Below are 57455 nucleotides of genomic sequence, written 5' to 3'. Positions count from 1 at the left end.
GGGACAGGCGCTCGGCCCACACCGGTACGGTGCCCACGTGGAACATGCGGCTGGTGTCGCCGAAATAGCGGTCCTTGATCACGGTGACGTCGATGTTCAGGGTGTCGCCGTCCTTCAACGGCTTGTCACCGGGAATCCCGTGGCAGACCACGTGGTTGACCGAGGTGCAGATCGACTTGGGGAAACCCTTGTAGTTCAGCGGCGCAGGGATGGCGCCCTGGACGTTGACTATATAGTCGTGGCAGATCTGGTTGAGGGTTTCGGTGGTCACGCCTGGCTTGACATGCTCGGCAATCATTTCCAGCACGTCGGCAGCCAGTTTGCCGGCGATGCGCATGCCGGCGATGTCTTCGGCGGTTTTCAAACTAACGGTCATACAGGCTCTCTCTAGCGCGACGCGCTGAAATCAATACGGTTTACGGGCGTGCGACAAAAAGGTTACAGAATTCGCACAAGCCACAGAAAACACGATTCTAACAGACGATGGCGTCAAATCATGAGCCTCTGATGATCGCTTCTTTCTATAAGGTGGGGGTATATAGGCTCTATTCAAAGGGTTACGTAAACGCCGCTCACGGCAAATGTGATTGCGGGTTCCGTTTTCGTCCTTCGTGTGGTATAAAATGCGCCGCTTTCCGGGGATGCCCCGCAGAGCTTAAATCCACACACGTGTCGACACGATGACCTGGGTGCCGGAGGCGAATGCCGCTGGTTGGTCATTGGGATACGTGGAGGCCAAACCCGACTTATTAAGGAACTATCATGTCCCAAGTCAACATGCGCGATATGCTGAAGGCCGGTGTGCACTTCGGTCACCAGACCCGTTACTGGAACCCGAAAATGGGTAAATACATTTTCGGCGCGCGTAACAAGATCCACATTATCAACCTTGAAAAAACCCTGCCAATGTTCAACGAAGCTCTGACTTTCGTAGAGCGTCTGGCCCAGGGCAAAAACAAGATTCTGTTCGTCGGCACCAAGCGTTCCGCTGGCAAGATCGTTGCTGAAGAAGCAGCACGTTGCGGTTCGCCGTACGTCGATCACCGCTGGTTGGGCGGCATGCTGACCAACTTCAAAACCATCCGTGCTTCCATCAAGCGTCTGCGTGACCTTGAAGTGCAAGCCGAAGACGGTACTTTCGCCAAGCTGACCAAGAAAGAGGCGCTGATGCGCACTCGCGACCTGGAAAAGCTCGATCGTTCCCTGGGTGGTATCAAGGACATGGGCGGCCTGCCTGACGCACTGTTCGTTATCGACGTTGATCACGAGCGCATCGCGATCACCGAAGCCAACAAGCTGGGCATCCCGGTTATCGGCGTAGTCGATACCAACAGCAGCCCGGAAGGCGTTGACTACATCATCCCAGGCAACGATGACGCAATCCGCGCTATCCAGCTGTACATGGGTTCGATGGCTGACGCTGTAATCCGTGGCCGCAACCACGTTGCTGGTGGCACCGAGCAGTTCGTTGAAGAAGCTCCGGTAGCTGCAGCTGAGTAATTGACGCCCTGGCGTTGACTCAGTAAGCAAAAAGGGGGCTTGGCCCCCTTTTTGCCACCTCGAAAACCATTTGTCGGAAGCGCAGCTACAACACCTGTAACGTGCAGCGGCCTACAAAGGTGATTCGGGAAGAATTGATCGCCCGTTTGATCGGGTGGAATGGTTGAAAACCTATCCAAGAGGATTTTGAAATGGCAGAGATTACTGCAGCGTTGGTTAAAGAACTGCGTGAGCGCACCGGCGAAGGCATGATGGATTGCAAAAAGGCCTTGACCAAGGCCGGCGGCGACATCGAAAAAGCCATTGACGACATGCGTGCTTCCGGCGCCATCAAGGCTGCCAAGAAAGCAGGCAACGTAGCTGCCGAAGGCGCTATCGCTCTGAAAGAAGACGGCAAGTCCGCTGTTCTGCTGGAAGTGAACTCGCAGACCGACTTCCTGGCTCTGCAGGACGACTTCAAGGCATTTGTTGCTGCCAGCGTTGAAAAAGCGTTCGCCGACAAACTGACCACTGTTGAGCCTCTGATCGAAGCTCAAGAAGCTGCTCGCCTGGTACTGGTCGGCAAGGTTGGCGAAAACGTCAACATTCGTCGCCTGGCTCGCATCGAAGGTGATGTGGTTGGTGGCTACCTGCACGGCAACAAAATCGGCGTTGTGGTTGCCCTGAAAGGCGGCGACGTTGAGCTGGCTAAAGACATCGCTATGCACGTAGCGGCCAGCAACCCAGAGTTCCTGCTGCCATCGGAAGTGTCTGCTGACGCAATCGAGCGCGAAAAAGCCGTGTTCCTGAGTCTGAACGCCGACAAGATCGCCGGCAAGCCAGAGAACATCGTTGAAAACATGATCAAAGGCCGTATCAGCAAGTTTCTGGCTGAAGCGAGCCTGGTTGAGCAGGCGTTCGTCAAGAACCCTGAAATCAAGGTTGGCGAACTGGCTAAGAAAGCCGGTGCTGAAATCGTTTCCTTCACTTACTACAAAGTAGGCGAAGGCATCGAGAAGCCGGTCGACAACTTCGCTGAAGAAGTTGCTGCCCAGCTGGCTGCCGCCAAGCAATAAGACAGTTTTTAACTGTCGCCCGAAAGAGGCTGCCCGCTCACGCGCGCAGCCTCTTTTCAAATGGGAAGGCCAATTTTTATTTGGCTTCCTTTCGGAACTGGCTTACAAAGCCGTGTTCCGATGGCGCTGTGATAGCGTCCAGCTAGAGTGAACGCAAGCCGTAAACGGCTCGCCAAGAATTTTTAAAAAATACGCCGCAGGAGAGATTCGCAATGGCTCAGCAGGGCAGTGGTTATCAGGCTCGCTATAAACGCATTCTACTCAAGCTTAGCGGCGAGGCCCTGATGGGCTCGGAAGAGTTCGGGATTGATCCCAAGGTACTCGACCGCATGGCACTGGAAGTCGGCCAGCTGGTGGGTATCGGTGTTCAGGTCGGCCTGGTGATCGGCGGCGGTAACTTGTTCCGTGGTGCGGCACTGAGTGCTGCGGGTATGGACCGAGTGACCGGCGACCACATGGGCATGCTGGCCACTGTGATGAACGCCTTGGCCATGCGTGACGCCCTGGAGCGTGCCAATATCTCGGCAATCGTGATGTCGGCTATTTCCATGGTCGGCGTGACCGATCACTATGACCGTCGCAAAGCCATGCGTCACCTGAACGCCAAGGAAGTCGTGATCTTTGCTGCCGGTACGGGTAACCCGTTCTTCACCACGGACTCGGCCGCTTGCCTGCGCGCTATCGAAATCGATGCCGACGTAGTGCTCAAAGCCACCAAGGTGGACGGCGTCTACACCGCAGACCCATTCAAAGACCCGCATGCCGAGAAGTTCGATCATCTGACCTACGATGAAGTGCTGGATCGCAAGCTGGGCGTGATGGACCTGACGGCTATTTGCCTGTGCCGCGACCACAAGATGCCGCTGCGCGTATTTAACATGAACAAGCCCGGCGCCCTGCTGAATATCGTACACGGCGGCGCGGAAGGGACTCTGATCGAGGAAGGCCAACAATGATCAACGAAATCAAGAAAGGCGCTCAAGAGCGTATGCAGAAATCCCTGGAGTCTCTGAGCCACGCATTCGGCCAGATTCGTACCGGTAAAGCGCACCCGAGCATCCTGGGCAGCGTGATGGTGCCTTACTACGGCGCCGACACCCCGCTGAGCGGCGTGGCCAACGTCACCGTTAAAGACTCGCGCACCCTGCAGGTCGTGGCTTTCGAGCGCAACATGCTTGCTGCTGTCGACAAGGCCATCCAGAGCGCCGGCCTGAACCTCAACCCGACCAACCTGGGCGAGTTGTTGCTGATCTCCATGCCTGCGCTGACCGAGGAAACCCGTAAGGGCTTCACCAAGCAGGCGCGCAGCGCAGCGGAAGATGCACGTGTTGCCGTGCGTAACATTCGTCGTGATGCATTGGGTGACCTGAAGAAGTTGGTCAAGGACAAAGAAATCAGCGAAGACGAAGAGCGTCGTGCCGTCGCCGATATCGATAAGCTGACCAAAGACGCCGAGGCCCAGATTACCAAGGCCACGGAAGAGAAAGAAAAGGACCTGATGGCCGTATAAGGGGTCAGGACGCCTTCATGGAAAAGACCAAGCAGACTGTGCCCTCCGTGGTGCCGCGCCATGTCGCGATCATCATGGATGGGAATAATCGCTGGGCGAAGAAACGCTTTATGCCGGGTGTTGCCGGGCATAAAGCGGGTGTCGATGCGGTGCGCGCGGTAATAGAAGTGTGTGCCGAGGCCAAGGTTGAGGTGTTGACCCTGTTTGCCTTCTCCAGCGAGAACTGGCAACGGCCCGCCGAAGAAGTCAGTGCCTTGATGGACCTGTTCTTCAAGGCGCTGCGTCGTGAGGCCAAGCGCCTCAACGACAACAACATCAGCCTGCGCATCATTGGTGATCGCTCGCGATTCCATCCGGAGCTGCAGGCCGCCATGCGCGAAGCCGAGGCTATCACTGCCGGCGCGAACCGTTTTGTGTTGCAGATTGCAGCCAACTACGGCGGCCAGTGGGATATCGCCCAGGCTGCACAGCGGCTTGCCCGCGAAGTGCAGGCCGGGCACCTGAGGCCCGACGACATCACGCCTGAACTGTTGCAAACCTGCCTGGTAACCGGCGACCTGCCGTTGCCGGACCTGTGCATTCGTACCGGTGGCGAGCACCGCATCAGCAATTTCCTGTTGTGGCAGCTGGCCTACACCGAGCTGTACTTCTCCGACCTGTTCTGGCCGGACTTCAAACACGATGCCATGCGTAATGCACTGGCCGATTTCGCTTCCCGTCAGCGTCGCTTCGGTAAAACGAGCGAGCAGATCGAAGCTGGAGCCCGGGTTTAAATGCTTAAACAACGAATCATCACAGCACTGATCCTGCTGCCGATTGCCTTGTGTGGGTTTTTCCTGCTCGACGGTTCCGGTTTTGCGCTGTTTATCGGCCTGGTTGTGACCTTGGGCGCCTGGGAATGGGCGCGCCTGGCAGGTTTCAACGAGCAGTTGCCGCGCGTGGTGTACGCCGCTGTCGTGGCACTTCTGCTGTTCCTCATGCATACGCTTTCGAGCATTGTGGTGCCCTGGGTGTTGGGGGCGGCGGTGTTGTGGTGGGCGCTCGCGACCTTCCTTGTGCTGACCTATCCGCGTACCAGCGGCCAGTGGTCGAGTGTGGCCAGCAAATTGGTGATTGGTTTGTTGATTCTGCTGCCGGCCTGGCAAGGGTTGGTGGAAATCAAGAATTCGCCGATGGGCAACTGGTTGATCATGGCCGTGATGGTGCTGGTGTGGGGGGCTGATATCGGTGCCTACTTCTCCGGGCGGGCTTTCGGTAAACGCAAGCTGGCGCCGGCGGTCAGTCCGGGCAAGAGCTGGGAAGGCGTCTACGGTGGCTTGGCGTTGACCTTGGTGATCACGCTGGTTGTCGGTGTTGTGCGCGACTGGTCGGTGAAGGAGATCCTGCTGGCCTTGTTGGGTACGGCGGTGGTCGTGTTTATCTCGGTGGTGGGTGATCTCACCGAAAGCATGTTCAAGCGCCAGGCCGGGATCAAGGACAGCAGTAACCTGTTGCCGGGTCATGGTGGCGTGCTGGATCGTATCGACAGCCTTACCGCTGCGATTCCGATCTTTGCCGTGCTGCTGTGGATGACGGCGTCGTGAGCCGCCTGCAGCAGGTGACGGTGCTGGGAGCGACCGGCTCGGTCGGGCTGAGTACTCTGGATGTGATCGCACGTCATCCTGATCGCTATCAGGTGTTTGCGCTGACCGGCTTCACGCGTTTGGCTGAGTTGCTGGCCTTGTGTGTACGCCACACGCCGCGCTTTGCTGTCGTGCCTGAAGCGTCGGCGGCGCGTGGTTTGCAGGACGATCTGCGCGCTGCCGGCCTGGCTACTCAGGTATTGGTAGGCGAGGAGGGGCTGTGCCAGGTGTCAGCCGATGCGGAAGTCGACACTGTAGTGGCGGCTATTGTCGGGGCAGCAGGCTTGCGGCCGACACTGGCGGCAGTCGATGCAGGCAAGAAGATCCTGCTGGCCAACAAAGAAGCATTGGTCATGTCGGGCACACTGTTTATGCAGGCGGTACGCAAGAGTGGCGCCGTGCTGTTGCCCCTGGACAGCGAGCACAACGCGATTTTCCAATGCATGCCCGGTGATTTTGCCCGTGGCCTGACCCAGGTTGGCGTGCGGCGGATTCTCCTTACGGCTTCCGGTGGACCCTTCCGGCAAACTCCGCTGGATGATCTTGAGCATGTGTCGCCTGATCAGGCATGTGCGCACCCGAACTGGTCCATGGGGCGCAAAATCTCCGTGGATTCGGCGAGCATGATGAACAAAGGCCTTGAGTTGATCGAGGCGTGCTGGTTGTTCGATGCCCGGCCGGATCAGGTCGAGGTGGTGATCCACCCGCAAAGTGTGATTCATTCCCTGGTCGACTATGTGGATGGTTCGGTGTTGGCGCAGTTGGGTAATCCCGACATGCGTACCCCGATCGCCAATGCCCTGGCTTGGCCGGAGCGGATCGACTCCGGTGTCGCGCCGTTGGACCTGTTCGCGATTGCACGCCTGGATTTCGAGGCGCCGGACGAGCAGCGCTTTCCGTGCCTGCGTCTGGCGCGACAGGCAGCGGAGGTGGGCAGCAGCGCGCCGGCCATGCTCAATGCGGCCAATGAAGTGGCTGTGGCAGCGTTTCTTGACGGGCGTATTCGCTTTCCGCAGATCGCGAGTATCATCGAGGAGGTTTTGAGCCTTGAGCCCGTTGTGGCTGTGGATGATTTAGGGGCAGTGTTCGAGGCTGATGCAAAGGCCCGCACCCTGGCCAAGCAATGGTTGAACCGCAACGCGCGTTAGTCTGTGGGCAGGTTTGAGCCTACAGGCACTGGATTGGAATGCGGAGAAATTAGATGAGTGCGCTCTACATGATTGTCGGCACCCTGGTTGCTCTGGGTGTGTTGGTGACCTTCCACGAATTCGGCCACTTTTGGGTGGCCCGTCGTTGCGGCGTCAAGGTACTGCGCTTTTCCGTCGGTTTTGGCATGCCGCTGCTGCGTTGGCATGATCGGCGGGGCACTGAATTCGTGATCGCGGCCATCCCGTTGGGTGGCTACGTGAAGATGCTTGATGAGCGTGAAGGCGAAGTGCCTGCTGATCAGTTGGACCAGTCCTTCAATCGTAAGACCGTTCGTCAGCGTATCGCTATTGTTGCAGCCGGCCCGATCGCCAACTTCCTCTTGGCGATGGTGTTCTTCTGGGTCCTGGCCATGATGGGCAGCCAGCAGGTGCGTCCGGTCATCGGCGCGGTTGAGGCGGATAGCATGGCGGCCAAGGCTGGCCTGGTCGCCGGGCAGGAAATTGTTTCTATTGATGGCGAGCCAACCACGGGTTGGGGCGCTGTGAATTTGCAGTTGGTGCGCCGCATGGGTGAAAGCGGCACCATCAATGTTGTGGTGCGCGAGCAGGATGCCACCACCGAAACGCCGCGTGAATTGGCCCTCGACCATTGGCTCAAGGGCGCTGATGAGCCTGACCCGATCAAGTCCCTGGGCATTCGTCCGTGGCGACCGGCGTTGCCGCCGGTGCTCGCCGAGCTCGACCCGAAAGGTCCGGCGCAGGCTGCTGGTCTGAAAACCGGCGACCGTCTGCTGGCCCTTGATGGTCAGGCGTTGGGCGATTGGCAGCAAGTGGTCGACCTGGTGCGTGTACGCCCTGATACCAAAATTGTGCTGAAAGTTGAGCGCGATGGTGCTCAAATCGACGTCCCTGTGACCCTCGCGGTTCGCGGGGAGGCCAAGGCGGCCGGGGGTTATCTCGGTGCCGGGGTGAAAGGTGTCGAGTGGCCGCCATCGATGGTGCGCGAGGTCAGCTTCGGGCCGTTGGCGGCAATTGGCGAGGGTGCAAAGCGCACTTGGACCATGAGTGTGCTGACCCTCGAATCGCTCAAGAAAATGTTGTTCGGCGAGCTCTCGGTAAAAAACTTGAGTGGACCGATAACCATTGCTAAAGTGGCGGGCGCTTCTGCCCAGTCGGGTGTCGCGGATTTCCTGAATTTCCTGGCTTATCTGAGTATTAGCCTTGGGGTTCTGAATTTGCTGCCCATTCCAGTATTGGATGGGGGGCATCTGTTGTTTTATCTGGTCGAGTGGGTGCGTGGTCGCCCCTTGTCGGATCGGGTGCAGGGTTGGGGGATACAGATCGGTATCAGTTTGGTGGTCGGAGTGATGTTGTTAGCTCTGGTCAACGATCTGGGACGACTGTAACGCTTCGCTGAATTGCGAATCTGCCGCATTTTGCGGCAGTTTGTTTATTGCCAGTTGGAATAAGAAAGGACTTCATGAAACGTCTGCTGCTAACTGCGGTTCTCACCGTATTGATGATCGCCGAAGTTCACGCCGAGTCCTTCACTATCTCCGATATTCGTGTCAACGGCCTCCAGCGGGTTTCCGCGGGTAGCGTCTTTGGTGCCTTGCCGTTGAACGTCGGGGAACAGGCGGATGATCGTCGCCTGGTGGAATCCACTCGTGCGCTGTTCAAAACCGGGTTCTTTCAAGATATCCAACTGGGTCGCGAAGGCAATGTCCTGGTCATCACTGTCGTCGAGCGACCTTCTGTCGCCAGTATCGAGATCGAAGGTAACAAAGCGATCTCCACTGACGACTTGATGAAGGGGCTCAAGCAATCCGGCCTTGCCGAGGGCGAGATCTTCCAGCGCGCCACCCTTGAAGGTGTGCGTAACGAACTGCAACGCCAGTACGTTGCCCAGGGTCGCTACTCCGCGACCGTGGAAACTGAAGTGATCCCCCAGCCTCGTAACCGTGTGGGCCTCAAGGTCAACATCAACGAAGGCACTGTGGCGGCGATCCAGCACATCAACGTGGTGGGCAACACCAAGTTCGCTGATGACGACCTGATCGACCTGTTCGAACTCAAGACCACCAACTGGCTGTCGTTCTTCAAGAACGATGACAAGTATGCGCGTGAGAAGCTGTCGGGTGACCTGGAGCGTCTGCGTTCCTACTACCTGGACCGCGGCTATATCAACATGGATATCGCTTCGACCCAGGTGTCCATCACCCCGGACAAGAAACACGTCTACATTACTGTCAACGTCAACGAAGGCGAGAAGTACACCGTTCGTGACGTGAAGCTCAGTGGCGACCTGAAAGTACCTGAAGACCAGGTCAAGGCATTGCTGCTGGTGCAGAAGAACCAGGTGTTCTCGCGCAAGCTGATGACCACCACGTCCGAGCTGATCACCCGCCGCCTGGGTAACGAAGGCTACACCTTCGCCAACGTCAACGGCGTACCGACGCCGCACGATGATGACCACACTGTGGACATCACTTTCGTGGTCGACCCAGGCAAGCGTGCCTACGTGAACCGCATCAACTTCCGTGGCAACACCAAGTCTGCGGACGAAGTGCTGCGTCGCGAAATGCGTCAGATGGAAGGTGGCTGGGCATCGACTTACCTGATCGACCAGTCCAAGACCCGTCTTGAGCGCCTGGGCTTCTTTAAGGAAGTCAACGTCGAAACCCCGGCCGTACCGGGTGTGGATGACCAGGTTGACGTGAACTACGCCGTTGAAGAGCAAGCCTCGGGCTCGATCACCGCCAGCGTCGGTTTTGCACAGAGTGCCGGCCTGATCCTGGGTGGTTCGATTACCCAGAACAACTTCCTCGGTACCGGTAACAAGGTTTCCATCGGCCTGACCCGAAGCGAATACCAGAGCCGCTATAACTTCGGTTATGTCGACCCCTACTGGACTGCTGACGGTGTGAGCCTGGGCTACAACGCCTTCTATCGCACCACCGACTACAAAGACCTCAACGTTGACGTTGCAAGTTATGCGATCGACAGCCTTGGTGCCGGTGTCAACATCGGTTACCCGATCAGCGAAACGTCGCGTCTGACCTTCGGTTTCACTGCGCAACAGGACAAAATCAAGACCGGTGTGTACACCACGGATGAGATTTTCGACTTTGTGCGTAAAGAGGGCGACCAGTTCCTGAACTTCAAGGCGTCGGTCGGCTGGTCTGAATCGACCCTGAACAAAGGTGTGCTGGCGACCCGTGGCCATTCCCAAAGCCTGACTGCGGAAGCCACCACGCCGGGCAGCGACCTGTCGTTCTTCAAGCTCGACTACCGTGGCCAGTTGTTCCAGCCTCTGAGCGATAACTACACCATGCGCCTGCACACCGAGCTGGGTTATGGCGACGGTTATGGTTCAACCAACGGTCTGCCGTTCTACGAGAACTACTACGCAGGTGGTTTCAACTCGGTTCGTGGTTTCAAGGACAGCACTTTGGGCCCACGTGGTACGCCAAGCCGTGGTGTGGCCGTGACCGGCAACCAGGGTACGCAGCCTGATTCGGACAATGACGCGCTGGCCTTTGGTGGTAACGTGTTGATCCAGGGTGGTGCGGAGCTTCTGTTCCCGCTGCCATTCGTCAAGGATCAGCGTTCGTTGCGCACTTCGGTTTTCTGGGACGTCGGTAACGTGTTCGACTCCAAGTGCCAACAGATCACTAACCCGAGCGGTGTGAAGTCTCAGACCGAGTGCAACGACATCAGCCTGAGCAACCTCGCCAGCTCCGTGGGTGTTGGTGTGACGTGGGTGACCGCGCTTGGCCCATTGAGCTTTGCTCTGGCCATGCCGATCAAGAAACCGGATAACGCTGAAACCCAGATTTTCCAATTCTCCCTCGGCCAGACGTTCTAAGCGTCTGACCCAAGATAACGACAACGGATTCTGTAGGAGTACATCGTGCGTAAGTTGACTCAATTGGTTCTGCTGGCCACTGTGCTGGTAACCACCCCGGCCTTCGCCGAAATGAAAATCGCCGTTCTGAACTATCAGATGGCTCTGCTGGAATCCGACGCGGCCAAGAAATACGCCGTGGACGCCGAGAAGAAATTCGGTCCGCAGCTGACCAAGCTCAAGACGCTGGAAAGCAGTGCCAAGGGTATCCAGGACCGCCTGGTAGCTGGCGGCGACAAAATGCAGCAAGGCGAGCGTGAGCGTCTGGAGCTTGAATTCAAGCAAAAGGCTCGTGACTATCAGTTCCAGTCCAAGGAGCTGAACGAAGCCAAAGCCGTTGCTGACCGTGAAATGCTCAAGCAGCTCAAGCCGAAACTCGACAGCGCTGTGGAAGAAGTCATCAAGAAAGGTGCCTTTGATCTGGTGTTCGAGCGTGGCGCCGTGATTGACGTCAAGCCTCAATACGACATCACCCGTCAGGTGATCGAGCGCATGAACCAGCTGAAGTAAGCCATGACCGCGACTATCAAACTCGGCGAGTTGGCCGAGTTCTTGGGAGCCACCTTGCGTGGCTCCCCGGAGAAGGAAATCACTGGGCTAGCCACCTTGCAGGAGGCTGGCCCAGCTCAGTTGAGCTTCCTCGCAAATCCCCAATACCGTAAATACCTGGTCGACAGCCAAGCCGCAGCCGTGTTGCTGAAGGCCGCCGATGCCGAAGGGTTTACCGGGGATGCGCTGGTGGTGGCTGATCCTTACCTGGCGTATGCCCGGGCCTCGCATCTATTCGATCCAAAGCCCAAGGCCGCTGCCGGTATTCATCCGTCGGCGGTTATTGCCGATGATGCTCAGGTTGACCCTGCGGCCAGCATTGGTGCGTTCGCCGTGATCGAGAGTGGCGCGCGCATTGGCGCCGGCGTCACCGTGGGTGCCCATTGCTTTATCGGTGCGCGCTGTGAAATCGGTGCCGATGGCTGGCTGGCACCCCGCGTCACCCTGTACCACGACGTGCGTATCGGTGAACGTGTGGTGATTCAGTCGGGCGCTGTGATCGGCGGCGAAGGTTTTGGGTTTGCCAACGCCAAAGGCGTCTGGCACAAGATTGCCCAAGTCGGCGGCGTATTGATCGGCGATGACGTGGAAATCGGTGTCAACACCGCTGTGGATCGCGGGGCGTTGGCCGATACCGTGATCGGTAACGGTGTGAAGCTCGACAACCAGATTCAGATTGCCCACAACGTGCAGATTGGCGATCACACCGCCATGGCCGCCTGCGTGGGGATTTCCGGCAGCACCAAGATCGGCAAGCATTGCATGCTCGCCGGTGGCGTTGGGCTGGTGGGGCATATCGAGATTTGCGACAACGTCTTCATTACCGGCATGACCATGGTGACCCATTCGATTACCGAGCCTGGGTCCTACTCTTCCGGTACGGCCATGCAGCCTGCGGCTGAATGGCGCAAAAGTGCGGCACGTTTGCGCAAGATCGATGAAATGGCCCGACGTCTCAAACAGGTCGAAAAGCGTGTCGAGGACGTGACCCCTGGCGGTAATGCTTCATCAGAAGGCTGATACCATTTCCATATCAAGTGTGCACAGCCGCTAGACTGCCTCCTTGATTTGCTAGCGGGGCGTGCGTTTAGTCCGCCCGCCCCCAATCTTTATTACAGGCTTCCCCCCGAAAATGATGGACATCAACGAGATTCGCGAATACCTGCCTCACCGTTACCCGTTCCTGCTGGTGGACCGTGTAGTGGACCTCAATGTCGAGGAAAAGCGCATTCGTGCCTACAAGAATGTCAGCATCAACGAACCGTTCTTCAATGGTCACTTCCCTGCGCATCCAATCATGCCGGGCGTGTTGATCATCGAAGCGATGGCCCAGGCTGCCGGTATCCTTGGTTTCAAAATGCTCGACCTCAAGCCTGCCGATGGCACGCTTTACTATTTCGTGGGCTCCGACAAGCTGCGTTTCCGCAACCCGGTCACCCCGGGCGACCAGTTGATCCTGGAAGCCAAGTTCATCAGCTGCAAGCGCCAGATCTGGAAGTTCGAATGCCAGGCCTCGGTGGACGGCAAGCCGGTGTGCTCCGCTGAGATCATCTGCGCGGAACGCAAACTATGAGTTTGATTGACCCTCGCGCAATCATCGATCCGTCGGCCGTTCTGGCCGCCGACGTTGAGGTCGGCCCTTGGTCGATCATCGGCGCAGGTGTTGAAATCGGCGAGGGGACTGTCATCGGGCCGCACGTGATCCTTAAAGGTCCGACCCGTATTGGCAAGCACAATCGTATCTACCAGTTTTCCTCGGTAGGCGAAGACACCCCGGACATGAAGTACAAGGGTGAAGAAACGCGTTTGGTCATCGGTGATCACAACATCATCCGTGAAGGCGTGACCATTCACCGCGGCACCGTGCAGGATCGTGCCGAGACCACCCTGGGCGATCACAACCTGATCATGGCTTATGCGCACATCGGCCATGACAGTGTGATCGGCAACCATTGCATCCTGGTCAACAACACCGCGTTGGCTGGCCACGTGCATGTTGACGACTGGGCGATCCTGTCCGGCTTCACCCTCGTGCATCAGTATTGCCATATTGGCGCCCATAGCTTTTCCGGCATGGGCACAGCCATTGGTAAAGACGTTCCAGCATTCGTCACGGTATTCGGCAACCCAGCCGAAGCGCGTAGCATGAATTTCGAAGGCATGCGCCGTCGCGGCTTCAGCGAAGATGCGATTCACGCACTGCGCCGTGCCTATAAGGTGGTTTATCGCCAGGGACTCACGGTTGACCAGGCCCTGACCGAACTGACCGAGCCGGCAGCGTTGTTCCCGGAAGTCGCGGTGTTCCGTGACTCGATCCAGGCATCGACTCGCGGCATCACTCGCTGATCATGGCTAATCTGCGTATCGCGCTGGTCGCCGGGGAAGCCTCCGGCGACATTCTTGGCGCCGGCCTGATGCGGGCGCTCAAGGCCCAACATCCTGCGGTGGAGTTTATCGGTGTAGGTGGCCCGCTCATGCAGGCTGAAGGCCTCACTTCCTACTTCCCGATGGAACGCCTGTCAGTGATGGGCCTGGTCGAAGTGCTGGGCCGTTTGCGTGAGCTGCTGGCTCGCCGCAAGCTGCTGATTCAGACGCTGATCGAAGAAAAGCCCGACGTCTTTATCGGCATCGACGCACCGGATTTCACCCTCAATATCGAACTCAAGTTACGTCAGGCCGGGATCAAGACCGTGCACTACGTCAGCCCTTCTGTGTGGGCGTGGCGGCAGAAGCGCGTGCTGAAGATCCGTGAAGGTTGCGACTTGATGCTGACTTTGCTGCCCTTCGAAGCCCGGTTCTATGAAGAGAAGGGCGTGCCGGTGCGGTTTGTCGGGCACACCCTGGCTGACACCATCCCGCTGCAGGCTGACCGCGCCGCCGCGCGTACCGAACTGGGTCTGCCCGACGGGCCGCTGGTCGCACTGATGCCGGGCAGTCGTGGTGGCGAAGTCGGCCGTCTGGGTGCGCTGTTTTTTGATGCCGCCGAGCGCTTGCAAGCACTGAAACCAGGTGTCCGTTTTGTTTTGCCCTGCGCGAGCCCGCAGCGTCGCGCACAAATCGAAACACTGCTGGAAGGTCGCAACCTGCCATTGACCCTGCTCGACGGCCAGTCACACCTGGCCCTCGCGGCGTGTGACGCGGTGTTGATCGCCTCAGGCACCGCCACCCTGGAAGCCTTGCTGTACAAGCGCCCAATGGTCGTGGCTTATCGCCTGGCGCCGCTGACCTTCTGGATTCTCAAGCGCATGGTCAAAAGCCCTTACATCTCCTTGCCCAACCTGCTGGCTCAGCGTCTGCTGGTGCCGGAGTTGTTGCAGGACGATGCAACGCCCGAGGCGCTCGCGCAAACTCTACTACCCTTGATCGACGGCGGCGAAGAGCAGACCCGTGGTTTCGACGACATTCACCGCACCCTGCGCCGTGATGCCTCGAACCAGGCGGCGGATGCGGTGCTGACTTTGATCGGCCACAAACAGGAAGCCTTATGAGCGCGCAAATGGGCCTGGATTTCAGCCTCGTTGCCCAAGCCCACGAACTGGTGGCGGGTGTTGACGAAGTAGGGCGCGGCCCGTTGTGTGGCGCAGTCGTGACGGCAGCGGTGATTCTTGACCCGAATCGCCCGATCCTCGGTCTCAACGATTCGAAGAAACTCACCGAAGCCCGTCGTGAAAAGCTCTATGACGAGATCTGTGAAAAAGCCCTGAGCTGGCACATCGCTCGGGCCGAAGTTGAAGAAATCGATAAGTTGAACATCCTCCACGCGACCATGCTGGCCATGCAGCGCGCGGTGGAAGGCCTGCACATCACGCCCAAAATGGCGATGATCGACGGCAACCGTTGCCCGAAACTGGCGATGCCGTCAGAAGCGGTGGTCAAAGGCGATAGCAAGGTTCCGGCTATCGCGGCTGCCTCGATCCTGGCCAAGGTCAGCCGTGACCGTGAAATGGCCGCGTTTGAATTGATCTACCCCGGCTACGGCATTGGCGGTCACAAAGGTTATCCGACGCCCGTTCATCTGGAAGCCCTGGCTCGCCTTGGCCCCACGCCGATCCACCGCCGCTCGTTTGCCCCGGTGCGCCAGGCTTACGAGGCGCGTGAGAGCCTCAGCGAGGTTTAGTCGCGAGGCTGATGTTTTGCTCAAGGCCCGGTACAATCCCGGGCCTTGTTGTTTCTAAGTTTCTAGACAGGATCACTATGCCGGCTTCATTCGTTCACCTGCGCCTGCACACTGAATATTCCCTGGTCGACGGCCTGGTACGGATCAAACCGCTGGTCAAAACCCTGGTGGGCATGAACATGCCTGCGGTAGCGGTGACCGATCAGAACAACATGTGTTCCCTGGTCAAGTTCTACAAAAACGCCATGGGCGCCGGCATCAAGCCGATTTGCGGCGTCGACCTGTGGCTGTCCAACAAAGACCCGGATAACCCCCTGAGCCGCATCAGCCTGTTGGCGATGAACGGCGTCGGTTACCGCAACCTCACCGAACTGATTTCCCGTGGCTTTATCGACGGCCAGCGCAACGGCTCGATCATCATCGAGCGCGAGTGGGTGGCCGAAGCGAGCGAAGGCGTGATCATGCTCTCGGCGGCCAAAGAGGGCGAGATCGGTATCGCGCTGCTCGGCGGTAACCCGCAGGAAGCCGAGGTGTTGGCCCGCGAGTGGATGGACGTTTTCCCTGACCGCTTCTATCTGGAAGTGCAGCGCACCAACCGCCCCAACGACGAAGAACATCTGCACGCCGCTGTGGCCCTGGCCGACAAGCTGGGCGCGCCGCTGGTGGCGACCAACGATGTGCGTTTTATCAAGAAGGAAGATTTCGAGGCTCACGAAACTCGCGTGTGCATCGGCGAAGGCCGGGCGCTGGATGACCCGCGCCGTTCGAAGAACTACAGCGAAGAGCAGTACCTCAAAAGCGCCGAGGAAATGGCCGAGCTGTTCAGCGACCTGCCCGAGGCCCTGGAAAACTCCGTCGAGATCGCCAAGCGCTGCAATATCGAAGTGAAGCTGGGCAAGCACTTCCTGCCCAACTTCCCGATTCCCGATGGCATGACCATCGACGAGTATTTCCGCAAAGTGTCGTTCGATGGCCTGGAAGAGCGCCTCAGCGTGCTGCTGCCCAAGGACACCACCGAAGACTACGACGCCAAGCGCCAGGTCTATGTCGACCGGCTGAATTTCGAGCTGGATATCATTATCCAGATGGGCTTCCCCGGTTACTTCCTGATCGTAATGGACTTTATCCAGTGGGCCAAAAGCAACGGCGTGCCGGTAGGGCCTGGCCGGGGGTCGGGTGCCGGCTCGCTGGTGGCCTATGTGCAGAAAATTACCGACCTCGACCCGCTGGAATATGACCTGCTGTTCGAACGGTTCCTGAACCCGGAACGGGTATCCATGCCCGACTTCGACGTCGACTTCTGCATGGATGGCCGTGACCGCGTGATCGAGTACGTGGCCGAAAAATACGGCCGCAATGCGGTCAGCCAGATCATCACCTTCGGTTCCATGGCGGCCAAGGCTGTAATCCGTGACGTGGCCCGGGTGCAGGGCAAGTCCTACGGCTTGGCGGACCGTCTGTCGAAGATGATTCCGTTTGAAGTCGGCATGACCTTGGAAAAGGCCTACGAACAGGAAGAAATCCTGCGCGACTTCATCAAGGTCGATGAAGAAGCCGCCGAAATCTGGGACATGGCGCGCAAGCTCGAAGGCGTGGTGCGTAACGTCGGTAAACACGCCGGTGGTGTGGTTATTGCGCCGACCAAACTCACCGACTTCTCGCCGATCTATTGCGATGAAGAAGGCGACGGCCTGGTTACCCAGTTCGACAAGGACGACGTGGAGGCGGCCGGCCTGGTGAAGTTCGACTTCCTCGGCCTGCGGACCCTGACGATCATCGACTGGGCGCTGAAGACGATTAACCGCGAGCGCGCCAAGGTCAACGAAGAACCGCTGGATATCGCCTTTATCCCGCTGGACGACAAACCGACGTACACCTTGCTGCAAAAAGCCGAAACCACGGCGGTGTTCCAGCTTGAGTCGCGCGGCATGAAGGAGCTGATCAAAAAGCTCAAGCCCGACTGCCTGGAAGACTTGATCGCACTGGTGGCGCTGTTCCGTCCGGGCCCGCTGCAATCGGGCATGGTGGACGACTTCATCAACCGTAAGCACGGCCGCGCTGAACTGGCGTACCCGCACTCCGACTACCAGTACGAAGGCCTCAAGCCGGTATTGGCGCCGACTTACGGCATCATCCTGTATCAAGAACAGGTGATGCAGATTGCCCAGGTCATGGCCGGTTACACCCTTGGCGGTGCGGACATGCTGCGTCGCGCCATGGGTAAGAAAAAGCCCGAGGAGATGGCCAAGCAGCGCGGCGGTTTCATTGAAGGTTGCGCCACCAACAATATCGACGCTGACCTGGCCGGTAACATTTTCGACCTGGTGGAAAAATTCGCCGGTTATGGTTTCAACAAATCCCACTCCGCCGCCTACGGCCTGGTGTCGTACCAGACCGCCTGGCTGAAAGCTCACTACCCGGCGCCGTTCATGGCCGCGGTACTTTCGGCGGATATGCACAACACCGACAAGGTCGTGACCTTGATCGAGGAAGTGCGCACCATGAAGCTGCGCCTCGATGCGCCGGACGTGAACGCCTCGGAGTTCAAGTTCACGGTGAACGACGAAGGCCGCATCATTTATGGCCTGGGCGCCATCAAAGGCGTGGGCGAAGGCCCGGTGGAGGCCATCACCGAAGCGCGTCAGGACGGGCCGTTCAAAGACCTGTTCGACTTCTGCGCACGGGTTGACCTCAAGCGCATCAACAAACGTACCCTTGATGGTTTGATCCGCAGCGGCGCACTCGACCGTCTCGGCCCGTATTTCCATGATGAGCCGAAGGCTTACCAGGCAAATATCGACCGCAACCGTGCAGTGCTGCTGACCGCAATGGAAGAGGCGATCAAAGCGGCCGAACAGACCGCGCGCACCCATGACAGCGGCCATGCCGACCTGTTTGGCGGGCTGTTCGTCGAAGAAGACGCGGATGTGTACGCCAACCATCGCAAGGCCAAGGAACTGACCCTCAAGGAGCGCCTCAAAGGTGAGAAAGACACCTTGGGCCTGTACCTCACCGGTCACCCGATTGACGAATACGAAGGTGAAATCCGCCGTTTCGCCCGTCAGCGCATCATCGACCTGAAACCGGCGCGTGATACCCAGACCGTCGCCGGTATGATCATCGCCCTGCGGGTGATGAAAAATAAAAAGGGCGACAAGATGGGCTTTATCACCCTCGACGACCGCTCGGGCCGCATTGAAGCGTCGCTGTTTGCCGACGCCTTCCATTCCGCGCAGTCGTTGCTGCAGACGGATGCGATGGTGGTGGTGGAAGGAGAGGTCAGCAACGATGACTTCTCCGGTGGCCTGCGCCTGCGCATCAAGCGGGTGATGAGCATGGAAGATGCACGCACCAACCTTGCCGAAAGCCTGCGTTTGAAGGTCAAGACCGAAGCCCTCAAAGGCGATCAGCTACGCTGGTTGGGTGACCTGCTCAAACGCCACCGAGGCGCGTGCCCGGTGACCATGGAGTACACCGGCAATGACGCCAAGGCGATGTTGCAGTTCGGCGAGACGTGGCGAATTGATCCCGCTGATGGCTTGATTCAAGCATTGCGTGACCAGTTCGGGCGAGACAACGTCTTCCTCCAATACCGTTGACGGTCAGATATGTCTGATCTCGACTGAACATTTAATCTCGACCTAAACGCGCCTCTCCCTTAAGGTAGGGCGCGAATAGACAACCGGCTGGCCAGGCACTCCTTGGCCGTCGACCCAAGACGGACGCTTATGAACCCGAATTTTCTTGATTTCGAACAGCCGATCGCTGACCTGCAAGCCAAGATTGAAGAATTGCGCCTGGTCGGCAATGACAATTCGCTGAATATCGGCGATGAGATCGCTCGCCTGCAAGACAAGAGCAGCACGCTCACCGAGGACATCTTCGGCAAGCTGACCAGCTGGCAGATCGCGCGCCTGGCTCGCCACCCGCGCCGTCCGTACACCCTGGACTACATTCAGCACATCTTTACCGAGTTCGACGAGCTGCACGGCGACCGCCACTTCTCCGACGACGCGGCCATTGTGGGCGGTATCGCTCGCCTGGACGACCAGCCGGTAATGGTCATCGGTCACCAGAAAGGCCGTGAAGTGCGCGAGAAAGTGCGCCGCAACTTCGGTATGCCGCGCCCTGAAGGCTACCGCAAGGCGTGCCGCCTGATGGAAATGGCCGAGCGCTTCAAGATGCCGATCCTGACCTTCATCGACACCCCGGGTGCCTACCCAGGTATCGACGCCGAAGAGCGTAACCAGAGCGAAGCAATCGCCTGGAACCTGCGCGTAATGGCCCGCCTGAAAACCCCGATCATCGCCACCGTGATTGGTGAAGGTGGTTCCGGCGGTGCACTGGCCATCGGCGTCTGCGACCAGCTCAACATGCTGCAATATTCGACCTACGCGGTGATCTCGCCGGAAGGTTGCGCTTCGATCCTGTGGAAAACCGCCGAAAAAGCGCCGGACGCTGCCGAAGCCATGGGCATCACCGCTGATCGCCTCAAAGGCCTGGGTATCGTAGATAAAGTGATCGCCGAGCCGTTGGGCGGCGCCCACCGTGACCCGGTTGCTGCTGCTGCGACTATCCGCGCTGAGCTGGGTTCGCAACTGGCGATGCTCAAGAAGTTCGATAACGAGGCGCTGCTGGCCCGTCGTTACGAGCGCTTGATGAGCTACGGCCTCTGATCAAACACTGATCTGGCAGACAATGCGGTACTAATGTGGGAGCGGGCTTGCTCGCGAAAGCGGTATATCAGTCAACATATTCAGTGACTGACACACCGCTTTCGCGAGCAAGCCCGCTCCCACATTTGCTTTGTGTATGCTGGGTTATCGCATTCCAGATTGATGGCGGTACTTTGTTATGAAGCCGGCTCTATCCGCCAAACTCCTGCAAACTCTGGCTCCCTGGCTCAATGCGCCAGCCTGGCATATCGCGTTCTCGGGCGGGCTTGATTCCACGGTCCTGCTGCATCTCCTGGCCACTCTGGCCAAAACCAACATTCTGCCGCCGCTCAGCGCTGTCCATATTCATCATGGCCTGCAATCTGCCGCTGACGCCTGGCCCAATCATTGCCAAACAGTATGTGACAGCCTGGGCGTGCCCCTGCGGGTGATGCGCGTGCAAGTCCAGCTCGGCGCAAGCCTTGAGCGTGCGGCGCGTGAGGCGCGTTATCAGGCGTTTACCGAGGTCACCGGGGCAGGGGAGGTGTTGCTCACCGGGCAGCATCGCGACGATCAGGCTGAAACCTTGTTGTTTCGCCTGCTGCGTGGGGCTGGCGTGCGTGGGTTGGCGGCCATGCCCGTGCATCGCCCTTTGGCGGATGGCCACTTGGTGCGGCCGCTGCTGGAAGCCTCGCGCGCTGAATTGGAAGCCTACGCCCGTGAGCATCAGTTGGCCTGGATCGAAGATCCTTCCAATGCTGATCCACGCTTCTCGCGAAATTACCTGCGTCACCGTGTTTTTCCTGCGCTGACGCAGCGTTGGCCCCAAGCGGTCGCCAGCCTGGCCCGTACTGCCGAGCACCTGAGCGAAGCCCAGGGCCTGCTCGACGAATTGGCGAAGATGGACCTGCGCGCCGCCGACCAACCTTCGCCGTTTCCCTGGCTGGCCTTGCCGTCGCTGGCCCTTGCGCCATTACGCGAACTTTCCGACGCCCGTCAACGTAATGCCCTGCGTCACTGGCTGACTCCGCTGACCCGCTTACCCGACAGCGACCACTGGGCGGGCTGGTATTCCCTGCGTGATGCCAAGGGTGACGCACAACCGTTGTGGCGCCTGGCCGACGGCCAACTGCATCGTTGCGGTGAGCGCCTTTGGTGGCTGCCTACCACTTGGTCGGAATTTTCCGACGCTATGGTGAGCTGGCCCGATCCGCAAAAACCACTAGAGTTACCCGGCAATGGCCAGCTCAAGTTTATTGGCAGTGCCCCCGAAGGCCTGCTGTCGGTCCGTTACCGCCAGGGCGGCGAAATCATCGAAGTGCCAGGTCGAGGCCGTCGGGACCTGAAGCGTCTGCTTAACGAACGTGCGCTGCCCGGCTTCATCCGTGGCAGATTGCCGCTCCTCTATCAGGGCGAGCAATTGCTGGCAGTCCCAACCCTTGCGGGGCTATGGGCCAGCGCGTCTGGCGACTGGCAATTACATTGGATGCCACAGATCTGCGATCAAGGTTTGAGCTGATAGAGCCTTTCCGGTAGACTACGCTCCCTTCTTGATACAACTTCTGTGGATTCGACTGAATCGCAGCAGTTGCCGATTACCAAGCAGTCTTTGCTGGGCGATTCCAAAAAATGTGTAGCGATCAACGTACCGGTGTTTCATTGCTGGTCTGTCACAACGCGGCGGTTTTTTTGAAAGGTGCACTGTGATTAATGCAGGTGATCGGGGGCTTCGGCCTTCCTTCGCTTTCCCCGGCGGCTCGGACCGCTTTAACGCAGACTTCTAGGGTTTTTCATGACGCGCTACATATTCGTCACGGGCGGTGTTGTTTCTTCATTGGGGAAAGGCATTGCCTCCGCTTCATTGGCGGCCATCCTGGAGGCGCGGGGACTTAAGGTCACCATGCTCAAGCTGGACCCGTACATCAACGTTGACCCGGGCACCATGAGCCCGTTCCAGCACGGTGAAGTGTTCGTCACACACGACGGCGCCGAGACCGACCTGGACCTGGGCCACTACGAGCGGTTCATCCGCACGACCATGACCCAGAACAACAACTTCACCACCGGCCGTGTCTACGAGCACGTGCTGCGCAAGGAGCGCCGTGGTGACTACCTGGGTGCAACCATCCAGGTGATCCCGCACATCACCGACGAAATCAAGCGCCGCATCATCAAGGGTGCGGGCGATGCCGACGTGGCGATGGTCGAGATCGGTGGCACCGTGGGTGACATCGAATCCCAACCGTTCCTCGAAGCCATCCGCCAGCTGCGTTTCGAAGTCGGCGCCAAGCGCGCGATGCTGATGCACCTGACACTGGTGCCGTACATCGCCACCGCCGGCGAAACCAAAACCAAGCCTACCCAGCACTCGGTCAAGGAACTGCGTTCCATCGGCCTGCAGCCGGACGTGCTGGTGTGCCGCTCCGATCACCCGATCGACATTTCCTCGCGTCGCAAGATCGCGCAGTTCACCAACGTTGAAGAACGTGCGGTGATTGCCCTCGAAGACGCCGACACCATCTACAAGATCCCGGGCATCCTGCACTCCCAGGGCCTGGACGATTTTGTGGTCGAGCGTTTCGGCCTGCAGTGCAACGGCGCGGACCTGTCCGAGTGGGAAGCGGTGGTTGACGCCAAGCTCAACCCAGAGCACGAAGTCACCATCGCCATGGTCGGCAAGTACATGGAACTGTTGGATGCGTACAAGTCGCTGATCGAAGCGATGAGCCACGCCGGTATTAGCAACCGTACCAAGGTCAACCTGCGCTACATCGATTCCGAAGACATCGAGAACCAGGGCACTGCGCTGCTCGAAGGTGTTGACGCGATCCTCGTGCCGGGCGGTTTCGGCCTGCGTGGCGTGGAAGGCAAGATCACTGCTGTTCAGTACGCTCGCGAAAACAAAGTGCCGTACCTGGGGATCTGCCTGGGCATGCAAGTGGCCGTTATCGAGTTCGCCCGTAACGTGCTGGGCTGGAAAGACGCCAACTCCACCGAGTTCGATCACACCAGCGGCCACCCGGTCGTGGGCCTGATCACCGAGTGGGAAGATGCCACCGGCGCCGTTGAAACCCGTACCGAAAGCTCCGACCTGGGCGGCACCATGCGCCTTGGCGCGCAAGACTGCCTGCTGGAGCCGGGCTCGCTGGTTCACGATTGCTACGGCAAGGACGTGATCGTCGAGCGTCACCGTCACCGCTACGAAGTGAACAACAACCTGCTGCCGCAGATCAAAGAAGCCGGCCTGAAAATTTCCGGTCGCTCCGGTGATGGCAAGCTGGTTGAAGTGGTCGAGGCGCCGGATCATCCGTGGTTCGTGGCCTGCCAGTTCCACCCTGAGTTCACCTCGACGCCGCGCGACGGTCACCCGTTGTTCAGCGGTTTCGTTAAAGCTGCACTGACGCAACATCAGAAGAAGGCGTAAACCTGATGGCCCAGAAGATCATTCGCGTAGGCGACATCGAGATTGCCAACGACAAGCCCATGGTGCTGTTCGGCGGCATGAACGTGCTGGAAAGCCGTGACATGGCGATGCAGGTCTGTGAAGAGTACGTCAAGGTTACCGAGAAGCTCGGTATCCCTTATGTGTTCAAGGCCAGCTTCGACAAGGCCAACCGTTCGTCCGTGACTTCCTATCGCGGCCCGGGCCTTGAAGAAGGCATGCGGATCTTCCAGGACATCAAGCAAGCCTTCGGCGTGCCGATCATCACCGACGTCCACGAGCCTGAGCAGGCTGCTGTGGTCGCCGAGGTGTGCGACATCATCCAGTTGCCGGCCTTCCTGTCGCGCCAGACCGATCTGGTCGTCGCGATGGCCAAGACCGGTGCTGTGATCAATATCAAGAAAGCCCAGTTCCTCGCGCCCCAGGAAATGAAACACATCCTGAACAAATGCGTGGAAGCGGGTAACGACCAGCTGATTCTCTGCGAGCGTGGTTCGAGCTTCGGCTACAACAACCTCGTGGTGGACATGCTCGGTTTCGGCATCATGAAACAGTTCGAATACCCGGTGTTCTTCGACGTGACCCACGCGCTGCAAATGCCCGGTGGTCGCGCCGATTCCGCCGGTGGGCGGCGTGCCCAGGTGCTGGACCTGGCCAAGGCCGGCATCAGCCAGTCCCTGGCTGGCCTGTTCCTGGAAGCTCACCCGGACCCGGACAATGCCAAATGCGACGGCCCATGCGCCCTGCGCCTGGACAAGCTGGAGCCGTTCCTGGCGCAGCTCAAGCAGTTGGACGAACTGGTCAAGAGTTTTCCGACGGTAGAGACCGCGTAAGCGCCATTTCTCCGGTAGACTTTCCCTCGCTTTACGCTCAGGCCTGCGGGCCTGAGCCTTGTCGCCTGCAAGCCTGCCTCGTTGTTCCACCCTTGCGGTCGGTCAAAAGATTTCCTTCAGCTGCGTCGTTTTCGTCAACTTTGGAGTGTTTACAACAATGGCAAAAATCGTCGACATCAAAGGTCGTGAAGTTCTCGACTCCCGTGGCAACCCCACCGTCGAAGCCGACGTGCTTCTCGATAACGGCATCATCGGCAGCGCCTGCGCGCCGTCCGGTGCTTCTACCGGTTCGCGCGAAGCGCTGGAACTGCGTGATGGCGACAAGAGCCGTTACCTGGGCAAAGGTGTATTGAAAGCGGTCGCCAACATCAATGGCCCGATCCGTGACCTGTTGCTGGGCAAGGACCCGCTGGACCAGAAAGCCCTGGACCACGCGATGATCAAGCTCGACGGCACCGAAAACAAAGGCAGCCTGGGCGCCAACGCCATCCTCGCCGTGTCCCTGGCTGCTGCCAAGGCCGCCGCCCAGGACCAGGACCTGCCGCTGTACGCACACATCGCCAACCTGAACGGCACGCCGGGTGTTTACTCCATGCCGGTGCCGATGATGAACATCATCAACGGTGGCGAGCACGCTGATAACAACGTCGACATCCAGGAATTCATGGTTCAGCCGGTTGGCGCCAAGACCTTCTCCGAAGGCCTGCGCATGGGCACCGAGATTTTCCATCACCTCAAAGCTGTGCTGAAGGCCCGTGGCCTGAGCACTGCCGTGGGTGACGAAGGTGGTTTCGCACCGAACCTGGCGTCCAACGAAGATGCACTCAAAGTGATCTCCGAAGCCGTGGCCAACGCTGGCTACAAGCTGGGCACCGACGTGACCCTGGCCCTGGACTGCGCCGCGAGCGAGTTCTACGAAGACGGCAAGTACAACCTGTCCGGTGAAGGCCACGTGTTCACCTCCGAAGGTTTTGCCGACTACCTCAAAGGCCTGACCGAGCGCTACCCGATCATCTCGATCGAAGACGGCCTGGACGAGTCTGACTGGGCGGGCTGGAAAGTCCTCACCGACAAGATTGGCGAGAAAATCCAACTGGTGGGCGACGACCTGTTCGTGACCAACACCAAGATCCTGAAAGAAGGCATCGACAAAAAGATCGCCAACTCGATCCTGATCAAGTTCAACCAGATCGGCACCCTGACCGAAACCCTGGAAGCCATCCAGATGGCCAAGGCTGCGGGCTACACCGCCGTGATCTCGCACCGCTCCGGCGAAACCGAAGACTCGACCATTGCCGACCTGGCCGTGGGCACGTCGGCGGGCCAGATCAAGACCGGTTCCCTGTGCCGTTCCGACCGCGTTTCCAAGTACAACCAATTGCTGCGTATCGAAGAGCAACTGGCGGGTAAAGCCAAGTACAACGGTCGCAGCGAGTTTCGCGGCTGATCGCTCCTTGATGGTAAAGCGTGGTAAAAAGTCAGCGGATTACGTCGGAAAAATCACGACAGCGTGAATTTCGCCGCTAATCTGATGGCTATCAAGCACAAGCCTGGTTCATCCAGGCTTCGTGCTATCAGTTGCTTCAAAAGTTTTGCATGGCTGTCTTTTTTTACTGGATACCCGGATTTCGATGCGCAGTCCCAATTGGTTGTTCCTCGTCTTGCTCTTATTGCTGGCTGGCCTGCAGTACCGCCTATGGGTCGGTAATGGCAGCTTTGCGCAGGTGAAAGAACTGACCCAGCAAATTGCCGATCAGCACGCCGAAAACGAAATCCTGCTGGAGCGCAACCGCGTGCTTGATGCCGAGGTGCTTGAGCTGAAAAAAGGCACCGAGACCGTTGAAGAGCGGGCGCGTCATGAGTTGGGCATGGTCAAGGAGGGTGAAACCCTCTACCAGTTGGCCCAATGAGTAACAGTTTACCGGCCTTCTGGGCCGTGATTCCTGCCGCGGGCGTTGGTGCCCGTATGGCCGCGGACCGTCCCAAGCAATATCTGCAACTGGGCGGGCGCACTATTCTCGAACACAGCCTTGGCTGTTTCCTCGACCATCCAACGCTCAAAGGCTTGGTGGTCAGTCTGGCGGTTGACGATCCTTACTGGCCCACGCTGGCATGTGCTACTGACCCGCGTATTCAACGTGCGGACGGTGGTTCGGAGCGCTCGGGCTCGGTACTCAATGCGCTGCTGCACCTCAATGCCCTGGGCGCCGATGATAACGATTGGGTGCTGGTGCACGATGCTGCGCGGCCTAACCTGAGCCGTGATGACCTCGACAAGCTTTTGGCGGAACTCGCGGATGATCCGGTCGGCGGCTTGCTCGCCGTACCGGCGCGCGACACCCTCAAGCGCGTCGACAAGCACGGCCGCGTGGTCGAAACCGTCGACCGCAGCCTGATCTGGCAAGCCTACACACCGCAGATGTTCCGCCTCGGCGCCTTGCACCGTGCCTTGGCCGACAGCCTGGTCGCTGATGCAGTGATCACCGACGAAGCCTCGGCCATGGAATGGTCTGGCCAGGCACCACGCCTGATCGAAGGGCGCGCGGACAACATCAAGGTCACGCGTCCCGAAGACCTGGAGTGGCTCAGGTTGCGGTGGGCAAACCGCAGATAGTCAGTGACACCGCGTCGACTTCATTGCAGGCAAGCCAGCTCCCACAGTTGAAATGCAATTCCCTGTGGGAGTCGGGCTTGCCCGCGATGAAGCCCGAACAGTCACCCCAAATTACGCGCTGTACTCCGGCCGCTCAGCCAACCCCTCCTTCAAAAAATCCACCAGCTTCCTGACTTTCGGCGACAAATGCCGTTGCTGTGGGTACAGCGCCCACACCGCTGTGTTCGGCGGTTGATGGGCTTCGAGCAACGGCACCAGGGCGCCACTGTGCAGATGCTCCAGCACGTAATAGTCCGGCAGCTGGCACAACCCGACGCCTTGCAATGCAGCGTCCAGCACCGCTTGCCCACTGTTGCAGCGCCAGTTGCCCTGCACGCGTTGTGAGAATTCGCGCCCGTCCTGGGCGAGTTGCCAGATATCCGAGCTGCCGATCAGGCAGTTATGCCGACTCAATTCCGACAAACTATGTGGCCGACCATACCGCGCCAGGTAGGAAGGTGACGCACACAAATACATGCGCCGTGGCGCCAAGCGACTGGCAACCATGCGCGAGTCTTGCAGGCGGCCGAGGCGGATCGCAAGGTCGAGGCCTTCATGCACCAGGTCCAGCTGGCGATTGGTCAGCTCGATATCGACGCGCAGTTGCGGGTAGAGCCCCATGAACCGCGTGACCAGCGGCACAATAAACCGCTCGCCGTACGCCACCGCGCAGGTCATGCGCAACATGCCCTTGGGTTCACTGGTGAGGTCGCCCACGGCGCGCAAGGCTTCTTCGCGACCATCCTGTAAACGCTGGCAGTGCTGCAGGAAGGTCTGGCCGGCCTCGGTCAAGGTCACTTTGCGGGTGCTGCGATACAGCAATCGCGTTTGCAGCCGCTCCTCCAAGCGTGCGACCTGGCGGCTGATGTGCGACGACGACACGCCCAGGCGTTCGGCAGCCGCCGTAAATTGGCTGCATTCGGCCACCGCGACAAACTCATCAATGCCTTCCCAGCGGTTCTCCAGCATATTTATTATCCCTGTACAGCAATAAAGTTTTGCTTTGGGCCGGATTATTAATCACTGAGCCATGTTTTACACTCACCGCCTCAGTTTTTAATTCCATGGAGAAACCCGGATGATCAAGTCCCGCGCCGCCGTAGCCTTCGAAGCGAAAAAGCCCCTTGAGATCGTTGAAGTGGATGTCGCCATGCCCAAGGCCGGCGAAGTGCTGTTGCGCGTGGTCGCGTCCGGCGTGTGCCATACCGACGCCTACACCTTGTCGGGCGCTGACCCGGAAGGCATCTTCCCGTCAATCCTTGGTCATGAAGGCGGTGCAGTCGTTGAGGCGATTGGCGAGGGTGTCACGTCGGTGGCCATCGGCGACCACGTGATCCCGCTGTACACCCCGGAATGCGGCAAGTGCAAATTCTGCCTGTCGGGCAAGACCAACCTGTGCCAGGCCATCCGTTCCACCCAGGGCAAAGGCTTGATGCCCGACGGCACCACGCGTTTCTCCTACAAGGGCCAGCCGATTTTCCACTACATGGGCACCTCGACCTTCTCCGAATACACCGTGCTGCCGGAAATTTCGGTGGCCAAGATTCCTAAAGAAGCGCCGCTGGAAAAAGTCTGCCTGCTGGGTTGTGGTGTCACCACGGGCATTGGTGCGGTGATCAACACTGCCAAGGTCAAGCCGGGCGACACCGTGGCCATCTTTGGCCTCGGCGGCATTGGCCTGTCGGCCGTCATCGGTGCGGTCAAGGCCAAGGCCGGGCGCATCATTGCCATCGACATCAACCCGGCCAAGTTCGAAATCGCCAAGCAACTGGGCGCCACTGACTGCATCAACCCGAAAGACTACGACCGCCCAATCCAGGACGTGATCGTCGACTTGACCGACGGCGGCGTGGACTTCTCCTTCGAGTGCATCGGCAATGTGCAATTGATGCGCGCCGCGCTCGAGTGCTGCCACAAGGGTTGGGGCGAGTCGGTGATCATCGGTGTTGCCGGTGCGGGCCAGGAAATCGCTACTCGCCCCTTCCAGCTGGTCACCGGGCGTGTCTGGCGTGGTTCGGCGTTCGGTGGCGTGCGTGGCCGCACCGAATTGCCAAGCTACGTGGAAATGGCCCAGACCGGCGAGATCCCGCTGGACACGTTCATCACCCACACCATGGGCCTGGAAGACATCAACAAAGCGTTTGACCTGATGCATGAAGGCAAGAGCATTCGTACCGTCATCCACTTCTGAGGTCGGCCATGAGTCTGGAAAACCTGTCCTGCCAGAAGAGCTTCGGCGGCTGGCATAAACGCTACAAGCATCATTCCGATGTGCTCGATTGCGACATGACCTTCGCCGTCTACCTGCCGCCGCAAGCGGAGCAGGGCGGCAAGCTGCCGGTGGTGTACTGGCTGTCCGGGCTGACCTGCACCGATGAAAACTTCATGCAGAAGGCCGGCGCGCAGCGCGTGGCCGCCGAGCTGGGGTTGATTATCGTCGCGCCGGACACCAGCCCGCGTGGGCCAGGTGTGCCCGGCGACCCGGACAACGCTTGGGATTTCGGCCTGGGTGCCGGCTTCTACTTGAACGCCACGCAGGAGCCCTGGGCCAAGCACTATCGGATGCACGACTACGTGGTGCAGGAATTGCCTGCGTTGGTTGAGGCGCATTTCCCGGCATCGGATAAACGCGGCATCAGCGGTCACTCCATGGGCGGCCACGGTGCGTTGGTGTGTGCCTTGCGCAACCCGGGGCGTTACCAGTCGGTGTCGGCCTTTTCGCCGATCAACAACCCGATGGATTGCCCGTGGGGCCAGAAAGCCTTCTCCCGCTACTTGGGCGAAGAGCGCTCGAAGTGGCGCGAATGGGATGCCTGCGTGCTGATCAGCGAAGCCTCGCAAAAGCTGCCACTGCTGGTGGATCAAGGCGACCGCGACGATTTTCTCGCCGTGCAGCTCAAGCCCGAAGCCCTGCAGCAAGCAGCCAAGGCCGCCAACCATCCGCTGGAACTGCGCCTGCAACCTGGCTACGACCACAGCTACTTCTTTATTGCCAGCTTCATCGAAGATCATTTGCGACATCATGGTCGTGCTTTGCTCGGTTAATGTGAGGCAAAAGTAGGTAGAATCACGCCCTGAATTAAATCGGGGCGTTTTTTTATGCGTATTGGCCACGGCTATGATGTGCACCGTTTCGCCGAAGGCGATTTCATCACCTTGGGCGGCGTGCGCATTGCACACCACCATGGGTTGCTGGCTCATTCCGACGGCGACGTTGTGTTGCATGCCTTGAGCGATGCGTTGCTCGGCGCGGCGGCGTTGGGCGATATCGGCAAACACTTTCCGGACACCGACCCTACGTTCAAGGGTGCGGACAGCCGTGTGTTGCTGCGCCATGTGGTTGGCCTGATCCACGCCAAAGGCTGGAAGGTCGGTAACGTCGACAACACCATCGTGGCCCAGGCGCCGAAAATGGCCCCGCACATCGAATCGATGCGCGCACTGATTGCCGCGGATCTGCAAATTGAACTGGATCAAGTCAACGTGAAAGCCACCACCACCGAAAAGCTCGGGTTTACCGGCCGGGAAGAGGGCATCGCGGTGCACTCCGTTGCCTTGTTGCTGCGCGCATGAATGACCTGCAACTGTTGGGCCCACGGGCCTATGGCGAGGCCTTGGGCAGCGCGGTCCTGAAAGCGACGGCTGAAGATTTCCAGGTCGACGAAGTGCTGGATATCCCGCTGACCGGCGACGGCGAGCACCTGTGGTTGTGGGTAGAGAAACGTGGCCTGAATACCGAAGAAGCCGCGCGGCGTATCGCCAAGGCCGCCGGCGTGCCGTTGCGCACCGTCAGTTATGCCGGGCTCAAGGACCGCCAGGCGTTGACCCGCCAGTGGTTCAGCATACAACTGCCGGGCAAGGCCGACCCGGACATGAGCGGTGCGGAAAACGACACCCTCAAGATCCTCAAAATGGCCCGTCACAAGCGTAAGCTGCAGCGCGGCGCGCACTCAGCCAACGGTTTTACCTTGCGCCTGACCCAATTGGCCGGCGACACCGCTGCCATCGACGCGCGGTTGCAACTGATTGCCCAGCATGGCATCCCCAATTACTTCGGCGCGCAGCGTTTCGGCCATAACGGTGGCAACGTGGTGGACGCGCGTGAATGGGCGGCGCGCAAGGCCTTGCCGGAGCAGCGCAATGTGCGTTCGCGACTGCTGTCCACCGCGCGTAGCTTTTTGTTCAACAAAGTCTTGGCGGCGCGTGTGGCAGACGGTTCCTGGCAGCGCGCCCAGGTCGGCGACCTGTTGGCGTTCACCGACAGCCGCAGTTTCTTCCCCGCGGGGGAGGCTGAATGCAGCGACCCGCGCCTGGCCATACTGGACCTGCACCCAACCGGGCCGCAGTGGGGCGAGGGCGATTCGCCCGCCACCGGTGCAACCCACGCGCTGGAACAAGCCGTCGCCGCCAGCGAAGCCGACCTGCGCGATTGGCTGGTGAATGCCGGCATGAGCCAGGAACGGCGCATTCTGCGACTGCCCATTGGCGGGTTGACGTGGCATTATCCCTCGCTGGACATTCTGCAATTGGAATTCGTCCTGCCGGCCGGATGCTTCGCCACTGTGTTGGTGCGCGAGCTTGTTGATCTGGTGCCGGTGGGGCAGACGGACAACCCATGCGTATTCTGATATCAAACGATGACGGTGCCACCGCACCTGGCCTTGCCGCGCTTTATGCTGCGCTGGAAGATTATGCCGAGTGCGTGGTGGTTGCCCCGGACCAGGACAAGAGCGGCGCCAGCAGTTCGCTGACGCTCGACCGTCCGTTGCACCCGCAGGTTCTGGCCAATGGCTTTATCAGCGTGAACGGCACCCCCACCGATTGCGTGCACCTGGCGATCAACAGCTTGTTGGACCAGGAGCCGGACCTGGTGGTGTCGGGCATCAACCTGGGCGCCAACCTGGGCGATGACGTGTTGTATTCCGGCACCGTGGCGGCGGCCCTTGAAGGCCGTTTTCTGGGGCGTACCTCGTTTGCTTTTTCGTTTGCCTCGCGGCAACTGGATAACCTGGCGACGGCGGCGTATTTCGCGCGCAAGCTGGTAGAGGCCCATGGTTCCCTGGACTTGCCGCCGCGTACCGTGCTCAACGTGAACATTCCCAACTTGCCGCTGGACCATATTCGCGGCATCCAGCTGACACGCCTGGGCCATCGTGCCCGTGCGGCGGCGCCATTAAAGGTGGTCGACCCGCGTGGCAAGGAAGGTTATTGGATTGCGGCGGCGGGCGACGCCGAAGATGGCGGCCCTGGCACTGATTTTCATGCGGTGATGCAAGGTTATGTTTCGATTACCCCGTTGCAGCTTGATCGCACCTTCAGTGATGCCTTCAGTAGTCTCGATGGCTGGCTCGAGGGGCTGCGTTGATGGCGCGTGAACAAGACGACCTGCTGCGCCGTGGCATCGGGATGACCTCCCAGCGTACCCGCGAGCGATTGATTCAGCGTCTGTACGAAGAAGGCCTGTCCAACGCTCAGGTGCTGGAAGTCATCCGGCGCACACCACGCCACCTGTTCGTCGATGAAGCGCTGGCGCACCGCGCCTATGAAGACACCGCATTGCCCATCGGCCATAACCAGACCATCTCGCAGCCTTATATGGTCGCGCGCATGAGTGAGCTGCTGCTGGCGGCGGGGCCTTTGGACAAGGTGCTGGAGATCGGCACCGGGTCGGGTTATCAGACCGCCGTGCTGTCGCAACTGGTGGAGCGGGTGTTCTCGGTAGAGCGCATCAAGGTTCTGCAAGACCGTGCCAAAGAGCGCCTGGTGGAATTGAACCTGCGCAACGTGGTGTTCCGTTGGGGCGATGGCTGGGAAGGCTGGCCAGCGCTGGCGCCGTATAACGGGATCATCGTCACGGCCGTTGCGACCGACGTACCACAAGCGTTGCTCGATCAACTGGCGCCTGGCGGGCGTCTGGTTATCCCGGTGGGCTCCGGCGAAGTGCAACAATTGATGCTCATTATCCGTGAGGACGAAGGCTTTTCGCGGCATGTGCTGGGCGCCGTACGCTTCGTACCCTTGCTTAATGGCCCGCTGGCCTGATCATTTGTTCGCAAACAGTGAATTCTGTTGGTGGGGATGTGTCTTACAGCGGGGCTTATTGATTCAACATGAATAGAAGCCGGCCTTAAACATGATGAATTTTTCGTTTCAGTCGTGTGCCGGTAAAAGTCCAATGCCCAGTTATACTTGCGTCATATTTCAGGCCTGATACAGGCGTTCATGTTCAGCCACCACAAAGGGAGCGGCGGGTGAGTCTCACAGGTCTTGCGCAGCGTATGAGTAAAACAAGCTTTCAGCGACTGGTGCTTGGCCTTGTCTTGAGTTCCTTATTGGCGGGTTGCTCCAGCTCTCCCTCCAGTGGCGCGCGGGTTGTCGACCGAAGTAAGGCCAGCGCCGTGCCGCAAAAACCGACGGTCACCACCGGCCAATATGTAGTGCGAAAGGGGGACACGATGTTCTCGATCGCCTTCCGCTACGGCTGGGATTACAAGGCGCTCGCAGCGCGCAACAACATTCCTGTGCCATACACGATACATCCGGGGCAAACCATTCGTTTCGATGGGCGCACCGGTTCTACGCCTACGGCAGTTGTGACAAATTCCGGATCTTCGCCTTCCTCCTCGAGCAGAACCACGATCATCACTCGGCCTGCAGGCAGCGCCACGCCTACGGTTGCGAGCAAGCCGGCACCCGCGCCGCTGCCGCCTGCAGGGCCTGCGCCGACCGGTTGGGGATGGCCTTCAAACGGAGTATTAATTGGAAAATTCTCTTCAAACGGTAGTTTGAATAAAGGCATTGATATCGCCGGGGATTTGGGACAGCCTGTTTTAGCTGCGTCTGATGGGACAGTGGTGTACGCCGGGAGTGGTTTACGGGGCTACGGCGAGCTGGTCATCATCAAACACAGCGATACCTACGTCAGTGCCTACGGTCATAACCGCAGGTTGTTGGTTCGGGAGGGGCAGCAGGTCAAAGTCGGACAGACAATTGCCGAAATGGGGTCAACGGGTACGGACCGGGTGAAACTGCACTTTGAGATTCGCCGTCAAGGGAAGCCTGTAGATCCGCTGCAATTCCTACCCCGTCGTTGATGTGTTGCACAGCCTGTTCCCTCACGTAGAAGGAACAGGCTCCAGCGTTGCCAAGGATAAAGGCGTCGCTTGAGCTTGAGGTCGAACTCACCAAAGGACTATAACAATGGCTCTCAGTAAAGAAGCGCCGGAGTTTGACATCGACGATGAGGTTCTCCTTGAAATGGAGATTCTCACCGAAAAGGAATCGATGTCGAATGATGAGGGGTCTGTTGCACCTTCAGTTCGTACCAAATCCAAGAACTCCACCGCGTTAAAGCAACACAAGTACATTGACTACACGCGGGCGCTCGACGCCACGCAGCTGTACCTCAATGAAATCGGCTTTTCCCCTCTGCTCACTCCCGAAGAAGAAGTCCATTTTGCGCGTTTGTCGCAAAAGGGCGATCCGGCTGGGCGCAAGCGCATGATTGAAAGCAACCTGCGACTGGTGGTGAAAATCGCCCGACGCTACGTCAATCGTGGCCTGTCGCTGTTGGACCTGATCGAGGAGGGCAACCTGGGCTTGATCCGGGCGGTGGAGAAGTTCGACCCTGAGCGCGGCTTTCGCTTCTCAACCTATGCCACCTGGTGGATTCGCCAGACCATCGAACGGGCGATCATGAATCAGACCCGCACGATCCGGTTGCCGATCCATGTGGTCAAGGAGCTCAACGTCTACCTGCGGGCGGCGCGTGAGCTAACCCAAAAACTCGATCATGAACCCTCGCCTGAAGAAATTGCCAACCTGCTGGAGAAACCGGTAGGGGAGGTAAAACGCATGCTCGGCCTGAACGAGCGCGTGTCTTCGGTCGATGTCTCGCTGGGTCCGGATTCGGATAAAACCCTGCTGGACACCCTGACGGATGATCGTCCGACGGATCCTTGTGAGCTGTTGCAGGACGATGATCTTTCCCAAAGCATTGACCAGTGGCTGTCTGAGCTTACGGACAAGCAGCGTGAAGTGGTGATTCGCCGCTTCGGCCTGCGTGGCCATGAGAGCAGCACGCTGGAGGATGTAGGCCTGGAGATCGGCCTGACCCGTGAACGGGTGCGGCAGATCCAGGTAGAGGGCCTCAAGCGCTTGCGTGAGATCCTTGAGAAGAATGGCTTGTCGAGCGAGTCGTTGTTCCAGTAACGGCTTATACGCAGCTATGAAAACGCCCGGTGCATGGGAGTGCACCGGGCGTTTTGCTGTGCACTGATCGTTCCCACGCTCTGCGTGGGAGTGCAGCCAAGGACGCTCTGCGTCCCCCGGCGTGACGCAGAGCGTCACACGAGGCATTCCCACGCAGAGCGTGGGAACGATCAGGCATAAAAAAACCCCGCTTTTAAGGGCGGGGTTTTTTCGACTAAGTCAGTACAAGTTAGATAACTTGAACTTCTTCAGCTTGCATGCCTTTCTGACCGCGGGTAGCGATGAAAGAAACCTGTTGGCCTTCTTTCAGGCTTTTGAAGCCGTCGGATTGGATAGCTTTGAAGTGAACGAACAGGTCGTCACCGGATTGTGGAGTGATGAAGCCGAAGCCTTTTTCATCGTTGAACCACTTAACGGTACCAGTTTGGCGATTAGACATGGTGTATCTCCTTGGACAAAGTTAACTGCGACTCAGGAAAAGCCCTGGCCGAGACTGAGTGCAAAGAGCAGGAAAAATTCTTGGAGATGGTTGGATCGAAATTCAACATATCGTGTAGAGATTCTCAGTGACACAAGCAGCACAGTGGCGCCACCTTAACCCTTTTTGCGGAACGTGCCAATGGTATTTCCGAAGGTTTCTCTATTTTCGTGACTGGCGGTGGTATTTACAGTCACTGCCGGCTGCACTATGAGTCCCGGCCCCGCTGGCTGCGGCTTATAGCAGCCAGTGCATTCGTCAAGAAAAGCCCCGCGCCCTTTGAACCCCACGGCCGGCCCCGGTAAGATGCCCAACAGAATTTTTCCACCTCGCTATTCAGGACACCCGCCATGAGCATCAAATCGGACAAGTGGATTCGCCGCATGGCGCAAGAACACGGCATGATCGAACCGTTCGTTGAACGCCAGATTCGTGGCGAAGGCGATGAGCGTGTGATTTCGTACGGTGTGTCCAGCTACGGCTACGACGTGCGTTGCGCCGATGAGTTCAAGGTGTTCACCAATATCAATTCGGCGATTGTCGACCCGAAAAACTTCGACGAAAAGAGCTTCGTCGACGTCAAGAGCGACGTGTGCATCATCCCGCCAAACTCTTTCGCCCTGGCGCGAACCGTGGAATTTTTCCGCATTCCCCGCGACGTACTGACCATTTGCCTGGGTAAAAGCACCTACGCGCGTTGCGGCATTATCGTCAACGTGACGCCGCTTGAGCCGGAATGGGAAGGCCACGTGACCCTGGAGTTCTCCAACACCACCACATTGCCGGCGAAGATCTACGCCAACGAAGGCGTGGCACAGATGCTGTTCCTGCAGTCCGACGAGGCCTGTGAAGTGTCCTACAAAGACCGCGCGGGCAAGTATCAGGGCCAGCGCGGCGTCACACTCCCACGCGCTTGATCGAAAGGTCTTACACGTAAAGGGAATTAGTCTGCGGGAAGTGACTCTATTGGGTGTACTGCCTCGGTGCGTGCAAAACGCGCCGAGCCACGCTTGAGGAGTACTTTATGAAGATCGACCCGCGAATCAGCGCCGAACTCGCCCGGCTTGAACCCAACCAGATTGGTGTTTTGGCCTGGTCCCTGATGGCCGACCCTGCGTATGCAGGCGGCATCCCTGGCCAACCTGACGAAGATTACCCCCAGCCCACCGAGCCCGGTGTGCCAACAATTCCCGATGAGCCGCCACCCGCACCCGTCGCTTGACGGTTGCGTGTCAGCACGTCTGGCCGGACCTTTACTGGACTGGCCAGACGTCCTCATCGCCGATCACGTAGATCCGCTGATCATCCTTCTGCTCCACCGCATAGCCACCGGTAAAGGCGCCAAATGCGGGTAGCAGGCTGACCCGCAGCCCAAGCTGAAAACAGGGCAGGCGCAAACTCTGCCGGCCCTTGCCGCGTAACCGATACACCGGATGCACATGCCCCGCCAGCACATGGTGGCTGGCGTGTGCGTCCGGCTCGTGTTGCAGCGCAAACGGGCCCATCAGCAAGGGTTCGGTGACAACCTCAATCCCCAGGTCGGCAGGCGGGTCGCCCGCGCGCTTATCATGGTTGCCGCGAATCAACGTCAGGGCCAACTCGTGATTGCGCTCACGCCAGGCTCTCAAGGCGCTCAGGGTGCCGCTGGCGTGCGAGCCGGGGCCATGCAGGAAGTCGCCGAGAAAGATCACCTGGGCGCACGGCAGAGCCGATAACAAGCGGTCCAGACGCTGCAGGTTTTCACTGGTGGTGCCCTGTGGAACCGGTTGTCCCAGGCTGCGATAGGCCGAGGCCTTGCCAAAATGTGCATCGGCAATCAAAAGGCACCGGCGCGCGGGCCAGTACACGGCCTTTTCCGCCAGCAGCCATAGTTCTTCTCCCTCAAGTGTCACCGAACACACCATCAACGTTTCCCGTTATCCGCGATTTTTTCCAGGTCCTTGACCATCCGCGCAATGCGCTCCGAGAGCTTCTCCGAACTCATGCTCTCGCGCATCCGCTCAACCAGCAGCGGGAAGGCCAGTGGCGTCGGTCGCTCAATCACATGCAAGTCCAGTTTCAGCGCCGACAGGTGGAGCAATGTCGCTTCCAACCGACGAATATCCAACTCGTCACGCAGGACTTCTTCCCCGGCCTGTGTCAGCAAAAGGTTCTCTGGGTCGTATTGCTTGAACACTTCAAAAAACAAACCGCTGGAAGCCTGCACCTGGCGTGTGCTTTTGGGGGCGCCGGGATAACCGGCAAACACCAGCCCGGCGATGCGTGCGATTTCGCGAAAGCGGCGCAAGGCCAGTTCACCTGCATTCAGGCTCTGCGCCACGTCCAACAGCAAGTTGGCCGGACTCAACAGCGCTTCGTTGAGCAACAGAGGCCACTCCACCGGCGTGGCACTCAACAGCTCCAGGCCGTAATCATTCACTGCAATCGAAAAGGTCACAGGTTGCATTTGGCTGACGCGCCACGCCAGCAAACTCGCCAGCCCCAGATGCACCTGGCGCCCGGTAAACGGGTAAAGAAACAGGTGCCATCCTTCCCGCGACTTCAGCGCTTCGGCCAGCAAATGCGTGCGCGTCGGCAGGCCTGACCAGCGCAACTGGGTTTGCAGCAAAGGTTGCACTGCGCGCATTTCCGGGCCATCGAAGTGGCCGTGTGCCGCCGCATCAAAACGCTCGACCACCGCCTGTGCCAGCTCATTGGAAAGCGGCATGCGCCCGCCATTCCAGCGCGGCACGGCGGCTTTTTTCGCGGTGCTGCGGCGCACATAGGCGGTCATGTTCTCTACCCGCACCAATTCCAGTAAACGCCCGGCAAACAGGAAACCATCGCCAGGTTTGAGCCGCGCAATAAAACCTTCTTCGACACTGCCCAGGTTCTTGCCACCGCCGCCCTTGCTCCAGAATTTCAGCTGGATACTCGCATCGCTGACGATGGTGCCGACGCTCATGCGATGGCGCCGCGCCAGGCGCGCATCCGGCACGCGCCAGACGCCTTGCTCATCGGGCTCCACACGACGGTAGTCGGGGTAGGCGGTCAGCGACAGCCCGCCATGGCGCACAAACCCCAGCGCCCAGGCCCAATCAGCGTCCGTGAGGTCGCGATAAGCCCAGGCACCGCGTACTTCGGCGAGCAGCGCGTCGGGCGTAAACCCGCCGCCAAGGGCCATGCTCACCAGATGTTGTACGAGCACATCCAGCGGTTTGTAAGGCGATTCGCGAGCTTCAATGCGCCGCTGCGCAATCGCATCCTGGGCGGCGGCGGCCTCCACCAGCTCCAGGCTATGGGTCGGCACCAGCGTTACCCGCGACGGCCGCCCCGGCGCATGGCCCGAGCGCCCGGCGCGCTGCATCAGGCGCGCCACGCCTTTGGCCGAGCCGATTTGCAGCACGCGCTCCACCGGCAGGAAGTCCACGCCCAAATCCAGGCTGGAGGTGCACACCACGGCCTTGAGCTGGCCGTCTTTCAAGGCGCGCTCCACCCAGTCGCGGGTTTCGCGGGACAGCGAGCCGTGATGCAAGGCGATCACGCCCGCCCAATCCGGGCGCGCCTCCAGCAACGCCTGATACCAGATTTCCGACTGCGCGCGCGTATTGGTAAACACCAGGCAACTGCTGCTGGAGTGCACTTCGGCGACGACCTGCGGCAACATCTTCAAACCGATATGCCCGGCCCAGGGAAAACGCTCGGTGGTAGGCGGCAACAAGGTATCGACCTGTAACGCTTTGGCCGTTTGCCCCTGCACATTGATCCCGCCGCCTTGTGGGACCAACACTTCCAGCGCGTGAGCCTGATTACCCAGCGTCGCCGAAATCCCCCACACCATCAGTTCCGGGTGCCAGCGCCGCAAGCGCGCCAACGCCAGTTGCAGCTGCACGCCACGCTTATTGCCGATCAGTTCGTGCCACTCATCCACGATCACCATGCGCACGTGCGCCAGGCTTGTCTCGCTGTCAGCCCGCGCCAGCATCAATGTCAGGCTTTCCGGCGTAGTGACCAGCGCCGTCGGCTGGCGACGGCTCTGGCGCGCGCGTTCACTGCTGCTGGTGTCGCCGGTGCGCAGGCCGACGCTCCAGGGAACCTGCAACGCCGCAAGCGGCGCTTCTAGGGCGCGTGCAGTGTCGGCCGCAAGTGCGCGCATGGGCGTGATCCACAGCACAGTCAGCGGTTCAGCAGGTGGCTTGCGTTTACCCGTGGCGGGCGGGCGAGTGATGGCGAAACGATTGAGGGCGGCAAACCACAGCGCATAGGTTTTACCCGCGCCCGTGCTGGCATGCAGTAAGCCCGAGTGGCCTTGCTTGACCGCCGCCCACACCGCTTTCTGAAAGGCGAACGGCTTCCAGCCCTTGGCGGCAAACCAGTGTTTTGCGAAATCGTGGGGTTTTGCCATACGGCGGCTGACGCTCTGGAGGCTCTCTTTCAAAGACCCTCCAGGCGTCGCAAAGGTTTACTTCAAATTACCGCTCAGGAACTGCTGCAGGCGCTCGCTCTTCGGATTGCCCAGCACGTCCTCAGGCTTTCCTTGTTCTTCCACCAGGCCCTTGTGCAGGAACAGCACCTGGCTCGACACCTTGCGCGCAAAGCTCATCTCGTGGGTGACCATGATCATGGTGCGGCCTTCCTCGGCCAGCCCCTGGATCACCTTCAACACTTCACCGACCAGCTCCGGGTCGAGGGCCGAGGTCGGCTCGTCGAACAGCATTACCTCCGGCTCCATCGCCAGGGCGCGGGCGATGGCCACCCGTTGCTGCTGGCCGCCGGAGAGGAACGCCGGGTATTGATCGGCCACGCGCGCCGGCAAGCCCACCTTGTCCAGGTAGCGACGGGCGCGGTCTTCGGCGTCCTTCTTGCTGCAACCCAGCACCCGGCGCGGGGCCATGGTGATGTTTTCCAGCACGCTCATGTGGCTCCACAGGTTGAAGTGCTGAAACACCATCGCCAGCCGCGTGCGCAGGCGTTGCAGTTCGGCGTCGTCGGCCACGCGCATGCCGTGGCGGTCGCTGACCATGCGGATCGGCTGGCCGTCGAGGGTCATCGCGCCGTCGTTGGGGGTTTCCAGAAAGTTGATGCAGCGCAAAAAGGTACTTTTGCCGGAACCGCTGGCGCCGATCAGGCTGATCACGTCACCGGTCTTGGCCTTGAGCGAAACACCTTTGAGCACTTCATTGTCGCCATAGCTTTTATGCAGGCCTTCAACCGTCAATTTGTACATGGGGCGTGCATCCTCAAGGCGAAAGTAGGTAGCCGCTGCGATAGGCCTCGGTGCCGGCGACATGGCTGATCACCATCCCGGCAGTGGCCATGCGCCGCAGCGAACGGGCGTAAAGCAGGCCGGCCTTTTGGCAGTGCACAGGCGTTACGCGGTCAGTAATGGGGTCGATGATTTCGGCGATCAGTTGCCCGGCTTCCAGGTATTCCCCCGGCAGCACGCTGAACACCAGCAGGCCGCCGACCGGTGTGGTCACCGGCTCCACGCCCGCCAGCGGGGTGGCCGGGTAGGGCAGCTCGGGCAGTGGCGCCGCGTCGCCGGCAATCGCGCCGAAGTGTGTCAGGTAGTCGATGATCGCCTGGCAGTCGAGGCTGGCCAGGCCATGATTGACGTCGCCTTGGCCGCGCAACTCGACGGTCACCGAGAAGCTGCCCATGGGGATCGGGAAGCGCTCGCCGAAGCGTTGCTGCAACTGCCACCACACCAGCGTGAAGCACTCATCAAAGGATTGCCCACCCGAATCGGTGGCGAGCAAGTTGGCTTCCGAGCCGATATAGCGCGCCAACGGTTCCACCTGCGGCCAGGCCTCGGGCGTGGTGTACAGGTGCGCCACGGCTTCGAAGTCGCAATGCAGGTCGAGCACCATGTCGGCATCGCAGGCCAGGCGTTGCAATACCAGGCGCTGGGATTGCAGCTGGGTGTCCGCGGTTTGGGCGGCGAGGGCCAGACTCAAGGCGTCGCGAATCAGCTCGACGTTGTGCTTGGGGTCATCGCCCAAAAAGTCTTCAACCTGATTGCCGACGTCTTCGCTGAGGTCGACAAACAGGCGATTGAAGTTCTGCCCGCTTTCCAGCTCGTAGCGGCCCAGCGGAATGTCCATCAACACCTGTTCCAGGCCCACCGGGTTGGCGATCGGCACCAACACGATTTCGCTGCGCAGCCTGCCGGCAGCCGCCAACTCGACGAGGCGCACCTTGAGGTGCCAGGCCACCAGCATGCCCGGCAGTTCATCGGCATGCAGCGATGACTGGATGTAGATTTTGCCTTCGGCCTGTTCCGGGCCGAAGTGGAAACTGTGGATCTGCCGCGCCGTGCCTGGCACCGGCGCGATCAGATCATGTACCTGATGACGCATCACGACTCCTTAGTGACTCGGCCCGAGGAAGGCCAGCCAGCGACGCTCGGCCAACCGAAACAGACCGACCAGGGCAAAGGTTACGGTCAGGTAGATCAACGCGGCGATGCCGAAGGATTGAAAGGTCATGTAGGTGGCCGAGTTGGCGTCCCGGGCGACCTTGAGAATATCCGGCACCGTCGCGGTAAACGCTACCGTGGTCGAGTGCAGCATCAGGATCACTTCGTTGCTGTAGTACGGCAACGAGCGGCGCAGGGCGGACGGCATGATGACGTAGGCATAGAGCTTCCAGCCGCTTAAGCCGTAGGCCTTGGCCGCTTCGACTTCGCCATGGGCCATGCTGCGAATCGCTCCGGCGAAGATCTCGGTGGTGTAGGCGCAGGTGTTCAGGGCGAACGCGAGGATGGTGCAGTTCATCGCGTCGCGAAAGAACGCATCCAGTACCGGCTGCGCCCGCACGGCCGCGATGCTGTAGATCCCGGTGTAGCAAATCAGCAACTGGATATACAGCGGTGTGCCTCGAAACAGGTAGGTGTAGAACTGCACCGGCCAGCGAATGGAGCGCTTGCGCGAAACCCGGGCGATGGACAGCGGGATCGAGACCACGAAGCCAATCACCAGCGCTGCGCTGAGCAGCCACATAGTCATCGCCAGCCCGGTGATGTGCTGGCCGTCGCTATAAAGGAAGGGCCGCCAGTATTGCTGCAGAAGTTCGATCATCGCACGGCCTCCCGGGACCCGGCAGAGTAGCGGCGCTCAAGCCAGCGCAGGACGACGTTGGACGCGCTGGTGATCAGCAGGTAGATCAACGCGGCGATAACCAGGAAGTAAAACAGCTGGTAGGTGCTCTTGCCCGCGTCTTGAGCGGCCTTGACCAGGTCCGCCAGGCCGATGATCGACACCAGCGCCGTGGCCTTGAGCATCACCATCCAGTTGTTGCCGATGCCCGGCAGGGCAAAGCGCATCATCTGCGGGAAGGTCACGAAGCGAAAGCGCTGCCCGCGCGTGAGCCCGTAGGCGGTCGCCGCTTCCAGCTGGCCACGCGGCACTGCGAGGATCGCGCCACGAAAGGTCTCGGTGAAATAGGCACCGTAGATAAAGCCCAGGGTGATAACCCCGGCGCTGAATGGGTCGATCTCGATGTAGTCCCATTCCATAAAGTCGGTAAAACCGGTCAGCCAGATTTGCAGGCTGTAGAAAATCAGCAACATCAGCACCAGGTCGGGTACGCCGCGAATCAAGGTGGTGTAGAGCTGGGCGGGAATGCGGATCAGGCTGACGCTGGACAGTTTCGCGCTGGCGCCGAGCAGGCCCAGCAGGACGCTGACAGCCAGGGAGGCGACCGACAGTTTCACGGTCATCCACGTACCTTGCAGCAACAGTGGGCCGAACCCCTTCAAACTGAAGGCACTCAGCCCCAGGGTTTGCAAAAGATCTTCAAACATGAATTCAGGACCTATGGCGATAAAAAAGCGCCCACCTGAAACAGGTGGGCGCCAGGGTGTTATTTACCGCTGTACAGGTTCAGATCGCCGAAGTGTTTCTTCTGAATGGTGGCGTAGGTGCCATCATCGTGTAACGCTTTGATACCTTTATCGAGCAAGGCCTTGAGGTCTTTGTTACCTTTTTTGATACCGACCGCAGTTTTCGACGGCAGCAATGGGTCGTCGATGGCCTTGCTGACTTCGTAGTCAGCGCCTGCCGGCGACTTCAAAAAGCCCAGTTCGGCTTGCAGCATGTCCTGCACCGACGCGTCGAGACGGCCGGAAGTCAGGTCAGCGTACACCTGGTCCTGGTTGGCGTAAGCCTTGGTGGTCACACCGGCCTTGTCCAGCACGGCCTTGGCGTAGGCTTCCTGGATAGTGCCTTGCTCGTAGCCCACGCTCTTGCCCTTGAGGGACTCAGGCGTGGAGAAGTTCGCGCCTTTTTTGAACACCAGGGAGGTCGGGCCGGAGAACAGCTCGCTGGAGAAGTCGATCGCCTTTTCACGGGCTTCGGTCACGGTCATCGAGGAAATCACGCCGTCGAACTTGTTGGCGTTCAGGCCTGGAATCATGCCGTCGAAGTCACTTTCGACCCACTTGCACTTGACCTTCAGCTCGGCGCAGATCGCATTGCCCAGGTCGATATCGAAGCCCACCAGGCTGCCATCGGCGGCCTTGGATTCGAACGGCGCGTAGGAAGGATCGACACCAAAACGCAATTCCTTGTATTCCTTGGCTGTAGCAACACCAGCAGCCATGCACAGAGCCAGTGCAGAAAGGGTCAGCAATGCTTTTTTCATTATGTAATCCCTGGAAACCAAGATAAGCGCTTGTGGCGCGTTTAGGACTGTTACTGAACGGTGTCAGACGGATCACAAGTAGCAATTTCTGCACCATAGTTCCGAATGTAGTTCCGAATGATTGTTTTAAAAGGTGGGACTAGGGAGATCTGAGTGTAGGAGATGCCCGAAAATGGGCATTGATTTTTCAGTGCACTATTTTGGGGTTTAACCCGAATCAAAATGTGGGAGCGGCGGTGCGACGATTCGACTTGCTCGCGAATACGGTGGGTCAGTCAACTCACCTGTCACTGACCCACCGCCTTCGCGAGCAAGCCCGCTCCCACAGGGGGATTTATGTCAGGTCAACAAGTCCTGCAAGGTCCCGAGGTTATCGGCCTCATCCACCGCCTTATCCTGCCGCCACCGCAACATCCTGGGAAACCGCACCGCAATCCCGCTCTTATGCCGCTTCGACAGGGCAATCCCCTCAAACCCCAACTCAAACACCATGCTCGGCGTAACACTGCTGACCGGCCCAAACTTCTCCACCGTGGTTTTGCGCACAATGGCGTCGACCTTGCGCATCTCTTCGTCGGTCAGCCCCGAATAAGCCTTGGCAAACGGCACCAACGTGCGTTCAGTGCCGGGCGGGCCGTCCCACACCGCAAAGGTGTAGTCGCTATACAAGCTGGCGCGCCGGCCATGGCCACGTTGGGCGTAGATCAGCACCGCATCGACGCTGAACGGGTCGACTTTCCACTTCCACCACACGCCCATGTCCTTGGTGCGGCCCACGCCGTACAGGCCGTCCCTGGCCTTGAGCATCATGCCTTCCACGCCGAGGCGGCGAGAGTCTTCGCGTTGCTCGGCCAGGTCGGCCCAACTCGTGCCTGTGAGAAGGGGCGATGGCAACAGTACCGCCTGGTTGCACTGCGCAATAACCTGCTCAAGCTGGGCGCGGCGCTGTGCCTGGGTGTGGTTGCGCCAGTCGTCGCCCTGGTATTCCAGCAGGTCATAGGCGAGGACAGCGACCGGCGCGTCCTCAAGGACTTTTTTGCTCAGGGTCTTGCGGCCGATCCGCTGCTGCAACAGGGCGAAAGGTTGCACCGAGTCCTTCCACACCACGATTTCGCCGTCGATCACCGTGCCATCCGGTAAGCCGCTGACCAGGCTGTGCAGTTCAGGAAAACGGTCGGTCACCAGCTCTTCGCCACGCGACCAGACCCACAGCCGGCCTTCACGCTTGACCAGTTGCGCGCGGATGCCGTCCCACTTCCATTCCACCTGCCAGTCGGCGGGCGAACCGAGCAGGGTGTCGAATTGCTCCACCGGTTGCGCCAACCCGTGGGCGAGAAAAAACGGATAAGGCTGCCCGCCGCGTTGCGCATGTTCGTCGGACGATTCGGCGGCGATCAGCTTGAGGTAGCCCTCAGCCGTAGGACGGTTCGACAAGTCGGTGTAACCCACCAAGCGCTGCGCCACGCGTTTGCTGTCCAGCTCAGCCATGGCGGCGAGGGCGCGGGTCACCAGTAATTTGGACACGCCCACGCGAAAGCTGCCGGTGATCAATTTGATGCACACCATCAGGCTCGGCTGATCCAGTTGCGCCCATAACGCGGGCAGGCGTTCGGCCAGTTCCAGAGGTGGCAAACCGCGCAAGGGCAGGAGTTTGTCTTCCAGCCACACCGCCAAGCCGTCTTCTGAGGTGTAGGAAGATTCTGGCAACAGCAGGGAAATGGTTTCGGCCAGGTCACCCACCGACTGGTAACTCTCTTCGAACAACCAGGGTTCGATGCCCGACGCTTCGGTGGCCATGTCGCGCAGCAAGCGCGTCGGCACCAGTTGCCGCGGCCGCCCACCGGAGAGGAAATACACTGCCCATGCCGCATCTTCTGGTGGGGCCTGGCGAAAGTAGGCTTGCAGCGCGGCGAGCTTGGCGTTGCTGGAGGTGGTGGCGTCGAGGTTGGCGTACAGCTCGGCGAAGGCTTTCATGCCGTGGCCTCTTCTTCGTCGTCACCGTATTCGGTGGTGAATCCCTGGGCATCCAGGCCTTTTTCCCGCAGGTGACGCACCAGAACGCCGACAGAACCGTGGGTGACCATCACCCGCTCGGCACCGGTTTGCTCGATCGCCCACAACAGCCCCGGCCAATCGGCGTGGTCCGAGAGCACAAAGCCTCGGTCCACACCACGCCGCCGCCGTGTGCCGCGCAGGCGCATCCAGCCGCTGGCAAAGGCGTCGCTGTACTCACCGAAGCGGCGTATCCAGGTGCTGCCACCGGCCGACGGTGGCGCGATGATCAAGGCTTGGCGCAGCAGCGGGTCGGTCTTTTTGAAGTCGCCGGCGTAGAGGGTTTCGGGGATGTAGACCCCGGCCTCGCGGTACACGCGGTTCAGCGGTTCGACGGCGCCGTGGCTGAGGATCGGGCCGATGCTGGCGTCAATGCCGTGCAGGATGCGCTGGGCCTTGCCGAACGAATAACAGAACAACACGCTGGCCTTGCCGGCGGCGATATTGGCCTGCCACCAGTCATTGATGCCGGCGAAGATTTGGGCCTGGGGCTGCCAGCGGTAGATCGGCAGGCCAAAGGTGGATTCGGTGATAAAGGTGTGGCAACGCACCGGTTCGAAGGGCGCGCAGGTGCCATCGGGCTCGACTTTGTAGTCGCCGGACGCGACCCAGACTTCGCCCTGGTATTCCAAACGCACCTGGGCCGAGCCCAGCACATGCCCGGCCGGGTGAAAACTCAGGGTCACGCCGTGGTGCACGAGTTGTTCGCCGTACGCCAGGGTTTGCAGGTTGATGTCCTGGCCCAGGCGCGAACGCAGAATGCCTTCGCCGGGGGCGGCGGCCAGGTAATGCTGGTTGCCGGTGCGGGCGTGGTCGCCGTGGGCGTGGGTGATGACCGAACGCTCTACCGGGCGCCACGGGTCGATATAGAAATCTCCGGCGGGGCAGTAGAGGCCTTCGGGCCGGGCGATGACAAGGTCCATGGGCGTGCCGGGGCAGTGGGCTTATCAGTTAGGAGGCGGGGGGAATAAAAGAAGTTCGATTGGATATGGGATCGTTCCCAATGTGGGAGCTGGCTTGCCTGCGATGGCGGTGCATCAGCCACTTGATCAGTGACTGACACGGCCTCATCGCAGGCAAGCCAGCTCCCACACAAGCCAGCTCCCACATTTTTGATCCGGTTTCTTCAGTGAGAAACCGGGTTACTTGCCGGGTGTAAGGGTCAACCGCGTCTTCCCATACGCCTTGTCAAAGTTCTGCGGCTGCATCGGGAAGCTCAGGTATTGCGCCTTGAGCGACGGGTCGATGCCATTCGCATAGTTCGGGCTGGCCGGGTTGCCGGACTGGCCGATGCCGCCCTGGCCGGTCATCGGTTCCACTTGGCCGAAGTCGACGATCATGCGCAACGCCGGCACCTGGGTGGTGTTGAAATCCTGGCCCCAGCTGTACGGCGCCGGGTTCAGGGTGTTGTGGTCGCCGCCACTGGCCAGTGGGCCGCGAATCACCTGGCCGTTGGTGTTTTTCCAGGTGGTGCTGTGCAGTTTGCCCCACTGCCAGGCCTTGTGATCGCCGCCCAGTTGGCTGTCGCCAGCCGTGATCGCAGCGGCCAGGCTGCGGGCGAGGATCGCCGGTTTGTCTTCTTTCTGCGCGGTGCGCACGTCGTCCCAGAACGGGCTGTCTTCGCGGCCCAGCAAGTGGTCGGCATTGGCGGAATACGACAGGTTGGCGTTGCTGATAAAGGCTTTCCAGCTGGCGCTGGTTTCCGGGCCGAGTTCGTCGAGGAAGATCTGCTTGGTGCTTTCCTGCAGGAACAGCTCGTAGATCGCCGCGTCGGCGGAGGTTGGCGCCAGGCGACCATCAAAGGCCATCAGGCGATTCAGCGCCTCACGGGCCTTGGTCGCGTCAGCCGCGGGCAGTGCATCGATCGCCTGTTTCAGCGGCTGGGCCATGCCCGGCGCCTGGAACATGGTCTTGAGCTTGGCGGCGAAGGGGGTGGTCTGGTCGTATTGCATGGCGATCATGCTGCGGCTGTCATGCTTGCCGGCATTGGCCAGTTGCGCCAGGCGTTCGCTGCGCTCCGGCGCATCCCAGGAGTTGGACAACTGCATGCCATAGCCGCGCGGCGCGGTGCGCTGGTTGGCGGTGCCGATCCAGCCTTGGGCCGGGTCTTGATCGTACGGGTGCAGCATCGCGTCGGCGTAACCGTCCCAGTCAAACCGCGCGTCCCAGCCCGGCGAGGGCAGCAGGCCTTCGCCTTCGCGGCGGTTGGGGAAGCGGCCGGTGACTTGCCAGCCGATGTTGCTGGCGTCGGCGAAGATCATGTTCAGTGCAATGGCGCGGATTTCCCGGGTGGCGTCGGACGCCTTGCCGGCGTTTTGCGCGCGGGACAGGTCGAAGAACGCGTCCAGGCTCTTGTCGTCCTTGAAGTCAGCGGTTTGCAGCGCCAGGCCAAACCCGGTGGTCAGCGCCTGGCTGCTGTTGAGCAGGGCGCCGTGGCGGGTTTCGTACACCACTTCGCGCAGTGGCCGCTGGCCTTTGGCGAAGAAGGTTTCGTTGCGCACGATGGCTGGCAGCCATTTGCCGTTGTTCTCGTAGTACAAGGCGTTGCCTTGGCGCTTGACCTTCTCCAGGAACAGGTCCTGGGTGTCGCCTTTGACGGCGCTCATGCTCCACGCCACTTTGCCGTTGAAACCGGACAGCAGCGTTGGCAGGCCAGCAATCGAGGCACCGACCGCTTGATATTTCGGCGCACGAATCTGCACGTAATTCCACGGCGACGGCGCTTGTGGCTGGGCCGCAAGGTCGCTGGCCAGCAGGCTTTTGCCACTGCGGCTGCGTTGCGGGCCGATGGCCCAGTTGCTCGATGTCGTCACCGCCAGTGCATTGAGGCTGTTGAGTTGCTGGCCGACGGCTTCCAGCCCGGCAAGGCCGGTGATCTGGCCGAGGTTCACGCCTTTGAGCTTGTCGGTTTCACCCTGCGGAATCGGCTCATCCGGCGCGCTTGGGGTAAGCCAGGCGAGTTTGTCGACGCCCACTTTCTGCGCCAGCACCAGCGACGAGAGTTCTTCCTGCAGGTTGCTCGACTCGCTGAAATTCAGCAGGCAGAACAACAGCGCCGAATCTTCCGGCTTCCAGTACTCGGGCTTGTAGCCGGTCTGGGCGAGGTCTGGCGGCAGCTTGTCACGGTAGCGGAACAGGTAGGCGTTGACGCCACGGGCATACACTTCAAAGAAGCGCTTGAGGCGCGGCGAAGAGGCGTTATACAGCTCGCCGGCGCTTTTTTTCAGGTTGACGGCGCGCATGAAACGGTCGACGTCGAGCACTTGCGGGCCGGACATTTCCGCCAGACGGCCCTGGGCCAACAGGCGCAAAGTGACCATCTGCGTGATGCGGTCGCTGGCGTGCACATAGCCGAGGCTGAACAGCGCGTCATGGAACGTATTGCTTTCGATCAGCGGCATGCCCTGGGCATTGCGGCGTACCGAAACATTCTGTGCCAGGCCTTTGAGCGGCTGCACGCCGGCAACGGGAGGCAAGGTGTCCTGGGTGCTCTGGAGCTGGCAACCGGCCAGGCTTAATGCACTGGCCACTGCCGCGGCAACGCCGAACCGGGGAAGAAAATGTGAGAGGGCTGGCGAGGCCATGGCAAAGCTCCTGCGGGGGTAGCGTCATTAAAGGCGCTACGTTAGTGAGCGCGGCGAAACGACGCAAGCAGGATCGTTCCCACGCTCTGCGTAGGAATGCATTTTGTGACGCTCTGCGTCACGCTTTGTGAGTGGACGCAGAGCGTCCAGGGCGGCATTCCCACGCGGAGCGTGGGAACGATCATTGCCTGGGGCTCAGGCTTTGGGCGGATTCACTTTTTGCACCCATTCATACGCCCGAACCGTCGCCGGCCGTTCCTTGATGCTGTTGAACCAGCGCTGCACGTGGGGGAAATCCTCCAGGCGCTGGCTCTGCCACTTGTGGGAAACAATCCACGGGTAGATCGCCATGTCGGCAATGCTGTAGTCCTCGCCCGCCACGAATGCGCGATCCGCCAGGCGCCGGTCCAGCACGCCATACAGGCGTGCGGTTTCATCCACGTAGCGTTTGATCGCGTAGGGGATTTTCTCCGGCGCGAACTGGCTGAAGTGATGATTTTGGCCCGCCATCGGCCCCAGTCCGCCCATTTGCCAGAACAGCCACTGCAGCGCTTCCTGGCGACCGCGCAGGTCTTTGGGAATGAACTGCCCGGTTTTTTCCGCGAGGTACAGCAGGATGGCGCCGGATTCAAACAGCGAAATCGGCGCACCACCGTCGGTCGGGTCGTGATCGACGATGGCCGGGATGCGGTTGTTGGGAGCGATCTTCAGGAAGTCCGGCTTGAACTGCTCACCCTGGCCGATGTTGATCGGGTGCACCTTATAGGGCAGACCGGCTTCTTCCAGGAACAGCGATACTTTGTGACCGTTGGGGGTAGTCCAGTAGTACAGGTCGATCATGAAGCTCTCCAAATGAGCGAATGCCTGTACCTATAGGTGATGATCGAAGGGCAATAATTCAATCAAACATTTACGTCTAACCTTAGACGCCTTTTCACACCGCCCCATCCACCAACACCTGCAACGACTGCTGCGAGCACCGCTCAATGCGCACCTGCACGCCATACACCTGGGCAAACAACGCTGGGTCGAGCACCTCATCCGCCTTGCCACTGGCATACAAACGGCCTTGGCGCAGCACGGCAATGTGGTCGGCAAAGCGCGCGGCGAGGTTGATGTCGTGCAGCACCACCACGGCGATCAGGTTGTGTTCGCGCACCAGCCCGCGCACGCAGTCCATGACCTTCAACTGGTAATTGAGGTCGAGGGCGCTGGTGGGTTCGTCGAGCAACATCACCTGGGGGCGGCGCGCGATGAGTTGGGCGAGGCTGACCAATTGGCGTTGGCCGCCCGACAAGGTGCTCAACAGTTGATCGGCCAGGTGCGCGATACCGATGCGCTGCAATGCCTCAAAGGCTTCGCGCAGGCAGGCTTCGCCGGACAGCGCAATGCCTTCCACATGGCCCACGCGCAGCGCGGCGATCACGCTTTCCATCACGCTGAGACTCAGGCCGGGCGGCAGGTTTTGCGGCATGTAAGTGACGCGGCGCGCACGCTCGGCCACGGACATGGCCGACAGGTCGAGGTCGCCCAGCCTTACAACGCCTTGCATCTTTTCCAACCCGGCCACAGCGCGCAACAAGGTGGATTTGCCCGCGCCATTCGGGCCGATCAGTGCCGTCAGGCTGCCGTGGGGCAGGGTGGGCAAGCTCAGGTCATGCACGATGTGCCGACGCCCGTAACTGACGTTGGCATTGTGTACCGATAAACCCGCACTCATAACTGTCTCCCGCGTTTGAACACCAGCACCACGAAAATCGGCACGCCCACCAGCGCGGTGACGATGCCGACCGGCACGATCACGCCGGGCATGATCAGTTTGCTGGCGATCGAGGACAGCGCCAGCAACAAGGCGCCGGTCAAGGCGCTGGCGGGAAGCAGGAAGCGTTGGTCTTCGCCCACCAGAATCCGCGCGATATGCGGACCGACCAGGCCGATAAACCCGATGGTGCCTACAAATGCGACGGCGGTGGCTGACAACAAACTGATGCGCAGCAGCGAAAAAAAGCGCAGACGCTTCACGTCCACGCCAAAACTTTGCGCGCGATCTTCGCCCATGCGCAGTAAGGTCAGGCGCGGCGCGGCGGCGAAGGAAAACGGCAGGACCACCGCGACCACCAGGGCGAGGATGCCGAGTTTGTCCCAGTTGGCCCGGGTCACGCTGCCCAAGGTCCAGAACACCAGCTGTTGCAAAACGTCTTCGGTGGCGACCAGTTGCAGCAACGCCACCACCGCGTTGCAACTGAACACCAGCGCGATGCCAAACAACACCAGGCTTTCCACCCCGGCGCCGCGCAGGCGCGACATGGCTTGCAGCAAAAATACCGACGCCGCTGCGAAGATAAATGCCGAGATCGAAATCGCGGTGTTGGCCGACACCCACAACGTGGTCACCGGAAATACGATCACCAGGGATGCCCCCAGTGCCGCCGCCGACGACACGCCGAGGGTGAATGGGCTGGCCAGCGGGTTATTCAAAATCGCCTGCATTTCGGCCCCGGCCAGCGACAGCGCGCAGCCGACCAGCACCGCCATCAGTGCATAGGGCAGGCGCACGTTCCAGATGATCACCTGGTCGGTGGCGCTCAGGTGCGACGGGTGCAGGATGCCATCGAGCAACGCCAACAGGCCCATGCCCGACGGGCCGCTGGCCAGGTCCACCAGCATCGCGCAGACCAGCGCCGAGCCCAGCAGCGCAAGCAGCCAGGCGCGGCGTGCCAGCAAACGGCGGTAGCCGTGGGTGGCGCTGGCGAGGTCGAGGGTTTGAGTGGTCATTTGGCTCACACACTTTTGAAAATGACGAAAATCCAAATGTGGGAGCGGGCTTGCTCGCGAAAGCGGTGTGTCAGACGATGCATGTGTCGACTGGTACGCCGCCTTCGCGAGCAAGCCCGCTCCCACATTTTGAACCGTGTTTACTTGGTTTTACTGTCAATCCAGTAAGCACCCTGCAACGGCATGCCCAGGAACTGCTGGTTGATCTGCGCCATGGTCGCCTGCGGGTCGAGCTTGGCGAACAGCTCCGGGTGCACCCACTTGGCCAGTGCTTCAATGGCCAGCAGGTTGTACGGCGAGTTGTAGAAGTCATGCCACAGCCCGTGGGAATTGCCTTCGCGGATTGCACGAAGATTGGCAAACTCGGGGCGCGCCAACACGCGATCAAACGCCTCACGCGCCTCGTCAGTGCTCACGCCAGCGCCCAGGATCAAGCCCGGCTTGTGGTTGCCGGTGGCCACGTACACATCCGGGTCGGCTTTCAACGCGTACTCGACGCTGATATCCCCCAGCGCACCCGGCACCACATCGGCGGCGATATTGCGCCCGCCGACCAGCTTGATCACTTCACCCATGCCGCTTTTACCGGTGGTGTGCCCCGGCGCTTGCCAGGCACCGGCCAGCAGTTCGAGGAACACGCTCGGGCGCGGGCCGGCAGGCAGGGTGGCGACGGCGTCGGTGATGACCTTGATGTGCTGGTCATAGAAATCCAGGAAGGCTTTAGCCTGGGCTTCACGCCCCAGCGCCTGGCCCAGCGCGTTCATGCTGGTGTGGGTGCCTTGCACCGGGTTGATACGGAAATCGACGAACAGCACCGGGATGCCGGCCTTGGCCAGCACATCAGCCACCGCGCTGTGTTCGGTCGGGCCGTGGCCGGAGATGCTGAACACCGCCAAGTCGGGTTTGAGCGACAGAATTTCCTCGGCGCTGACGCTTTGCTCCGACGCCTGCCCGATCAGCGGGATGTCTTTCACCGTGGGAAATTTCGCCACGTAAGCGTTGTAAGTGTGCTGGTCCAGCAGCTTCAAATCGTTCTGCCAGCCGACGATGCGCTGGAACGGCGCGTCCTTGTCGAGCAGGGCAAACGCCGAAATCAACCGGCCTTCACCCAGCACGACGCGTTTGACGTCGTCCTTGACTTCGACCTTGCGGCCCAGCACGTCGGTGACTTCGTGGGCGGCGGCGGTTTCGGCGTGGCCGAAGGCGAGCGCGGCGAACAGCACGCCAAGCTTGAGCGCGTTGCGAGGTTTGAACATGGGCAGGACTCCTGGTGAGGGAAAATCAGAATTCATAATCGACACTGGCCGTCAACGTGCGCCCGGCGCCTGGGATGCCGTAGAGCTGGAAGCCATCGAGGGACGCGCCGACCTGGCTGTAATAGAACGTGTTGAACACGTTGTTCAGGTTGAGGTTGACCGTGGTGTCCTTGTTGACCTTGTATTGCGCCGCTACGTTACTCAGCCAGTAACCGGGGGCTTTTTCGTGGTCGCGCACGTAGATCGCGTTGACCCCGGACGGGCCGTTGGCGTAGCTGCTGTTGTTGTTCAAACCGCCGACGTATTTGTTGTCGCTGTAGCGGCGACGGCCCACGTATTGCTCGCCGTAGCTCAGGCTGAGGGCGTCAGTGACGGCGTAGGTGGTCCACAGGTTGGCGGTCAGGTCGGGAACGTTCTTGGCTTGCGCGCCTTTGTTGATGCCCTTGGTCTGCGTGCTTTTGAGCGCCGAGAAACCGGTGTAGGCAGTCCAGCGCGGGGTGATATTGCCCTGCAGGCCGAGTTCGACGCCGTCCACGCGCTTGGCGGGCAGGGCGCGCACCGGTGCGGACTCGCCGTCCTGGTATTCCCAGGCGTTGTCCAGTTCGGTACGGAAGATCGCCGCCGTGACATTCAGCATGTCGTGGGCAATGTCCCACTTGGTGCCCATCTCGTAGGTTTTCGATTTGGCCGGGCTGTAATTGCTGGTGCTGGCCGCGCCATAAATCTGGTTGTTGGTGGACGCGCCCAGCGCCGACGGTTGTGCTGCTTCGCTGTAGGACACGTAGATGCTGCCGTTCGGCAACGGCTTGTACACCGCGCCGACGCGACCGCTGACGGCGCCGTCGGTGCTGCTGATGCTGGCCTGGCCGCGCTGTGTGGTTTGCGCGCGCCAGTTGTCGTAGCGCAACGAGCCGAGCACTTGCCATTGTTCGTTGAGGGTGACGGTGTCGCCTAAGTAGATGCCGGCGTTGTCGATCACCGAGCGCGGGTCGCCTTCGCCTTTGGTCACGTAAGTGCTGGCGAAGCTGTGGCTGGGGTCTTTCATGTTGAACAACATGTCGCCGGCGGGTACTTCGGCGTTGCGTTTCAGGCCGCCGTAGGTCTCGTGATAAAACTCCAGGCCGCTGACCACCGCGTGTTGCAGGCTGCCGGTGTTGAACGTGAAGCTGAAGTCGGTCTGGTTATCGAGGATGGTGTAGCGCTTGGACAAGCCGAAATCACTGCCGCGCAGGATGCCGTAGCCAGTGTTGCTGTTGTTCACGTAGTCGGTGTAGGCATTCACCGTGCTGCCGGGCACTTGGCTGATCGGGCCTACGCCGGTGTAGCCCAAGGTCGCACAGCGGGCGCCGCTGCAGGTTTTTTTACCGTTGGCGTCGGCGGCGAAGAAACGCGCCGGGGACAGCACGGCGAAGTTGTCGCTGCGTTCCCAGCGGGTCTGGTTGCGCAGGTTGGCGTCGTTCCAGTCGAAATCATGTTCGAAGCGTGCGGTCAGCGAGGTGGTTTCGTTTTCCTGCGTATACAGGCTGGAATCGCCGTACCCGTTGGAGCGTTTCACACCCGGCATGCGGTGGCCGTCGGTGCCACGCTGGATCGGCACGCCGCCGTCCGGGGTGTTGGTGTCTTTCTGGTAGAAGGTGTCGACAAAGAACCGCGTGTCGGTGCCCAGGCCGAAGCCGAACGAGGTGGCGATGCCCCAGCGGTCGTAGTCCACGTCGTCGCGGTCAGCCACCTGGTTGTAGTGCTTCATCAGGTTGATGCGCACGGCGGTGGTGTCGGTCAGCTGTTTGTTGATGTCGGCGGTGAGGCGTCGGTAGCTGTCGGTGCCGATCCCGGCGGAGACTTTGTTGGCGTCGCCCAGGTGCGCTTCTTTACTGACCAGGTTGACGCTGCCGCCCACTGCCGAAACCCCGGATTCGATAGACCCGGTGCCCTTGAACACTTCAGCCTGTTGCAGGTTGAAGGTGTCGGTGCGCGTGGACATGCCGGCGTCGCGCACGCCGTCGACGGTCAGGCTTTGCTCGGAAGAAAAACCACGAATCGAAAACAGATCGCCCCAGCCCAGGTTGCCCTCGCCGGACATGAAGGTGATGCCCGGCACGTTGCGCAACACTTCCTGCAGGGTTTGCGCGTTCTGCTCCTTGAGCACCTGCTGCGGCACGATGGTCACGCTTTGCGGGGCGTCGAGCAGCGGCTGGCTGATTTTCGCCGAGGTTACCCGGTCGACCTTGAAGCTCGACGTGGCTTCTTCGCCATCGACCTTGATTTGCGGCAGGCTCACCACCGAATCGTTGGCTGTGGCGGCGGGCGTATCGGCCCAGGCCGTCGGTACAACGCTGCCGGCAGCAAGAAAACCGAACATCGGCGCCAGGGTTGAATGCAGCGTATGGCGGTGAGGTGTTGGCAATGACATGGGCTACTTCCGAGTCTAAATTACAATTACTCTCATTTAGGTTCGGTAGTCTAAAGAGCGATTCCTCCGGCCATGCCCCGGCTTTGTATCGCTGATGCGTGATTATGGTTTCCCACAACATTCCATTACATTTGCGTACACCGCTGGATGAACTTTCGGCTATCTCCTGCGTTTTGAGTTTTCGGATCGAATGCCCATGGCAAAGCTTGACCACCTGTTAATCGTCGATGACGACCCGCAAATCCGCCAACTGCTCTGTGACTACTTGAGTGACGCCGGTTTTCAGGTGTCCACCGCTGCCGACGGCAAGGAAATGCGCCGCCGCCTGGCGCTGAATGTGATCGACCTGATCGTGCTTGACCTGATGCTGCCCGGCGAAGATGGCCTGAGCCTGTGCCGCGAGCTGCGGGTCAGCTCCAACACGCCGGTGGTGATGCTCACGGCCAAGGGCTCGTTGATCGACCGTATTGTCGGCCTGGAAATCGGCGCCGATGACTACCTGCCCAAACCGTTCGACCCGCGTGAGTTGCTGGTGCGGATCAAAGTGGTGCTGCGCCGGGTGCAGAGCTTCCCCGACCGTGCACGGCTGGACGAGGCGCCGAGCATTCGTTTTGCCGGCTGGCAACTCGACACACGAGCGCGGCAATTGCTCACGCCGGAGGGCGTGGTGGTCAGCCTGGGCAATTCGGATTACCGCGTGTTGCGCCTGTTGTTGCAGCACCCGAACCGCCCGTTGAGCCGCGACTTTCTGCTCAACCATGTGTTCGACAAGGACAGCACGCCGTTCGACCGCTCCATCGACGTGTGCGTCAGCCGCTTGCGCTCGCAGCTGCCGGCCGGGCTGATCAAGACCGTGCGCAACGAGGGTTACATGCTCACCGCCGATGACGTGGTGCTGGAGTCGTGAGACTGCTGCCGCGTTCGCTGTTCGGGCGGCTGGTGCTGATTCTGGTCAGCGGCATGCTCGCGGCGCAGGCGTTGACCAGCAGCATCTGGTACGACCGGCGCCATGGCCAGGTGCTGGAAATCCCCGCGCGGTTGATCGCCACACGCCTGGCGGACGTGGTGCGCCTGGT

Annotated in this window: 53 protein-coding genes (2 of these 53 running past the window's edge); 35 read left to right on the top strand and 18 right to left on the bottom strand. The window is 60.0% G+C overall.

The features are described from left to right. Positions 1-376, bottom strand: the beginning of a protein-coding gene (gene map / locus HX783_RS05815) for a type I methionyl aminopeptidase (RefSeq protein ID WP_159954656.1). 407 nt of this gene lie to the left of the window's left edge; only the first 376 of its 783 coding nucleotides appear in the window; its start codon is at positions 374-376; the stop codon falls past the left edge of the window. A 386-nt stretch (positions 377-762) separates the two neighbouring features. Here map and rpsB point away from each other — a divergent pair, with 386 nt between their 5' ends. The 23 genes from rpsB (at position 763) to ispD (ending at position 26952) form a co-directional block, all read left to right on the top strand. Beyond that, the gene (gene rpsB / locus HX783_RS05810; RefSeq protein WP_003219330.1) at positions 763-1500 is read left to right on the top strand and encodes a 30S ribosomal protein S2; all 738 of its coding nucleotides are present in this window, start codon (positions 763-765) and stop codon (positions 1498-1500) included. A 191-nt stretch (positions 1501-1691) separates the two neighbouring features. After that, positions 1692-2555, top strand: a complete 864-nt coding sequence (gene tsf / locus HX783_RS05805) for a translation elongation factor Ts (protein ID WP_083359812.1) — start codon at positions 1692-1694, stop codon at positions 2553-2555. A 212-nt stretch (positions 2556-2767) separates the two neighbouring features. Next, positions 2768-3511, top strand: coding sequence for a UMP kinase (gene pyrH / locus HX783_RS05800; RefSeq protein ID WP_003172271.1), 744 nt, complete (start codon positions 2768-2770; stop codon positions 3509-3511). Beyond that, positions 3508-4065 carry a ribosome recycling factor gene (frr, locus tag HX783_RS05795; RefSeq protein ID WP_177016262.1) on the top strand — a complete coding sequence of 186 codons (558 nt, stop codon included), beginning with the start codon at positions 3508-3510 and terminating at the stop codon, positions 4063-4065. Before pyrH ends, frr begins: the two co-directional genes overlap by 4 nt. A gap of 17 nt (positions 4066-4082) precedes the next feature. Continuing rightward, positions 4083-4838, top strand: coding sequence for a polyprenyl diphosphate synthase (gene uppS / locus HX783_RS05790; protein WP_016974405.1), 756 nt, complete (start codon positions 4083-4085; stop codon positions 4836-4838). Then, positions 4839-5648, top strand: coding sequence for a phosphatidate cytidylyltransferase (locus HX783_RS05785; protein WP_177016261.1), 810 nt, complete (start codon positions 4839-4841; stop codon positions 5646-5648). Continuing rightward, positions 5645-6835, top strand: coding sequence for a 1-deoxy-D-xylulose-5-phosphate reductoisomerase (gene ispC, locus HX783_RS05780; RefSeq protein WP_177016260.1), 1191 nt, complete (start codon positions 5645-5647; stop codon positions 6833-6835). Before HX783_RS05785 ends, ispC begins: the two co-directional genes overlap by 4 nt. 53 nt (positions 6836-6888) lie before the next feature. Continuing rightward, positions 6889-8241, top strand: a complete 1353-nt coding sequence (gene rseP / locus HX783_RS05775) for a sigma E protease regulator RseP (RefSeq protein WP_159954659.1) — start codon at positions 6889-6891, stop codon at positions 8239-8241. A gap of 74 nt (positions 8242-8315) precedes the next feature. Next, the gene (gene bamA / locus HX783_RS05770) at positions 8316-10703 is read left to right on the top strand and encodes an outer membrane protein assembly factor BamA (protein ID WP_177016259.1); all 2388 of its coding nucleotides are present in this window, start codon (positions 8316-8318) and stop codon (positions 10701-10703) included. Between the two features lie 45 nt (positions 10704-10748). Further along, positions 10749-11252, top strand: a complete 504-nt coding sequence (locus tag HX783_RS05765; protein ID WP_003172279.1) for an OmpH family outer membrane protein — start codon at positions 10749-10751, stop codon at positions 11250-11252. Between the two features lie 3 nt (positions 11253-11255). After that, positions 11256-12311 (top strand): UDP-3-O-(3-hydroxymyristoyl)glucosamine N-acyltransferase, encoded by a 1056-nt coding sequence (lpxD, locus tag HX783_RS05760; protein ID WP_177016258.1) that lies wholly within the window; start codon positions 11256-11258, stop codon positions 12309-12311. A 112-nt stretch (positions 12312-12423) separates the two neighbouring features. Then, on the top strand, positions 12424-12864 hold the full coding sequence (gene fabZ, locus HX783_RS05755) for a 3-hydroxyacyl-ACP dehydratase FabZ (RefSeq protein WP_003172281.1): 441 nt from the start codon (positions 12424-12426) through the stop codon (positions 12862-12864). Continuing rightward, positions 12861-13637, top strand: a complete 777-nt coding sequence (lpxA, locus tag HX783_RS05750) for an acyl-ACP--UDP-N-acetylglucosamine O-acyltransferase (RefSeq protein WP_159954662.1) — start codon at positions 12861-12863, stop codon at positions 13635-13637. The genes fabZ and lpxA overlap by 4 nt, the downstream gene beginning before the upstream one ends. Before the next feature lie 2 nt (positions 13638-13639). After that, complete coding sequence (gene lpxB / locus HX783_RS05745; protein ID WP_177016257.1) at positions 13640-14779, top strand: lipid-A-disaccharide synthase; 1140 nt, start codon at positions 13640-13642, stop codon at positions 14777-14779. After that, positions 14776-15408, top strand: a complete 633-nt coding sequence (rnhB, locus tag HX783_RS05740) for a ribonuclease HII (protein ID WP_177016256.1) — start codon at positions 14776-14778, stop codon at positions 15406-15408. The genes lpxB and rnhB overlap by 4 nt, the downstream gene beginning before the upstream one ends. A gap of 77 nt (positions 15409-15485) precedes the next feature. Beyond that, a complete protein-coding gene (gene dnaE / locus HX783_RS05735; protein WP_177016255.1) occupies positions 15486-19007 on the top strand; it encodes a DNA polymerase III subunit alpha in 3522 nt (1173 codons plus the stop codon). Positions 19008-19136: 129 nt separating this feature from the next. Continuing rightward, positions 19137-20084 (top strand): acetyl-CoA carboxylase carboxyltransferase subunit alpha, encoded by a 948-nt coding sequence (locus HX783_RS05730; protein ID WP_159954666.1) that lies wholly within the window; start codon positions 19137-19139, stop codon positions 20082-20084. 178 nt (positions 20085-20262) lie between these two features. After that, positions 20263-21582 carry a tRNA lysidine(34) synthetase TilS gene (gene tilS, locus HX783_RS05725; protein ID WP_177016254.1) on the top strand — a complete coding sequence of 440 codons (1320 nt, stop codon included), beginning with the start codon at positions 20263-20265 and terminating at the stop codon, positions 21580-21582. Between the two features lie 273 nt (positions 21583-21855). After that, the gene (locus tag HX783_RS05720) at positions 21856-23487 is read left to right on the top strand and encodes a CTP synthase (RefSeq protein WP_106577157.1); all 1632 of its coding nucleotides are present in this window, start codon (positions 21856-21858) and stop codon (positions 23485-23487) included. Positions 23488-23492: 5 nt separating this feature from the next. Continuing rightward, on the top strand, positions 23493-24338 hold the full coding sequence (gene kdsA, locus HX783_RS05715) for a 3-deoxy-8-phosphooctulonate synthase (RefSeq protein WP_010212442.1): 846 nt from the start codon (positions 23493-23495) through the stop codon (positions 24336-24338). Positions 24339-24495: 157 nt separating this feature from the next. Next, a complete protein-coding gene (gene eno / locus HX783_RS05710; protein ID WP_106577156.1) occupies positions 24496-25785 on the top strand; it encodes a phosphopyruvate hydratase in 1290 nt (429 codons plus the stop codon). Positions 25786-25969: 184 nt separating this feature from the next. Next, entirely contained in the window at positions 25970-26248 is a 279-nt protein-coding gene (gene ftsB, locus HX783_RS05705; RefSeq protein ID WP_058412406.1) for a cell division protein FtsB, read from the top strand. Next, a complete protein-coding gene (gene ispD / locus HX783_RS05700; protein ID WP_177016253.1) occupies positions 26245-26952 on the top strand; it encodes a 2-C-methyl-D-erythritol 4-phosphate cytidylyltransferase in 708 nt (235 codons plus the stop codon). Before ftsB ends, ispD begins: the two co-directional genes overlap by 4 nt. A 111-nt stretch (positions 26953-27063) precedes the next feature. Here ispD and HX783_RS05695 read toward each other — a convergent pair whose 3' ends face one another. Continuing rightward, positions 27064-27960 (bottom strand): LysR substrate-binding domain-containing protein, encoded by an 897-nt coding sequence (locus tag HX783_RS05695; protein WP_177016252.1) that lies wholly within the window; start codon positions 27958-27960, stop codon positions 27064-27066. A gap of 109 nt (positions 27961-28069) precedes the next feature. Here HX783_RS05695 and HX783_RS05690 point away from each other — a divergent pair, with 109 nt between their 5' ends. The 8 genes from HX783_RS05690 (at position 28070) to rpoS (ending at position 35202) form a co-directional block, all read left to right on the top strand. Then, positions 28070-29182 (top strand): S-(hydroxymethyl)glutathione dehydrogenase/class III alcohol dehydrogenase, encoded by a 1113-nt coding sequence (locus tag HX783_RS05690; protein ID WP_177016251.1) that lies wholly within the window; start codon positions 28070-28072, stop codon positions 29180-29182. Positions 29183-29190: 8 nt separating this feature from the next. Next, entirely contained in the window at positions 29191-30036 is an 846-nt protein-coding gene (fghA, locus tag HX783_RS05685; RefSeq protein WP_159954672.1) for an S-formylglutathione hydrolase, read from the top strand. Between the two features lie 54 nt (positions 30037-30090). After that, a complete protein-coding gene (gene ispF, locus HX783_RS05680; RefSeq protein ID WP_012722614.1) occupies positions 30091-30564 on the top strand; it encodes a 2-C-methyl-D-erythritol 2,4-cyclodiphosphate synthase in 474 nt (157 codons plus the stop codon). After that, positions 30561-31619, top strand: coding sequence for a tRNA pseudouridine(13) synthase TruD (truD, locus tag HX783_RS05675; RefSeq protein ID WP_159954673.1), 1059 nt, complete (start codon positions 30561-30563; stop codon positions 31617-31619). The genes ispF and truD overlap by 4 nt, the downstream gene beginning before the upstream one ends. Then, on the top strand, positions 31607-32356 hold the full coding sequence (gene surE / locus HX783_RS05670; protein WP_159954674.1) for a 5'/3'-nucleotidase SurE: 750 nt from the start codon (positions 31607-31609) through the stop codon (positions 32354-32356). The genes truD and surE overlap by 13 nt, the downstream gene beginning before the upstream one ends. A 41-nt stretch (positions 32357-32397) precedes the next feature. Further along, complete coding sequence (locus HX783_RS05665) at positions 32398-33033, top strand: protein-L-isoaspartate(D-aspartate) O-methyltransferase (RefSeq protein ID WP_169850588.1); 636 nt, start codon at positions 32398-32400, stop codon at positions 33031-33033. A gap of 209 nt (positions 33034-33242) precedes the next feature. Further along, positions 33243-34085 (top strand): peptidoglycan DD-metalloendopeptidase family protein, encoded by an 843-nt coding sequence (locus HX783_RS05660; protein WP_177016250.1) that lies wholly within the window; start codon positions 33243-33245, stop codon positions 34083-34085. A 106-nt stretch (positions 34086-34191) separates the two neighbouring features. Then, entirely contained in the window at positions 34192-35202 is a 1011-nt protein-coding gene (gene rpoS, locus HX783_RS05655; RefSeq protein WP_159954676.1) for an RNA polymerase sigma factor RpoS, read from the top strand. Positions 35203-35431: 229 nt separating this feature from the next. Here rpoS and HX783_RS05650 read toward each other — a convergent pair whose 3' ends face one another. Next, on the bottom strand, positions 35432-35641 hold the full coding sequence (locus HX783_RS05650; RefSeq protein ID WP_002554837.1) for a cold-shock protein: 210 nt from the start codon (positions 35639-35641) through the stop codon (positions 35432-35434). A gap of 389 nt (positions 35642-36030) precedes the next feature. Between HX783_RS05650 and dcd the strand changes: the two genes are divergently transcribed. Further along, positions 36031-36597 carry a dCTP deaminase gene (dcd, locus tag HX783_RS05645; protein ID WP_003189215.1) on the top strand — a complete coding sequence of 189 codons (567 nt, stop codon included), beginning with the start codon at positions 36031-36033 and terminating at the stop codon, positions 36595-36597. 107 nt (positions 36598-36704) lie between these two features. Next, positions 36705-36902 (top strand): hypothetical protein, encoded by a 198-nt coding sequence (locus HX783_RS05640; protein ID WP_083359791.1) that lies wholly within the window; start codon positions 36705-36707, stop codon positions 36900-36902. Positions 36903-36933: 31 nt separating this feature from the next. Here the strand turns inward: HX783_RS05640 and pdeM are convergent, their stop codons facing one another. The 15 genes from pdeM to HX783_RS05565 all read right to left on the bottom strand — a co-directional run bounded on the left by pdeM (position 36934) and on the right by HX783_RS05565 (position 56379). Beyond that, the gene (gene pdeM / locus HX783_RS05635) at positions 36934-37584 is read right to left on the bottom strand and encodes a ligase-associated DNA damage response endonuclease PdeM (protein WP_177016249.1); all 651 of its coding nucleotides are present in this window, start codon (positions 37582-37584) and stop codon (positions 36934-36936) included. Next, the gene (locus tag HX783_RS05630; protein WP_177016646.1) at positions 37584-40064 is read right to left on the bottom strand and encodes a ligase-associated DNA damage response DEXH box helicase; all 2481 of its coding nucleotides are present in this window, start codon (positions 40062-40064) and stop codon (positions 37584-37586) included. The genes pdeM and HX783_RS05630 overlap by 1 nt, the downstream gene beginning before the upstream one ends. Positions 40065-40121: 57 nt before the next feature. Next, positions 40122-40886, bottom strand: coding sequence for an ABC transporter ATP-binding protein (locus HX783_RS05625; RefSeq protein WP_159954678.1), 765 nt, complete (start codon positions 40884-40886; stop codon positions 40122-40124). A gap of 13 nt (positions 40887-40899) precedes the next feature. Beyond that, the gene (locus tag HX783_RS05620) at positions 40900-42018 is read right to left on the bottom strand and encodes a succinylglutamate desuccinylase/aspartoacylase family protein (protein WP_177016248.1); all 1119 of its coding nucleotides are present in this window, start codon (positions 42016-42018) and stop codon (positions 40900-40902) included. Positions 42019-42027: 9 nt separating this feature from the next. Then, entirely contained in the window at positions 42028-42738 is a 711-nt protein-coding gene (locus tag HX783_RS05615; RefSeq protein ID WP_159954680.1) for an ABC transporter permease, read from the bottom strand. Continuing rightward, positions 42735-43463 carry an ABC transporter permease gene (locus HX783_RS05610; protein WP_177016247.1) on the bottom strand — a complete coding sequence of 243 codons (729 nt, stop codon included), beginning with the start codon at positions 43461-43463 and terminating at the stop codon, positions 42735-42737. The genes HX783_RS05615 and HX783_RS05610 overlap by 4 nt, the downstream gene beginning before the upstream one ends. Positions 43464-43522: 59 nt before the next feature. Further along, the gene (locus HX783_RS05605; protein ID WP_159954682.1) at positions 43523-44302 is read right to left on the bottom strand and encodes a transporter substrate-binding domain-containing protein; all 780 of its coding nucleotides are present in this window, start codon (positions 44300-44302) and stop codon (positions 43523-43525) included. A 339-nt stretch (positions 44303-44641) separates the two neighbouring features. Next, entirely contained in the window at positions 44642-46276 is a 1635-nt protein-coding gene (locus HX783_RS05600; protein WP_177016246.1) for an ATP-dependent DNA ligase, read from the bottom strand. After that, entirely contained in the window at positions 46273-47277 is a 1005-nt protein-coding gene (locus HX783_RS05595; RefSeq protein WP_159954684.1) for a ligase-associated DNA damage response exonuclease, read from the bottom strand. The genes HX783_RS05600 and HX783_RS05595 overlap by 4 nt, the downstream gene beginning before the upstream one ends. Positions 47278-47496: 219 nt before the next feature. Next, complete coding sequence (locus HX783_RS05590; protein WP_177016245.1) at positions 47497-49938, bottom strand: penicillin acylase family protein; 2442 nt, start codon at positions 49936-49938, stop codon at positions 47497-47499. A gap of 195 nt (positions 49939-50133) precedes the next feature. Next, positions 50134-50778, bottom strand: coding sequence for a glutathione S-transferase N-terminal domain-containing protein (locus HX783_RS05585; RefSeq protein ID WP_159954686.1), 645 nt, complete (start codon positions 50776-50778; stop codon positions 50134-50136). Between the two features lie 94 nt (positions 50779-50872). Continuing rightward, entirely contained in the window at positions 50873-51658 is a 786-nt protein-coding gene (locus HX783_RS05580) for an ABC transporter ATP-binding protein (protein WP_159954687.1), read from the bottom strand. After that, positions 51655-52713: an iron ABC transporter permease gene (locus HX783_RS05575; RefSeq protein ID WP_177016244.1), complete on the bottom strand. Its 1059-nt coding sequence runs from the start codon at positions 52711-52713 to the stop codon at positions 51655-51657. The genes HX783_RS05580 and HX783_RS05575 overlap by 4 nt, the downstream gene beginning before the upstream one ends. Before the next feature lie 140 nt (positions 52714-52853). Continuing rightward, on the bottom strand, positions 52854-53969 hold the full coding sequence (locus HX783_RS05570) for an ABC transporter substrate-binding protein (protein ID WP_177016243.1): 1116 nt from the start codon (positions 53967-53969) through the stop codon (positions 52854-52856). 25 nt (positions 53970-53994) lie between these two features. Beyond that, complete coding sequence (locus tag HX783_RS05565) at positions 53995-56379, bottom strand: TonB-dependent siderophore receptor (RefSeq protein ID WP_177016242.1); 2385 nt, start codon at positions 56377-56379, stop codon at positions 53995-53997. Between the two features lie 196 nt (positions 56380-56575). On the opposite strand from HX783_RS05565, the gene HX783_RS05560 reads away from it, so the two are divergent. Together HX783_RS05560 and HX783_RS05555 are read left to right on the top strand one after the other, a co-directional pair. Then, entirely contained in the window at positions 56576-57286 is a 711-nt protein-coding gene (locus tag HX783_RS05560; RefSeq protein WP_056857506.1) for a response regulator, read from the top strand. Then, positions 57283-57455, top strand: partial view of an ATP-binding protein gene (locus HX783_RS05555; RefSeq protein WP_177016241.1) — the 5' portion only. The gene runs 1213 nt beyond the window's last position; only the first 173 of its 1386 coding nucleotides appear in the window; the start codon lies at positions 57283-57285; its stop codon lies off the right edge, out of view. The genes HX783_RS05560 and HX783_RS05555 overlap by 4 nt, the downstream gene beginning before the upstream one ends.

The organism is Pseudomonas sp. D2002 (assembly GCF_013385735.1).
Classification (GTDB): Bacteria; Pseudomonadota; Gammaproteobacteria; order Pseudomonadales; family Pseudomonadaceae; genus Aquipseudomonas.
The sequence above is the reverse complement of the archived record's forward strand: the minus strand, read 5'-3'. Positions and strand labels throughout refer to the sequence as shown.

Bases quoted from the DNA above. Each gene is read 5' to 3' on its own strand.
- HX783_RS05615 (WP_159954680.1), bottom strand. From the start codon at position 42,738: ATGATCGAACTTCTGCAGCAATACTGGCGGCCCTTCCTTTATAGCGAC.
- surE (WP_159954674.1), top strand. From the start codon at position 31,607: ATGCGTATTCTGATATCAAACGATGACGGTGCCACCGCACCTGGCCTT.
- kdsA (WP_010212442.1), top strand. From the start codon at position 23,493: ATGGCCCAGAAGATCATTCGCGTAGGCGACATCGAGATTGCCAACGAC.
- rseP (WP_159954659.1), top strand. From the start codon at position 6,889: ATGAGTGCGCTCTACATGATTGTCGGCACCCTGGTTGCTCTGGGTGTG.
- HX783_RS05630 (WP_177016646.1), bottom strand. From the start codon at position 40,064: ATGGCAAAACCCCACGATTTCGCAAAACACTGGTTTGCCGCCAAGGGC.
- ispD (WP_177016253.1), top strand. From the start codon at position 26,245: ATGAGTAACAGTTTACCGGCCTTCTGGGCCGTGATTCCTGCCGCGGGC.
- fabZ (WP_003172281.1), top strand. From the start codon at position 12,424: ATGATGGACATCAACGAGATTCGCGAATACCTGCCTCACCGTTACCCG.
- eno (WP_106577156.1), top strand. From the start codon at position 24,496: ATGGCAAAAATCGTCGACATCAAAGGTCGTGAAGTTCTCGACTCCCGT.
- HX783_RS05600 (WP_177016246.1), bottom strand. From the start codon at position 46,276: ATGAAAGCCTTCGCCGAGCTGTACGCCAACCTCGACGCCACCACCTCC.
- fghA (WP_159954672.1), top strand. From the start codon at position 29,191: ATGAGTCTGGAAAACCTGTCCTGCCAGAAGAGCTTCGGCGGCTGGCAT.
- tsf (WP_083359812.1), top strand. From the start codon at position 1,692: ATGGCAGAGATTACTGCAGCGTTGGTTAAAGAACTGCGTGAGCGCACC.
- HX783_RS05575 (WP_177016244.1), bottom strand. From the start codon at position 52,713: ATGACCACTCAAACCCTCGACCTCGCCAGCGCCACCCACGGCTACCGC.
- HX783_RS05595 (WP_159954684.1), bottom strand. From the start codon at position 47,277: ATGGACCTTGTCATCGCCCGGCCCGAAGGCCTCTACTGCCCCGCCGGA.
- lpxA (WP_159954662.1), top strand. From the start codon at position 12,861: ATGAGTTTGATTGACCCTCGCGCAATCATCGATCCGTCGGCCGTTCTG.
- rnhB (WP_177016256.1), top strand. From the start codon at position 14,776: ATGAGCGCGCAAATGGGCCTGGATTTCAGCCTCGTTGCCCAAGCCCAC.
- HX783_RS05640 (WP_083359791.1), top strand. From the start codon at position 36,705: ATGAAGATCGACCCGCGAATCAGCGCCGAACTCGCCCGGCTTGAACCC.
- frr (WP_177016262.1), top strand. From the start codon at position 3,508: ATGATCAACGAAATCAAGAAAGGCGCTCAAGAGCGTATGCAGAAATCC.
- HX783_RS05565 (WP_177016242.1), bottom strand. From the start codon at position 56,379: ATGTCATTGCCAACACCTCACCGCCATACGCTGCATTCAACCCTGGCG.
- HX783_RS05695 (WP_177016252.1), bottom strand. From the start codon at position 27,960: ATGCTGGAGAACCGCTGGGAAGGCATTGATGAGTTTGTCGCGGTGGCC.
- dcd (WP_003189215.1), top strand. From the start codon at position 36,031: ATGAGCATCAAATCGGACAAGTGGATTCGCCGCATGGCGCAAGAACAC.
- ftsB (WP_058412406.1), top strand. From the start codon at position 25,970: ATGCGCAGTCCCAATTGGTTGTTCCTCGTCTTGCTCTTATTGCTGGCT.
- HX783_RS05590 (WP_177016245.1), bottom strand. From the start codon at position 49,938: ATGGCCTCGCCAGCCCTCTCACATTTTCTTCCCCGGTTCGGCGTTGCC.
- HX783_RS05650 (WP_002554837.1), bottom strand. From the start codon at position 35,641: ATGTCTAATCGCCAAACTGGTACCGTTAAGTGGTTCAACGATGAAAAA.
- HX783_RS05690 (WP_177016251.1), top strand. From the start codon at position 28,070: ATGATCAAGTCCCGCGCCGCCGTAGCCTTCGAAGCGAAAAAGCCCCTT.
- HX783_RS05785 (WP_177016261.1), top strand. From the start codon at position 4,839: ATGCTTAAACAACGAATCATCACAGCACTGATCCTGCTGCCGATTGCC.
- uppS (WP_016974405.1), top strand. From the start codon at position 4,083: ATGGAAAAGACCAAGCAGACTGTGCCCTCCGTGGTGCCGCGCCATGTC.
- HX783_RS05665 (WP_169850588.1), top strand. From the start codon at position 32,398: ATGACCTCCCAGCGTACCCGCGAGCGATTGATTCAGCGTCTGTACGAA.
- pyrH (WP_003172271.1), top strand. From the start codon at position 2,768: ATGGCTCAGCAGGGCAGTGGTTATCAGGCTCGCTATAAACGCATTCTA.
- tilS (WP_177016254.1), top strand. From the start codon at position 20,263: ATGAAGCCGGCTCTATCCGCCAAACTCCTGCAAACTCTGGCTCCCTGG.
- HX783_RS05560 (WP_056857506.1), top strand. From the start codon at position 56,576: ATGGCAAAGCTTGACCACCTGTTAATCGTCGATGACGACCCGCAAATC.
- HX783_RS05570 (WP_177016243.1), bottom strand. From the start codon at position 53,969: ATGTTCAAACCTCGCAACGCGCTCAAGCTTGGCGTGCTGTTCGCCGCG.
- HX783_RS05610 (WP_177016247.1), bottom strand. From the start codon at position 43,463: ATGTTTGAAGATCTTTTGCAAACCCTGGGGCTGAGTGCCTTCAGTTTG.
- HX783_RS05720 (WP_106577157.1), top strand. From the start codon at position 21,856: ATGACGCGCTACATATTCGTCACGGGCGGTGTTGTTTCTTCATTGGGG.
- HX783_RS05730 (WP_159954666.1), top strand. From the start codon at position 19,137: ATGAACCCGAATTTTCTTGATTTCGAACAGCCGATCGCTGACCTGCAA.
- bamA (WP_177016259.1), top strand. From the start codon at position 8,316: ATGAAACGTCTGCTGCTAACTGCGGTTCTCACCGTATTGATGATCGCC.
- rpoS (WP_159954676.1), top strand. From the start codon at position 34,192: ATGGCTCTCAGTAAAGAAGCGCCGGAGTTTGACATCGACGATGAGGTT.
- truD (WP_159954673.1), top strand. From the start codon at position 30,561: ATGAATGACCTGCAACTGTTGGGCCCACGGGCCTATGGCGAGGCCTTG.
- dnaE (WP_177016255.1), top strand. From the start codon at position 15,486: ATGCCGGCTTCATTCGTTCACCTGCGCCTGCACACTGAATATTCCCTG.
- HX783_RS05625 (WP_159954678.1), bottom strand. From the start codon at position 40,886: ATGTACAAATTGACGGTTGAAGGCCTGCATAAAAGCTATGGCGACAAT.
- lpxD (WP_177016258.1), top strand. From the start codon at position 11,256: ATGACCGCGACTATCAAACTCGGCGAGTTGGCCGAGTTCTTGGGAGCC.
- lpxB (WP_177016257.1), top strand. From the start codon at position 13,640: ATGGCTAATCTGCGTATCGCGCTGGTCGCCGGGGAAGCCTCCGGCGAC.
- HX783_RS05585 (WP_159954686.1), bottom strand. From the start codon at position 50,778: ATGATCGACCTGTACTACTGGACTACCCCCAACGGTCACAAAGTATCG.
- pdeM (WP_177016249.1), bottom strand. From the start codon at position 37,584: ATGGTGTGTTCGGTGACACTTGAGGGAGAAGAACTATGGCTGCTGGCG.
- HX783_RS05605 (WP_159954682.1), bottom strand. From the start codon at position 44,302: ATGAAAAAAGCATTGCTGACCCTTTCTGCACTGGCTCTGTGCATGGCT.
- ispF (WP_012722614.1), top strand. From the start codon at position 30,091: ATGCGTATTGGCCACGGCTATGATGTGCACCGTTTCGCCGAAGGCGAT.
- HX783_RS05620 (WP_177016248.1), bottom strand. From the start codon at position 42,018: ATGCGTCATCAGGTACATGATCTGATCGCGCCGGTGCCAGGCACGGCG.
- HX783_RS05580 (WP_159954687.1), bottom strand. From the start codon at position 51,658: ATGAGTGCGGGTTTATCGGTACACAATGCCAACGTCAGTTACGGGCGT.
- rpsB (WP_003219330.1), top strand. From the start codon at position 763: ATGTCCCAAGTCAACATGCGCGATATGCTGAAGGCCGGTGTGCACTTC.